We start from the raw sequence: 57,671 nt of genomic DNA on the forward strand, positions 1-57,671 counted from the left end.
ACAGCTAAAAACAGGACGGTGAAATAGCGCTGATAAGCTGGTTAAACCGCACTGCTATTCAGCTCACTGCCGTTGTGGCGTAAGATGTCGCTAAAAAGTGCCAGCCGCTCAGCCATTCCGTTCTGTTCGGCTCAATTTGCCGCTAACCCGACAGTGAATACAACACGCTCATGAGTAGTCAATCTCAACAACTTTACAGTCAGCTACCGGCGATTGATCGCCTGTTACGCCATGATGCTATCACGCCGTATGTCACGCAGTATGGGCAGACACTGATCAGTGATCTGCTGCGTCAAATGCAGGCAGAAGCGCGCGATGCGATAAAACACCAGGAGCAGTTGCCTGCCTGGAGCCAGGATTGGCCCAAAGAGCTGCAACACCGTCTCGACAAACAGCAACAATCAGCACTACGCCCGGTGTTGAATCTCACCGGTACCGTGCTGCACACCAACTTGGGGCGCGCACTGCTGGCACAGCCTGCCGTTGATGCGGTGGTGCAAGCAATGCAGTGCAATGTGACGCTGGAGTATGACTTGCAAGGGGCTGGGCGTGGGCACCGCGATCGAGCGGTTGCTGATCTGCTCTGCCAACTGACGGGTGCAGAGGATGCTTGTATCGTCAACAATAATGCCGCTGCGGTGCTGTTGATGCTGGCTGCGGTCGCTGCAGGGCAACAGGTGGTGGTTTCACGCGGTGAACTGGTTGAGATTGGCGGTGCATTTCGTATTCCAGATGTGATGCGCCAGGCAGGTTGCCAGTTGATCGAGGTCGGTACCACCAACCGCACGCACTTAGCCGATTATCGTACTGCTGTTGCTGAGCAGACAGCACTGTTGATGAAGGTACACACCAGTAACTATCGCATTGAAGGGTTTACCGCTGCGGTTGATGAGACCGAGTTGGCCGCGCTGGGACGTGAACTGGGTGTGATCACCGCCACCGATCTTGGCAGTGGCTCACTGATCGATATGACGCAGTATGGCTTGCCGGCTGAGCCGATGCCGCAACGTCTGATCGCCGCCGGTATCGATCTGGTAACGTTCTCGGGGGACAAGTTGCTTGGTGGGCCACAGGTTGGGATTATTGTCGGTAAAAAAGCGCTGATTGCCCGGTTACAGCAACATCCGTTAAAACGAGCACTGCGCGTTGGCAAGATCACCTTGGCGGCACTGGAGGCGACACTGCGCCTGTATCAGCAACCGGAATTACTGCAACAACAGTTGCCAACTTTGCGCCAGCTCACCCGTGCGCCCGAACAGATGCAGCAGTTGGCACAACAACTACAGCAGCAGCTTGAGCCACAGTTTGGCGATCGTTTTGTGCTCGCCGGTGAAGCTTGCTGGTCGCAGATTGGCAGTGGGTCGTTACCGGCTGACCGCCTGCCAAGTCATGCGCTCACCTTTACGCCACGCGACGGTCGGGGCGCTACGCTGATGGCGTTAACACAGCAGTGGCACCAGTTAGCACGACCGGTGATTGGACGCATCGCTGACGGTAAATTGTGGCTGGATCTGCGCTGCCTGGAGAGTGCAGAGCAACTGTTGGAGGCACTGAAGGGATGATTATTGCAACTGCCGGTCATGTGGATCACGGTAAAACGACGCTGCTGCAAGCGATCACCGGTGTTAATGCCGATCGTCTACCCGAAGAGAAACGCCGTGGTATGACCATCGATCTGGGTTATGCCTACTGGCAGCAGCCTGATGGCCGGGTGCTGGGTTTTATTGATGTTCCCGGGCATGAGAAATTTCTGCCCAATATGCTGGCAGGGATTGGCGGTATCGATCATGCGTTGCTGGTGGTCGCGTGTGATGATGGCCTGATGGCACAAACCCGCGAGCATCTGGCGATTTTACGGCTCAGTGGTCGAATACCGCTAACGCTGGTACTGACTAAGGCGGATCGGGTCGATCAACAGCGCATTACTGAAGTGAGCCAGCAGTTGTACGCCGAGCTGGCGCGGCAAGGCTGGCATGATGTGCCGCTGTTTGTTACTGCCGCCAGTCAGCAACGCGGCATTGATGCACTGTGCCAGCATCTGTTGTCGCTACCCGCCAGCAATCAGCGTCAGACGCAGCGTTTTCGGCTGGCGGTTGACCGCGCATTTAGCGTCAAAGGCGCAGGCCTGGTGCTGACCGGTACCGCATTGGGAGGTTGTGTCACGGTCGGCGATAATTTGTGGCTGACGGGAGCTAATCTGCCGGTGCGTGTGCGCGGGCTACATGCACAGAACCAGGCGGTTGAGCAGGCGGTCGCGGGTCAACGCATTGCGCTCAATATCAGTGGTGATGTGCAGAAACCACAGGTGGCGCGCGGTGACTGGTTATTAGCGCAGCAACCGGCATTGGCAACCGAGCGTGTTCTGGTCGCGATTGAGGCCGATAGCCCACTGCAACACTGGCAGCCACTGCATATTCATCATGCAGCCAGCCATATCACTGGCCGCATTTCACTACTGACCGATCATTTGGCCGAACTGATGCTTGATCGTCCGCTCTGGCTGGCAGAGAACGATCGTCTGGTGCTGCGTGATATCAGCGCACGACAAACGCTGGCCGCTGCGCGCGTGCTGCAACTCAGCGCACCGAAACGGGGTAAACGGCAACCCGCTTATCTTGCTTGGCTGACAGCACTGGCTAATGCTGAAAATGATCAACAAGCACTGGCGCTACGGCTACCCAACGGTGCGTTCGATCTGGCCAGCTTTGCTTGGGCACGGCAGTTAACCTCTACTGGGCTACAGCAACTGCTCAGTCAGCACTCACTACTGATCGCTGGCGGGTGGGCCTTAGCGCCCGATAATGCTCAGCAACAGCAGCAGAAGTTGCTGCAAGTGCTGGCGGACTACCATCAGCAACACGGCGATCAGCTTGGGCTAGGACCTGCTCGGTTGCGACGTATGGCGCTGCCAACGGAAGCGGAAGCGCTGGTGTCACTAATGATTGACCAATTACTGGCGGCCGGTAAGTTGCGTAATACACGTGGCTGGTTACATCTGCCAGAACATGGCTTGGCCTTTACGCCACAGCAACAAGCGCTATGGGAACGGATGGCGCCACTGTTTGATCAGCAAGCGTGTTGGGTGCGCGATCTGGCATTGACGCTGGGTGAGCCGGAGCAACAGATCAGAGCGTTACTGCGTAAGGCGGCACAGCTCGGTTATGTCAGTGCTATCGTTACCGATCGCTACTATCTTCAGTCGCAGATTGAACAGTTTGCTGCGCTGATCCGTGAACGACATGTTAGCCAAGGTAGCACCAGTGCCAGTGATTTTCGTGATCAACTCGGTATTGGTCGCAAACTGGCTATCCAGATCCTGGAGTTTTTTGATCGTAGTGGTTTTACACGCCGCAAGGGCAACCAGCATCTGCTACGTGACAGCGCTCTGTTTAGCGAACAACATGCCGAATAACCCATAGGCTAGGTATTTGATTTAAATAATGTGACTCTGCTCTCAGGCTGAACGATTGACGTTTTGTTATTGCCATTATTCAGTTATCTTCTTTGTGTGTTCACACCGTGCCGCGCGGTAGATAACAGCCGTATCCAGTGGCGGCGGCATCAGGCAGTTTAGCAACCGGATCGGTTGGGATCGCTGTATAGCGCATGGTTTATCCGTCAGTCATGGTGCTATTTAGCATAACCGCCTGAATACTCGCGCAATGAACATGATCAGTTTGGGTATCAAGATGTTGCCCGCTCCGACCTTTTTGCCTGCACACCTCACAGTACACAGGCTCGCCGCTGAATTGCCCGCTGCCATAAGGTAGCAGGCTGATGTTGGTAAATAAGGAGATACACATGGCGAATACCACCCATATCACCCCGCAAGGCAAGACATTTTCCCTACAGTTAAAACCTCGTTATGACAATTTCATCGGTGGCAAATGGTTGCCACCCACACAGGGCGACTATTTTACCAATCTCACTCCCGTCACTGGAGAAGCGCTGTGTCAAGTCGCCAACTCTTCCGTTGAGGATGTTGAATTAGCCCTCGATGCGGCTCATGATGCCAAAGCCGCTTGGGCAAAAATGTCGATCCCGGCACGTGCCAGTCTGCTCAATCAGATTGCTGATCGCATGGAGCAGAATATTGATCTGCTGGCAGCCGCCGAAAGCTGGGATAATGGCAAACCGATCCGTGAAACAACTTACGCCGATGTGCCGCTGGCGCTTGATCACTTCCGCTACTTTGCTGCCTGTATTCGTGCCCAAGAGGGTGGGATCAGTGAGATCGACGCAGAAACCGTTGCCTATCACTTTCATGAACCTCTGGGGGTGGTGGCGCAGATCATTCCGTGGAACTTCCCGCTGCTGATGGCTTGCTGGAAGCTGGCACCGGCGCTGGCAGCAGGTAACTGTATTGTGCTGAAACCCGCTAAACTGACTCCGCTGTCGGTGCTGGTATTAATCGAACTGATCCAAGATCTTCTGCCACCAGGCGTGCTCAACCTGGTCAATGGTGCCGGTGGCAAGATTGGTGAATACCTCACCACCTCGAAGCGGGTAGCCAAGGTTGCCTTTACCGGTTCAACCGAGGTGGGGCGGCAGATCATGAACTATGCCACCAAGAATATCATTCCGGTTACGCTTGAGTTGGGCGGCAAGTCACCCAACATTTTCTTTGCCGATGTGATGGACAAAGAGGATGCCTTTCTCGATAAGGCACTCGAAGGCTTTGCGCTGTTTGCCTTTAATCAAGGTGAAGTGTGTACCTGCCCGAGCCGTGCGCTGATCCAGGAGTCAATCTACGAGCGCTTTATTGAGCGTGCAATTAAACGGGTAGAGAGTATTCGTGGCGGCAATCCGCTCGATTTCAATACTCAGATGGGGGCTCAGGTTTCAGAAGAGCAGATGAAGACTATCCTCAACTATATTGAGATCGGTAAAAAAGAGGGGGCAAAACTACTCACTGGCGGCGAATGTCGTGCAGAAACAGGCAGGCTAGCACAAGGCTATTACCTGCAACCGACGGTACTGTTTGGTAACAACTCGATGCGGGTATTCCAAGAGGAGATCTTCGGGCCAGTATTGGCCGTCACCACGTTTAAAGATATCAACGAGGCGATCGAGATTGCCAATGATACCGAATATGGCCTCGGTGCCGGTGTCTGGAGCCGCAATGGCAACATCGCTTATCAGGTCGGGCGCAGTATTCAGGCCGGCCGTGTCTGGACTAACTGTTATCACCTCTATCCAGCACACGCTGCTTTTGGCGGTTACAAACTCTCCGGTATTGGTCGCGAGACCCACAAAATGATGTTGGAGCATTACCAGCAGACCAAGTGCCTGTTAGTCAGCTACTCCGAACAGCCACGCGGCCTGTTCTAGCCGCTCTCGGCTATTTTGCTGTTGCAAACAAGCCGAAGCGGCAAACAAAACCGGCAGCCAGAGCAACTGCCGGTTTTGCTATCTCAGCAGCAAGTATCCGTGGTTCAACAAGCGGGGATGAAAATGATAGCGGGTTGCGGTTTTTGCCCGATCAATCCAGTGCCGCAAACTGGGCGCGGATCTCCTCTTCAGGCAGATCGATACCAATAAACACCATAGTGCTTAGCCGCTCCTCCTCCGCTAACCACGGCCGATCCCAGTCGGCGTTATAGAGCCGCTGTACCCCTTGGAACAGTAAGCGCCGAGGCTCCTGTTTGATCGACAAAATGCCTTTGTAACGCAGTAAATTATCAGCAAACTTGACCAGCAGTGACTCCATCACTGCTGAGATTTGCAGTAAATCAAGCGGCTGGGCGTGATAGACCACAATCGACTGAATGTTGTTCTGTGGGGTGGCGATACGCCGAAATAGCGCGGGTGCAGCGGTCACCTGTAACCGGTCGTTCAGCACAAAGCCTTCGATATCGAACAGTAAACTTAAATCGATCTCCCCATGTGTGACCGGATAAATCGGCGCGCGTGCGTTCATGCGTTGCAAACGTTCGATCAGTGCTTGGTTATCGGTGGCGATATCAGTTTTGGTCAACAAAATGCGATCCGCATAGCCGACTTGAGCCTGTGAGATAGTGAACTGGTTGAGTTGTTGATCGGCATGAACTGCATCGACCAGGGTGATGATGCCATCCAGCAGGAAACGCTGGCAGATCACCTCATGCGAGAAAAACGTCTGGGTGATCGGGCCAGGATCGGCCATACCTGTACACTCAATGATCAGTCGATCAAATACCAACTGGCCCTGATCGACACCATCGATCAGATCGAGCAGCGCATCCGCTAACTCATTAGAACGGCTACAGCAGATGCAACCGTTGCTCAATGTGGTAATACGACTGGCGCGATCGCCAATCAACGCCTGGTCGATCGGCACTTCACCAAACTCATTCTCAATAACGGCAATCTTATAACCGTGGTTTTCATTCAGAATATGGCGTAATAGCGTGGTTTTGCCTGCACCGAGAAAACCGGTCAGGATGGTGACAGCAATCGGTTTCATAGATCTCACTCACATGATTAGCAGCAGCGGACACCGCCTTTTCCATCAGCACCGTAACGCGCATCCTGACGCTCACGGAAAAACTCCTGATAGGTCATTGCCGGTTTATCGGGGTGGTTTTCTTTCATATGTTGCAGATAATTATCGTAATCAGGTATGCCAACCAACATGCGTGCCGCCTGACCCAAATATTTACCTGCCTGGCCAAGGTTGCCAAACATCATCACTCTCCAATAAGGAAATTAGCCTACGGTTATCGGCATGAACAGATCAACAGAGGTTGACCATAGACTCTCGATTCCCCTTCCAGTCTCGCCCGCTGAGCGAGACTGGAAGGGGTAATGTCGACGTTCGAGCATTACCCCAAGCACCACCCAACATAATGTGCATCATATCAGGTGGCGTTCAAATCACCTTTAATGGTGAGAAGAGATCTTCACGCCACCTTCAGGAATTGCCACATATGGCGTTTCCTGATCAGTACGTTTTGGATTTTTCCGTGCAGCCATTGCGGTCTTAATACCGAAGCAGATGATGCTGTAAACCACCAGCAGGAACAACACACTCAAACCGGCGTTGGTGTAGTTATTCACCACGATGTGGCTCATGTTGGCAATCTGCTGTTCAGTCAGGTTAGCACCACCTTCAGCAATTCTGCGGTTGTATTCGCGCGCCAGGTAGAGGAAACCTTCCAGTTGCGGATTGTTGCTGAACAATTTCAGCCCCAGTGCATAGGTGGTACAGATCAGCAACCAGATCGCTGGCAGCATGGTCACCCAGATGTACTGGCTACGTTTCATCTTAATCAACACGACAGTTGACAGTATCAGCGCCACGGCTGCCAGCATCTGGTTAGAGATACCAAACAACGGCCACAGGCTCTTAACGCCGCCAAGCGGATCAACCACCCCTTGATACAGCAGGTAGCCCCACAAGCCAACACAACCAGCAGTACCAATAATACCGGCCACCAATGAGTCGGTCTTCTTCAGGAACGGGACAAAGTTACCCAGTAGATCCTGTAGCATGAAGCGACCAGCACGTGTACCTGCATCGAGCGCCGTTAAGATAAACAAGGCTTCAAACAGGATGCCGAAGTGATACCAGAAGCCCATATTAGCGGCTGGGATGATCTGGTGGAACACGTGGGCAATACCAACCGCCAAGGTTGGGGCACCACCAGCACGGTTCAGTACTGAAGGTTCACCGATATCTTTTGCCGTTTGCAGGATCTGCTCTGGTGAGATAACGAAGCCCCAAGAGCTGACTGTTGCCGCCGCATGAGTGGTAACATCACGCAGCGCTGCCATGATCATTGCGCCATCTTCACTACCCAGACGATGCAGATCAGGCATGGTGATGCCGAGTGCTGACGGTGGGGTATTCATCGCGAAGTAGAGGCCTGGTTCGATGATCGAAGCCGCTACCAGTGCCATGATGGCAACAAAAGACTCCATCAGCATCGCACCGTAACCGATGAAACGTGAATCGGTTTCGTTAGCCAGCAGTTTAGGGGTAGTACCAGAAGAGATCAGCGCGTGGAAGCCAGAAACAGCACCACAGGCAATGGTAATGAACAGGAATGGGAACAGCGCACCTTTCCACACTGGGCCAGTACCATCAACAAACTGAGTGACCGCAGGCATCTTCAGCTCAGGATTGAGGATCACAATCCCGATGGCCAAACCAACAATAACACCAATCTTCAGGAAGGTTGCCAGATAGTCACGTGGTGCCAGGATTAACCAAACCGGCAGCAGTGCGGAAATAAAGGCATAACCGACCAGAGTAAAGGTGATGGTGGTCGCTTTAAAGGTCAGTGCTGGGCCCCAGTATGGATCATGAGCCACTACGCCACCAAACCAGATCGAAGCGATCAGCAGCAGGATACCAATTACCGACACTTCACCTACCCGGCCAGGGCGCAGGAAGCGCATGTAGATACCCATAAACAGCGCGATTGGCACAGTGGAGCAGACGGTGAACACCCCCCACGGGCTTTCGGCCAGTGCTTTCACCACGATCAACGCCAGCACCGCCAGGATGATGATCATAATCAGGAAGCAGCCGAACAACGCGATGGTACCAGGGATTGGCCCCAACTCTTTCTTGACGATTTCACCCAGAGAAGCACCGTTACGGCGTGAGGAGATAAACAGCACCATGAAGTCCTGCACGGCTCCCGCCAATACCACACCGGCTAACAGCCACAAGGTGCCTGGCAGGTAACCCACTTGCGCTGCCAACACTGGCCCAACCAATGGCCCAGCACCAGCGATTGCGGCAAAGTGGTGACCAAACAGCACATTCTTGTTAGTTGGCACATAGTTAAGGCCGTCATTATTAATCACTGCCGGCGTTGCACGGGTGGCATCCAGCCGCATCACTTTGGTTGCGATATAAAGGCTATAGTAGCGATAAGCCACCATATATACCGCTACCGAAGCAACAATAATCCATAACGCACTAATGGTTTCACCACGGCGCAGCGCGACCACGCCGAGGCAGGCAGCCCCAACGATGCCAAGCAGCATCCACGGTAAATGTTTCAAAATACCCTCGCGTTTCATGAGGTTTCCTTAATTCCAGTCTGCAAAAATTTAAGTAACAATCCGAAAGTAACAATCTAATTAAAATTGCAATCCAATTAGTTAGAAGATCTAGGCCGATACTGGCCTGCTGTCGGACATTTTAATCTACCTAACGGACTTGATACTGCCGCCGCTCGGCAATCGAAGCCCGTTGGGTAGCACACTCTGAACCCCTGGTTAGGGACAGGTTTAGGAACAGCTCATCATCGCTAGTATGGGGAAAGGAATACACCTGATTTTGGGTTAGCGGCTACATACGCGGATGAACGGTTAGAATTGCGGGGTGAGTGGTGTCGATTATCCGAACCATTACTTGCTTTTTTGCGGTTTCACGGCTACGCCCTCATTCCTTCACAATAAACCCACTACTGTTGCAACAGTTAGCATTGATTAAAACAATGTTTCATAAAAATGAGATCAACATCTCAATAAGTGAAAATTTGCCTCGCTGCTGCTCTCTTTTGCAATCTCGATCACGTAAAAAATAAAACAATGTTTCTAAAATTAGTTTCGTATTTAATTTTTTTTGTAAAACACCTCGTCAGTATTATGCGTTAACCAATAGCCAATGAGGTGATTTGCATCGACATGGAGCCTTAACGCCTTATGAATACTGATATCCTCGTGGTTGCAGGCTACTTTACCCTGATGATCTTTATCAGCGTTGCCTTTAAAAAAATGGCGAGTAAGTCCGCCAGTGACTACTTCCGTGGTGGCGGTCGGATGCTGTGGTGGATGGTTGGTGCAACCGTGTTTATGACGCAGTTTTCCGCTTGGACTTTCACCGGTGCAGCCGGTAAAGCCTTTAGCGATGGCTTTGCCGTCACCTTCGTGTTTTTGGGCAATATTTTCGCCTATATCGCGTCTTACTGGTGGTTTAGCTACCGTTTTCGCCAAATGCGCGTTGATACCCCAACCGAAGCGGTTGAACGCCGTTTCGGCAAAACCAATGAGCAGTTCTTCACTTGGGCGATTATCCCACTCAGTGTGCTCAATGGCGGCGTTTGGCTGAATGGGCTGGCGATCTTCGTTGGTGCCGTGTTTGGTTACGACATGACGACAACCATCTGGGTGACCGGCATTTCGGTACTGCTGATCTCAATGATCAGTGGCGCTTGGGGAGTGGTAGCCAGTGACTTTGTGCAGACATTGGTGGTCGCTGTTATCTCTGTCGCCTGTGCCATTGTGGCGCTGGTAGCCGTCGGTGGGCCAAGCCAGATCATTGAGCAGTTTCCCTCAGACTTTATCATGGGGCCTGATATGAACTACGGCGTGTTGCTGGTTGGTTCATTTCTGTTCTTTCTGGTTAAACAGTTGCAAAGCATCAACAATATGCAGGAATCCTACCGCTTTCTTAATGCTAAAGATTCCAACAATGCACGTAAAGCCGCCTTACTGGCAATGACGCTGATGGTGTTTGGCGCACTGATCTGGTTTGTGCCGCCTTGGGCAATGGCGATCATGGCGCCGGATGCCGCCGCCGCACATGCTGAACTGGGTAACAAAGCCAACGATGCTGTCTACCTGGTGTTTGCTGAACGCTACATGCCGTTAGGCACTGTGGGGCTGCTAGTGGCAGGGTTGTTTGCTGCCACCATGTCTTCGATGGATTCCGCGCTCTGCCGTAATGCTGGTATCTTTGTGCGCAGTTTCTGGGCACCGATTGCCTGTCGCAATAAACCCATGAGCGAAGCGAAGACCTTGCGCGTCAGCCAATTTGTCACCCTGGTGAATGGCATTCTGGTGATATTGATTGCTCAACTGTTTGCTCAACTAAAAGGGTTGAGTCTGTTTGAACTGATGATGCGCGTTGCTACGTTGTTGCAGTCACCGATCCTGGTGCCGCTATTCTTCGGCATGTTTGTGCGTAAAACGCCAAAATGGGCAGCCTGGAGCACCGTCTGCTTTGGTATGCTGGTCTCTTGGTTAATCATGAGCGTTTTTACTGCTCAATGGTGGGCAAGCCTGTTCAATGTCACGCTGACTAAACGTGAACTGTCTGAACTGACCACCACCATTACCGTTGCCGCACACCTGTTCTTGACCGGTGGATTCTTCTGTGCGACCACGCTATTTTACCGGCCACAGCAGTTTAGCCAGCAAGAAAGACAACGTGCCGACGACTTTTTTGTGGATGTCGAAACCCCAGTCATCGCTGATGACCAACAGGATAGCTTTGATCGGATGCAGCGTAACAAACTGGGCCACATTACCCTGATGATGGGAACCGGTCTGATGTTGATGGTGCTACTGCCCAATCCACTCTGGGGGCGCGTGCTGTTTGCCATCTGTGCAGGTTCAGTATTACTGATTGGCTACCTGCTGAAACGCAGTGCCGGCAGTGCAGAAAAGAGTCGTGCTGTTGCGACACCAGAAGTGGCTTAATGTCACTCAGTATGCTGTTGATGCTGCTGTGCTCAGCAGCACTCAAGAGTTAATGACGATCATCTGATCAAAACACATAAAAAAGGCAGCGATTACGCTGCCTTGCAATACCTAGTTCTGACAATGCCTGACGCTACCGCTATCAATCAGACAAGCTGACCACCACCGTGCCGATCTTCGGATGACTAAAGCTCTTTATATGATCCAAGCGCAGTTCGCGCTGGCTATTGTTTTGTTCAATAACCAAATACTCAACGCGCTTTTTCTGTAGCAGATCGATAGCCCTGGACTCTATCACCTCTCCGTCGCGCAATTCTAACTTCAGAATCCATTTATGCTGACAGGCGAGTTCTAAATTATCGTAATCATCGCAATTGATGGGTTGGTACTCATCATTCATCAACATAGTCGCTCACCAATAGATTAGCGGCGGCAAATGCCGCCTGTTCCCTCACGCTGCTGCTGAGTTGGCTATTTGCTGCCACTGCATCCAGCGCCGTTAACGCACATGCTATCGCATCCGGCACGTACCCGAGCGTGCCACTGCCAATCTCGGCATAGAAACGACGCACTAACTCACAATATTGTTGCACATTATCCTCCTCTTCCTCCTTAGCGAACACTGCACATCTCTCATGCAGTGTGTCTTTATGCAGGTTGTGATGAGGTACTGGCGTTAGGAGTTATACCCTATCCAGACGACTATAGCATAGCTTATTGGTGGCCTGAATTTGCTTTTCACCGCTTGCCGGTATGTGTCGCGGTTTGGGTATATACTGTGGGTGTCAATAACACACAGTTGGAGAATGATTGTGAAGAGCCTTAGAATTGCGCTACCACTGCTGATGGCCGCTGGCCTGTTTTCGTTACAGGGGTGCCAACATCAATCCTCATCTCAGGTGCAACCGGCAACACAGCAGCAGAGTTACCAGGGGGTGCTCCCCTGTGCCGACTGTAATGGATTGCAAACTTCGCTATTTTTAAACCAGGATGGCACCTTTGTGCTACAAGAGACTTACCTAGCAACCCGTGATGGTGATCAGGTGTTCACCAGCTACGGTCAGTGGCTACGCAGTGCGGACAAAATTACACTGACGACCAACAGTGGCGATAAACGCCATTTTCGTTCAGAAGGCAACGGGCTGCGGATGCTCGATCGCAACGGAGAAGCGATTCGCTCTGAGTTGAACTATCTGCTGCTACCCGTCAGTGCTGCTTTACCTACCGCACTGGTCCCATTAACTGGCCTCTACACCTACATGGCGGATGCCGCCATTTTTGAGGATTGTGCCACCGGTAAAATATTCCCAGTTGCCAATACTGCTGAATTAGAACAGGCTTATCTGGCCGCGCGCCGCGAGCCAGGTGATGCCGTTTTTCTAACGATTAACGGTTTTTTCCAGGTACGCCCTTCGATGGAAGCCGGTAGAGTGCAAACCGTGCTAGTACCGGAGCGAAACGGCAAATTCAGGTTCGATCGCAACCGTAGCTGCCCGAAAAAATAGTCACTTACCGTCATAAACACCAACAGGTTACGGCTCTTGCCAAGCTCCAGCGGCTTTATTCCCCCGCTGGAGCGGATTAACACTGTGACTCAACAACAGCGAACCCAGCACTAAGGTAGCCGCTGCTCCAGTTTTTGCCCCTGCTGATTAACCGCCTGTAACTGCCCTTGTAGCGCAGCTTTGAAGCCACGCTCACCATTGAGTTCACCACTGAGTTTCAATTGTAAGCTGCCGGTACCGCTCAACGGGATCGACTGCCACCCCCACTGTTCCAGCAGTTGCAACCCCACCGCCCTACCAGCCAAAGCAAGCGTAAACGGTTTGCCGATCCCCTGCCCGACCTGCGCTGTCGCATCCAGCATGCCATAAGGCTGGTGAGCGCTGTTTTCCGCATCTGATTGCCGGCCATTGGGGGTAAAAGCACTCCATTCCGTCACTTGGATCTTCTCTGCATCGGCGGTTAGTGCCAGCGACGGACGGCGTAACTCCACTTTATTAAGCGTGGCATCACTGGCGTTTAGCCGCAATGCACCAGACCAGATACCCCAACGATGATCACGCACTAGCAGCAGATCATCAGCATCGCCTTCTAACGCAGTCAACTGGAATGGAAATGTCGGATCGGTATCCATCAGCAAATTATTGCTGGCATTCAGTTTACCAATCTGAACCTCTGCCAACCAATCTGGCAGTGGCTGTAGCCAAAGCGCACGCCAGTTCGTCGGTAAGCGGTACTCCACCCCCGCTAGCACGAGCTCATCAAGCTGTAAACGACGATCAGTAGGCGACCAAGCACCGGAAGCACGCAGCAACCCGCCCGCCCAGCGCGTGGTGAACTGCTTGATGGTGATCGCCTGCCCAGTAAGTTGCAAAGTGGCAATCGGATCGACCAGGTGGATATCACCACTGACCATATCGCCAGCGCTGAAGCTGACTGCGCCCTCGCTACTCAGCCAATCACCCTGCTGCAAGGTGATATTTTTTAGCGTCAGATCAAAATTATTGGCCGCCCACCCGTCGCCTTGCAGTTGGGCCTCGATCAGATCAAAACGTTTTAAGGTGATCGGCGGAAGTGCTGCCAATTGCTGTCGAAGCGCGTTCAGGCTACTCGGTGTCTGCCAACGCACATGACTCAACCGTAAACGTTCTACCTGCCAGTGACCATCCGCATTACGTTTAGCTACCCCGGTTAATTCCCCCCGCGCAATATTGGCACCAAAGTTATGCAGCAGCAGTTGTTGATCCGGCTGCATCTCGCCCTGCACCAATACCTGACCAAGGCTGACACCATTCAACTGTAGCGATGCGGCGCTAAACTGAAACTGGCTATTGCTGGCTAAATTCTGTGCTGGCTGCCACGGGTGAATACCTGCATCAACATCCTGAGCCAAAAGTTGTCCGTGATCGCCGCTGGCCTGTAGCGTCATATGATTCAGTTGCAGTAGATCGGCGCGCAGTGATGCCGCATTGGCGGTTACGTTATCCCAGGCCACACTGCCGTTATGCAGTGTGATTTTGCTAAAAGAGAGCGGTTGCTTCAGTTGTCGTGGGCTGACAACCAGATCAATCTGAGCGGCGGTGACCATTGGCAACTGATTATCGCTCACCAGTTGTACCCCCAATAGCGTAATTTGATCTGGCTGCTGCCAGGAGTGAGAGAATTTTTCTACTGTTAACTGGTAAGGTGAGTGCTGACTAATCCAGCGGCTCAACCAGGGCGCTGCCCAATATGTCTGCGCCAGGAAGTAACACAGCACCACTGCCAACAACATCAGTAGCAGTAATGTCAGTAACAGTTTTCCGATCAATTTCATCATGAAAATTCACAGCGTGTAGAAAAGATGCACTCTTTATGCCGTAATTAGCTGCTCATCTCAAGCTAATAACTTGACGTATATTAAACTGACGAGCAACTTAACGACTGTGCGCTAATTTTCCAACGAGCCAAAATATCGTGTCGTAGTGAACGGTTCACACCAGCATTACCTCCACACCCTGCTGACGCAATTGTGCCACAATCACCGGATCGGCATCACGGCCAGTAATAACAATGCTGATCTGTTCAGTGCGGCTAAACAGCATTCCAGCGCGTTGCCCCACTTTACTGCTGTTTACCAGCACCACTAATTTACCAACATAGCTCAGCATCTTCTGTTCTGCCATTGCAGTAAGCATATCGGTTTTATACAGACCATCGATAGTCAGGCCAATACCACTGGTAAACATCCAGTGTCCGGCATACAGGCTGGCATCGCTATCTTGTGGTGCCAAGGTAATTGATTGCCCTTTGTGATATTGACCGCCAATAATCACCACACTCTCATGTTCAGACTCAATCAGATAATTGGCCAGTGGCAGGTAGTTGGTGATCACTTGCACCCCTTTACCACACATTTCACGCCCCAACAGAAATGCCGTGGAACCACAGTTGATCACCACGCTCTCGCCTTCTTGGCAAAGTTGCGCTGCGGCTTTAGCGATCCGCATCTTCTCATCCAGGTGTTGGGTTTGATGAATGTTCATCGGTGTCCAGAATGGACGTGACGAATGGTTAGCTTCTGCACCATTACGCACTTTACGTAATTTGCCGCTCTGATTGAGTTTATTAATATCGCGCCTTGCCGTTGCTGGTGAAACATCGAAAGCAGCAATCACATCGGCCACGGAAAGTTGCCCCTTGTGCTGTAATAGATCCAGGATGGCATTATGGCGTTGAGATTCGGTCATGCGGACTCCACAAGAAATGGCAATAATTGCAAATTACACCGTTAACAAAGCTAACGGCAAAATGACAGGGCACGATTATGAATGTTTTTTGCTCTATCGGCCAACCGATTACTGCGGTTAACCCCATTCATTGACGACATCGACAGCCATCGCCGTTTCCCGGCCTTCTGACATGAGAAATAAGCAGAAGAGCAGGGAAACGTGCATAGCGCGCCGACGCCTATTGGCTAAGTCATGCCGGTTAATGTGGGTATTCTACACACTTTGCCGGCGACACTTACAGGAATGACGTAAACGGCAGATCAGGCTCAATAGTGAAGCAATCATCAAAACCGCGTGGATAGTGATATTCAAAATTATCCTTGTCCAATGGCCAGGTAAATTTACCCCCAACCTGCCAGATAAATGGCTTGAAGCCATACTTCAGGCGATCTTTCTTCATCTGCCACAATACGCGGATCTCTTGCGGATCAGCCTGGAAATTCGACCAGATATCGTGATGGAACGGGATCACCACCTTGGCATTCAGTGATTCAGCCATGCGCAGAATATCCGAGCTGGTCATTTTATCGGTAATACCGCGCGGGTTCTCGCCGTAAGAGCCTAGCGCAACGTCGATCTGGTGATCATTACCATGTTTGGCGTAGTAGTTGGAGTAGTGAGAATCACCGCTGTGATAAAGCGAACCGCCTGGCGTTTTGAACAGATAGTTGACCGCACGCTGATCCATGCCATCCGGTAACACACCGGCGGCTTTCTGCTCCACTGGCAGTGTAATCAATGCAGTACGGTCAAAAGCATCCAGCGCATGAATCTCTACATCTTTGATTTTAATCACATCACCTGGTTTAACCACTATACAGCGCTCTGCCGGTACTCCCCAGCTTAACCAGAGATCAACACAACTTTGTGGCCCGATGAAAGGCACCGACGGATCACAGTTTTGCATCACTGCTGCGGCTACGTTGACATCAATGTGGTCGTTGTGATCATGAGTCGATAACACGGCATCAATATTTCTGATGGCAAAGGGATCAAGCACAAACGGTGTGGTACGCAGATTGGGCTGTAACTTTTTCACCCCCGCCATACGCTGCATCTGGTGACCGGTTTTCATCAGTGGATTGCCGTGGCTCTGTTTGCCAGTGCCACACCAAAAGTCGACACAAAGATTGGCGCTACCCTCTGATTTTAACCAAATACCGGTACAGCCCAGCCACCACATGGCAAAGGTTCCTGGTGCCACCTGCTCTTGCTCAATCTCTTCATTCAGCCAGGAGCCCCACTCAGGAAAGGTGTTCAATATCCAAGATTCACGTGTAATGGTGCTGACTTTACTCATTGTTCGATCCTCATCAACATAAATGGCATCAGTGGTTTAATCAAAAACAATCATATTGTGATTTATTATGATTAATATTGATTAAAGCTAACACCATTCAGTAATCACTGCAAGGGGTATTCACTCACCGCTGATAGCGCCAATGCGATTTTTGTGATGTTACCGATCGGTTAATTGGTTATTTTTAGCGCAATTGATCACTAACAGAACGTGTTATTCGAACAATTAAGTGGTTACAGTAAATATCCACATAACTTGAGAGGTTGTTCACAAATAATCATAAATCTTCTTTTCATGATTTGTTTTGATTGCTAGCTTGAGCACATCCTGAATGTACGTTGGCTTTGTAGGCATCTGCTTTGCGTTGTCACTGCCAGAGATTGCCGCAAACAGCAACTGAACCAGCGTATCTGACCAGGTATTGCCAAACGCTATTTGGAGAGCTGTATGCAAACCCTTTACGCCATATTCACCGTCTTTTTCAATCAAGTAATGACCAATGCGCCACTGCTGCTTGGCCTAGTGACTCTGCTGGGTTACCTGTTGCTGCGTAAGAGTGCCGCAGTCATTATTAAGGGAACTATCAAAACCATCATTGGTTTTATGCTGCTACAGGCGGGTTCCGGTATTCTGACCGGCACATTCAAGCCGATCGTGGCTAAACTTTCTGCGGTACACGGTATTAATGGTGCTATCTCTGACACTTACGCTTCAATGATGGCCACTATTGAACGCATGGGGGATGCCTATAGCTGGGTCGGCTACGCGGTGCTGTTGGCCTTGGCACTCAATATTGTTTATGTGCTGTTACGGCGCATCACCGGCATTCGCACCATCATGCTGACAGGTCATATCATGTTCCAGCAAGTGGGTCTGATTGCCGTCTTTTTCTACATCAGCGGTTATAGCATGTGGGTCACGGTGCTTTGCAGTGCGATCCTGGCATCGCTGTATTGGGGCATCACTTCGAACATGATGTTCAAACCAACCCAGTCAGTGACCGAAAATAGCGGCTTCTCGATTGGTCACCAACAGCAGTTTGCCTCTTGGCTGGCCTATAAACTCGCCCCGTATGTCGGCAAGAAGGAGGAGAGCGTCGAAGATCTCAAGTTGCCCGGTTGGCTGAACATTTTCCATGACAACATCGTTTCGACCGCGATTGTGATGACGCTGTTCTTTGGCATCATTCTCGGCTCCTTTGGCCTGGAAACCCTGCAACAAATGGCAGGAAAGACACACTGGAGCATCTATATTCTGCAAACTGGGCTGATGTTTGCCGTCGCCATTTTCATCATCGTTCAGGGTGTGCGGATGTTCGTTGCCGAACTGACCGAAGCGTTTAACGGCATTTCACAACGGCTGATCCCTGGTGCGGTGCTGGCAATCGACTGTGCAGCCATCTACAGCTTTGCCCCCAATGCTGTGGTATGGGGCTTTATGTGGGGCACCATCGGCCAGTTGATTGCAGTAGGCATTCTGCTACTGATTGGCTCACCCATCATGATCATTCCTGGCTTCATTCCGCTCTTCTTCTCCAACGCCACTATCGGTGTGTTCGCCAACCACTTTGGCGGCTGGCGTGCAGCACTGAAAATCTGTCTGGTAATGGGGATGATCGAAATCTTCGGTTGCGTCTGGGCAGTCAAACTCACCGGACTGAGCGCTTGGATGGGAATGGCAGACTGGTCAATTCTGGCACCACCATTGATGCAGGGTTTAAGTACCGGACTGTGGTTTATGGCAGTGGTACTGGTGATTGCCTTGGCATACATGTTCTTCGCTGGACGCACCTTACGCGCAGAAGAAGACGCAGAAAAACAGCTCGCTGAAACAGCATCAAACTAACCTGGAGAGCACATCATGACAGTACGAATTCTTGCAGTATGCGGCTGTGGTCAAGGCAGTTCGATGATCATGAAAATGAAAGTAGGACAATTTCTTACCCAACAGGGTGTTGATCATACCGTGCATAGCTGTGCGGTCGGTGAATACAAAGCTGAGTTGAGCGGTGCTGACATCATCATCGCTTCCACTCACGTCGCGGATGAGATCACAGTCAGTGGTAACAAATATGTGGTCGGGGTGCGCAATATGCTGTCAGCCGCCGACTTTGGTCCCAAGTTGATGGAAGTGATTAGTGCCCATTTTCCACAGGACATCAAATAGGAATATCGTGATGAAACTGAGTGACTCATTACGTGATAACAATGCCATTTTGTTGCAGGCCGAAGCTCAGGACTGGCAACAAGCGGTGAAACTCGGCGTCGATCTGCTGGTTAACGCAGGTGTCGTCGAACCGCGCTATTTTGACGCCATTTTGGCGGGGGTCGAGCGGTTCGGCCCTTACTTTGTGCTAGCACCAGGGTTAGCCATGCCTCACGGCAGGCCGGAAGAGGGAGTATTAAAAACCGGTTTTGCGCTGGTCACGCTAAAGCAGGCGGTCTGCTTTGGCGACGATGATAACGATCCGATTGATATCTTGATCACTATGGCTGCTGTCGATGCCAAAACTCACCAAGAAGTTGGCATTTTACAAGTGGTCAATCTGTTCGAAGATGAAGCCAATTTTGATCGTTTACGTGCATGCCGAACACCGGCTCAGGTGTTGGATTTAATTAATCAAACTTCTGCCGCTACAGCGGCTTGTTTGTAGTGATTCAATTAAGGGGTTCATGATGCAAAAAACATTACCGATGCTACAGGTTGCACTAGACAACCAATCTATGGAAGAGGCTTACCAGACCACTCGACTGATCGCCAATGAGGTCGACATTATCGAAGTGGGTACTATTTTGTGTGTCGCAGAAGGGGTTCGGGCAGTGCGCGATCTCAAAGCGCTCTACCCAGATCGCATTGTGCTGGCCGATGCCAAAATTGCTGATGCCGGTAAGATCCTCGCACGGATGTGTTTTGAAGCCAACGCAGACTGGATCACCGTGATCTGCTGTGCTGACATCAATACCGCCAAGGGCGCGTTAGGCGTTGCCAAAGAGTTCAGCGGTGATGTGCAAATTGAACTGACCGGATTTTGGACTTGGGAACAAGCGCAACAGTGGCGTGATGCCGGGATCACACAGGTAGTTTACCACCGCAGCCGTGATGCACAGGCAGCGGGGGTAGCCTGGAGTGAACAAGACATCAGTGCCATTAAACGCTTGTCCGAAATGGGGTTCAAGGTCACGGTAACCGGCGGATTGGCATTGGAAGATCTGCCGTTGTTCAAAGAGATCCCTATTCATGTCTTTATTGCTGGTCGCAGCATCCGCGATGCTGCCGATCCAGTGGCCGCCGCCAGGGAATTCAAACGTACCATTGCCCAATTGTGGGGTTGAGGAGCCAGCATGTTGCAACAAACCGTTCCTTTGGGCATTTATGAAAAGGCGCTGCCTGCCGGTGAAGATTGGCTGGCTCGCCTGGAGTTAGCACGCGAGTTAGGGTTCGATTTTGTTGAGATGTCGATCGACGAAAGTGATGAGCGACTGGCACGCTTAGCGTGGAGCGGTGAGCAGCGGCTGGCACTGGTAAAAGCCGTGACCTGCAGTGGTGTGCGCGTGCCCTCAATGTGTCTCAGTGCTCATCGCCGCTTTCCTTTGGGTAGCGAAGATGACGCCATACGCCAGCAGGGGCTGAAAATTATGCAGCAAGCCATCCTGCTAGCGCAGGATGTCGGCATCCGTGTGATCCAGTTGGCGGGTTACGATGTCTACTACCAACAGAGCAACGACAATACCCGCGCCCGCTTTCGCGCCGGACTTCAGCAAGCTGTAGAGTGGGCTAGCCGAGCACAAGTCACGCTGGCGATGGAGATCATGGACTATCCGTTAATGAACTCAATCAGCAAAGCACTCGGCTATAGCCGTTATCTGAATAACCCTTGGTTTCAGCTCTACCCAGATATCGGCAATCTTTCAGCCTGGGATAACGACGTGACGCTGGAACTGCTGGCAGGTCGTGGTCATATCGTTGCGGTGCACGTCAAAGATACTCGACCCGGCGTGTTTAAGAATGTTCCGTTCGGTGACGGTGTGGTTGATTTCGAGCACTGTTTCAGCTTGCTATTGCAGAGTGGTTATCGTGGCCCCTATCTGATTGAGATGTGGAGCGAAAAATCCGCAGATCCGATTAGCGAAGTGCGCGCCGCACGTGCCTGGGTGATCGAAAAGATGGCGAAAGCCGGGCTGAGCATAGGAGTAGGATCATGTTGCAACAGCTAATACAGCAAGTCTATGAAGCCAATATGGCACTGCCAGCGCATGGCTTGGTGACCTACACTTGGGGCAATGTCAGCGGTATTGATCGCCAACAGGGTCTGGTAGTCATCAAGCCAAGTGGTGTTCCTTATCAGCAGATGCAGGCCAGCGACATGGTGGTGCTCGATCTCATGGGCAATGTTCTTCAGGGGCGTTTTCGCCCATCATCAGATACTGCCACCCACTTAGAGCTGTACCGCCGCTATCCTCAACTGGGCGGAATTGTACACACCCACTCCACCCATGCCACGGCCTGGGCGCAGGCTGGGCGCGCAATTCCGGCTCTGGGTACCACACATGCTGACTATTTTGCCGCCGATATTCCCTGTACCCGAGGGCTAACCGCCGCAGAGGTAGCCGGTGAATACGAACGCGAAACCGGGCGAGTAATCATTGAGACGTTAGCCGCAGAGGATCCACTGCATACGCCAGGGATTGTGGTTTATCAACATGGCCCGTTCAGTTGGGGGCGCTCTCCTGACGAAGCAGTACATAATGCTGTGGTACTGGAAGAAGTGGCAAAAATGGCCTGGATTAGTTGCAGTATCAACCCAGCCTTACGCCAGATTGATGCCCATTTACTGGAGAAACACTTCAGCCGTAAACATGGCCCCAATGCCTATTACGGACAGAAAGATACCGCCAGTTAACACTGGCTAATAACACTGGCTAAACCAGGCTAATCACTGCCTGGCATCTGTTTGGTTGCTAAGTGAACGTGTATGCCTCTCCCGATAAAGGGAGAGGCTGCACCGAGCCGCTGGGGTTTCAACCCAACACGTTTAAACCCCACTAGAAGTGATACTTAATCGCCAACTGTGCTGCTGTATCGCTGTAGCTGGAACTGCCCATTTGATAAGTGATGTAACCAGAAATATCCCACTGATTGGTCAATTGACCATCAACACCCAATTTCAGCTCGGCAATATTACTGGTGCCATCCTGTTCCAGTTTGTAGCCATCCATGACACTGGCAAACTTGTTGCTGTTGTACAGCCAGTTTGCTTCAACAAACGGTTGGAAGGTACGCATATTTCCCTTGGTTCCGGTACGTGTCAGCAAGAAGGTCTTCACACCCAGACGCGCTTGCAGGTTGCCATCACCATCACCACTAACCCGAGTGCCATTCGCTTCAACGTGGTCATCAGCCTTCACCCCTTGCCAAACCAGTTGCGCCTGTGGTTGTACAAACCAGGAGAAGTTTCTTGCCCCACTCTCCAGCAGCTTGAATGCGTATCCGCCTTCAATCGCAGCAGTAAAGCCCTTCGATTTATAGCTCTCTTCCGCTAAACCCTGGCCGCTGACCTTGTTGTCGAACCAACTGTATTGCAGTGAAGTATCCGCATACCAACCAGACTGGTTGATCCCGCGTGCATACCAAGTGGCATACAGGCCAACGCTATAACCATCCACTTTACCATCGGCTTTGTAACCAGTCAGATTGGCGGTATTGCTGCTCTTACTGCTACCGTATCCAGCCATCACCCCAAGATTCAATTTACCCGCGTTAGACGGTACCCACTGGAATATGTTGCCACCGAGCTGTACTAAATAACGATCAGTACGCATCTTCACCTGACCGCTATCATCGTGCGAACGGGTCTGACCAGTTTTAGTCCGTAGCCACATACTGGCAATGCTTGAATCACTCTTCTTGGCCAGCAGATGCGGCATCTGACCTAAACGATCCTGCAAACGGAAGGTTAACAGATTATTGGCTGCTGCCAGGTTACCCGCATAGGCGGCCGCTTCTGGACGACGAACCTCCGGTTCAGCGGCAACGTCTGGTGCAGGGGCTGATGGAGCATCTGGCGCAGGGACTGATGGAGCGTCGGGAGCCGGCGCTGATGCGGCATCAGGAGCAGGGGTGGCATCGGCTGAAGTCTCAACGCGTTGCGCAGATTTGGCTCCCTGCAACGAACTGTGCAGATACCAACTGGATGGATTAGCGCCCCTACCCTGCTGTAAAAAGTAGTCGTGTGCACCGGCAACAATGCGCCCTTCCTGCACAAACTTACCGATTGATCTGCCGCTGACCTTAATCAGCTCAATACCTCGCAGCGCCAAAGCACCTCGACCACCTACGTTATTGACACTCACTCGGGTCGTGCCCTGCACATTACCATTGATAACCAGCGTATCAACAACCGAGTCATCATCACCATTTAGCACGCCATCAAATAATACCTGTCCATTTTCACCAAGATAGTTACCGTTAATCACCGTCTTATCGCCAGCACGACCATTCGCCATTGAGATGGTGCCGCTATTGACGAAATTATTGACGTTGTTAAAGGTGGTTGTCTGCCGTACAGACGGATCACTGCGATTTGCCGTAATCAACAGACCAGCATTAGAGATAAAATTGCCCGTCGCACTACCCAAGTCGTTAGTACCACCCGAGCTGTCCCAAGTGCCATCGGCACCATTGTGAAAGGTGTTACCCGAACCGGCAAAGGAGACGCTACCCACCAACTGACCGTAGTTACTGAACGTCGTTACACCACTTGTGGTATGCACCACCTGTTGTGATGATAGGTTGGAAGAGGAGCGGACAATGCCTGAATTGATAACGTTGACATTGTTGCTACCTCTGAGCATTAACGCCCCTTGTTTGCCTTCAACCCTGCTGTCACGGTCAATATTCAGTAACAGATCACCAACCCCAGAGTGCCAGGCTTCAATACCATACCCGTTCACACCGACGACATTACCGGTGGTGGTGATCGCGAGTAATCCCTTGCCCGCATTCTGGGCTAAAATCCCCTCATCGTAGCCTTCGGCATCAGCTACGTTGATGATTAAATCGGAACCGTTAACACTGTTATAGGCAAAAACACCAGACTGACTTCTTCCGACCACCTTTTGGGTAGTGGTGATATTGACTGAACCCGTACCGGCGTTATAGGCATAAATACCGGAGTTGTAACCAGAAACATTGGCTGCTTTGATGGTTAGGTTAGTGCCTCTATTATTCAAGGCATAAATACCGAACTCTTTGTTACCGACCACATTTTTGGCATCAATAGAGAGTGAACCACTGCCTTGATTTTGTGATTGAATACCTGAGTAATCACCATAGACCTCATTGGCAGTGATGTTCAGGTCAGTACCGCTGTTTTTAGCATGAATGCCATATTGATGTGTACCAATCGCCTTAATTTTGCTCAGGATAGACAAAGCGCCTGTGCCGGTATTTACAGCAGAGACACCACTATTACCAGACACTTCCATGCTGTTTACTTTCAAATTATTGCCCGCATTTTCAGCATAAATACCGTGCTGTCGGACACCTTCAACCATGCCGTAGGTGTCAATAAACATGTCGCCAGTGCCACTGTTTTTGGCATAAATACCATGTTCTTGGCCCTGGACATGGTTGGCCACTATCTCGACCATACGCGAAGCAGCATCAACATGGATACCATCATTCATCAACCCAACCACTCGACCATTCGTGCCGATTTTTACTCGACCAAACAAATTCGATTTCGGTGTTATCTTTACCGAGATACCGTTATTAGCCCCGATAATTTTCGAACTATAATTATCATCAAAATAAGCAGAATAAATCGCATCCAAGCGAAGAGCATCACCAAACAGCGTTTCAATTCCAAAACCACGTTCTGTCGTCACATTTATTGATGTATTTTTCAACGATTGCGTTTCATCAAAAACTTCATCTGACGCACCAGAGCAATTAAAAGTCAATGCTCCTTCATGTATTAGAGCACAACTACCGGCTTGAGCTGCGCCACTAAAGCAGCTCAATATCAGACTACTTAATAATGCGTATTTACTGTTTTTCTTGTAAGCCCAGTATGAATTCCGTTTTGACATCGAGAAGCACTCCTAAAAATATGAAGTATTAGCCACTGCCGTCACTGACGACATGATTTTTTAGATCACTTAATCAACACACCTACCGCATCGATCATCGGAATCAGGGGGCTAAATAAGTCAAACAGCCCCCTGCCTGAATGCCGAATAACGACTATCTGTGATTAAAAATGGTACTTGACAGACAACTGTGCTGCGGTATCGCTATAACGAGACTGACCAAGTTGTTGAGTAATGTGACCTGAGAGATCCCACTGACGACCTAATTGACCATCAACACCCAACTTCAACTCAGCAATATTATCCGCACCATCCTGGCTAACCGTGATGCCATCCATCACGCTGCTAAACGATTTACTGTTATGCAACCAGTTTGCCTGCACGAAGGGCTGGAAAACACGTGCCGGCTGCTGCTCACTGCTACCATTCAGTTGTAGGAAGGCTTTGACCCCAAGACGACTTTGTAAATTACCATCGCCATCAGCGCTGACACGGGTACCATTCGCCTCAACATGCTGATCGGCACGTACTGCCTGCCAAGTTAGCTGTGCTTGTGGCTGGATAAAGGCAGCGACACTCTTCGTTTCATTCTGGTTAACTTTAAAGGAATACCCCGCTTCAACAGCGGTGGTGACCCCTTTCGACTTGTAGTTCTCTTCAGCAAGCCCTTCACCACTGACGGTGTTATCGAAGCGGTTATATTGCATCCAGCTATCCAGGTACCACCCCAACTGATCGTGTTGCTGTGCATACCAGGTGAGATAGATACCAAAACCATAACCATCGACCTTACCATCTGCACGATAACCGCTCAGATCGGAGAAACTGCGACTTTTGCTATTGGCATACCCAGCCATCAGGCCAAGGTTAACTTGACCAAGCTCCGGTTGCTGCCACTGCGCAATATTGCCGCCCAATTGCACCAGATAACGATCGGCCTCCGTATTCACCTGGCCACTCTTGTCACGTGAACGGTTATGGCCTGCGGCAGTGCGCAACCACATACTGCTGACACCGGTCTCTCCACTGACGGGATCAAAATAGACGGTTTCACCTAAACGATCTTGTAGTCGACTATTCAGCAAACTGTTGGCGGCAGCCAAGTTACTGGCATAAGCGGTTGCTTCAGGACGATGAGTATGAACTGCATTCGGATCATCAAACACCGGTGTACTGGCATAATTGATACCATCTGGCGAAGGCATTGCTGCACTCAGGTTATCGAAGGCAGTACGTATCCGCTTGCTGGTCAGATACCAACTGCCGACCTGGCGTCCATTACTGCCATCCCCAGCCGTCAGTGTGTAATCATAGGCACCAGCAGCAATACGCCCTGCGGAGAATGAACCAAGAAGAGTGCCGGTCACACGGATCAACTCAATGCCATTCAGCACCTCTGCGCCAACACCACCAATGTTGGAAACGGAAACCGAAGACGAACCATAGAGATTTCCGTTAATAACTAGCTGATCTGACAAAGAGTCATCACCATCCAATTGAACATCAAACAGCAGTGTGCCATTAGAACCAATGTAATCACCATTGATCACCGTGGTATCGCCGGCGCGGCCATTCGCCATACTAATGATGCCACTGTTAGACACAGCCCCTTTCAAGTTCAAGGTCGTCGTCTGTGCAGTGTTCACCGATTTATTGGCCATAAGCATCGTGCCAGCATTGTTTACAGTGGTGGGATGATCGCTACCGAAATCACTGGTACTGCCACTGAGATCCCAAGTCGCCCCCACATTGTTAATAAAGGTGCTCGGGCCATCGCTGAATGAAACACCGCCTTGCATAAGGCCCTGATTAATAAATCCTACTTCTCCTTTTGCCCGCACAGCTATTTTTGAGCTGTCTCTAGAACTGGTTCGAATCACACCATTATTAGTTAATTCAATGCCTTTTTGCGCAGTAAGATTAAGTGCTGTATTGGCGCCTTCCACCATGCTACCGGAAGAGATAGTGACCTTTAATTTACTGTTGCCAGCATCAGCTTCAATGCCATTGCCCTGTGAGGCTGTGACCATTCCGCGAGTGGTGATCGATGTGTTGCCTGAACCGGAGTTATTAACTTTAATAGCGTTGCGATAACCGGTCACATTTGCAACATCAACAACAACATTACCAACGGCATTATTGTGCAGCAGATTGATTGCATCTTCGCTGGCACTGGAAACAGTGCCGTTCGTTGTCAGTGTTAGCCCTTTCTCGCCAGCATTGATGATTGAAATTGCGGTCAGCAGACTAGTCACATCGCGTACATTCAAGCTGCTGCTTTCACCCTTATTATCCAAAACAATGCCGTTCCCTTTACTGGCTCTGACATTAGCGGCAGTGACATTCAGTGCGCCCGAACCGTTATTTTTGGCATAGATACCGTGACGATAAGCGGAAACATTGCCCGCTGTTAGTGACAGCGCGCCACTACTGTTAAGCAACTCAATCGCATCGCCCGCTCTCGCCGTGACGTTCGCAGCAGTCACATTCAACCCAGCACTACCGCTGTTTTGCGCATAAATTCCTTGGCTGTAGCCCAAGACATCATTCACTGCGATATTGAGGCGGGTTCCTGCCGCAGAGTTTATGGCATTAACACCATACCCTTTACTGCCGACAATCTTGCCACTGCTGCTAATACTTAACTCACCCGAACCACTGTTGTGTGCCCGAATACCATAATAATCAGCATTAACGTTAGCAGTACTGATGGTTAAATCAGTACCGTTATTATTGGTAGCATCAATACCATAATTCTGGGTGGCAGTGAGATCACCCCTGGCAATAATGGATAACTTTCCCGAACCGTAATTATTGGCAACAATCGCACTACGGCCAGAAACCTTATTGACGTCAATATTCAGATCGACACCACGGTTAGTGGCGATAATGCCATCACCACTATGCCCACTCACTGTACCGCTGCTGGTAATCGAAAACTCACCACCAAGATTGCTGGCATTGATACCATTGACACCACCAAACACATCATTGACCGATATCTTGAGCCGCGTTTTTGGGTTGTGCAAATAGATCCCATCCTGCCTAATCCCGGTGATCGTGCCATTGCTGACGATAACACCATAGTCACTAGCTTCTAGATAGAAACCGTAATCACCCCCCGTGATCTGCGAGTGGTATGAGTCAACAAAATAGGCCAGATCAGAAAAGATCAAGCGAAATGCATCCCCCCTAAGCACTTCAAGACCAAAGCCTTCCTCGGTTACGAGCGCCAAGTAAGCCCCCTCGGGGAAAGTAGGTTGTGTATCTGTTGCACTATCAGCAGCGCCGGTACAGTGATAAACACGACTAGTTGCTGACTGAACAGTACAACTTCCTGCATGAGCCATACCACTCAAACAACTTAAGATCACACTGCTCAACAGAGTACGTGTGAGTAATTTGCTACTGTTTCTTTTGTACTTTTGATCTAAATTCCGTTTGGACATCAAAATTTACCCCTATCGGTATAAGAAAACCACCGCCGTCACCAACGGCAACAGAGCGCACCATATGTTTAAATATGTTACATTGTTAATGATGTCTAATGAATAGAAACAGAAGGATTATTTATCACTTTTTGTTTTTAAAAAAATCAAACAACCATAAAAAAATTATAAATAGATATAAAATCGGGCTATATGAACTATAGCCCGACAACGCATCTATATTAATAATCAGTTTTAAAAGTGATACTTAAGGGATATTTGTGCAGATGTGTCGCTGTAACGTGCCTGCCCCACCTGTTGGGTCAGATGACCAGAGAGATCCCACTGACGATTGAGCTGACCATCAACACCCAATTTCAACTCAGCAATGTTGTCAGCCCCATCCTGAGTTACTCGGACACTGTTCATCACGCTGCCGAAAGACTTGCTGTTATGCAGCCAGTTCGCTTCAACAAATGGACGGAATGCGCGCGCCTTCTCCTTCTCGACACCGGTATGCAGTTGTAAGAAGGCTTTCACGCCCAGTCGGCTTTGCAAATTACCGTCACCATCACCGCTGACTAGGGTGCCATTGGCTTCAATATGCTGATCAGCGCGCACTGCCTGCCAGGTCAACTGTGCCTGAGGCTGAACAAAACCCACCACACTCTTGGCTCCATTCTCTGCGACTTTAAAGGTATAACCCCCTTCTAGCGCCGCAGTTACCCCCTTCGATTTGTATTTCTCTTCAGCCAAGCCTTGACCACTTACCGTGTTATCAAAACGGTTATATTGCGCCCAGCTATCCAGATACCAGCCCAAATGGTCACTGTGCTGTGCGTACCAAGTGGCATAGAGACCAACACCGTAACCTTCTACTTTGCCGTCAGCACGGTAGCCACTGATATCTGAATCACTACGGCTCTTGCTGTGGGCATAGCCGGCCATTACACCCAAGTTAAACTGCCCCACACCCTGTTGCTGCCACTGGACAAGATTGCCCCCCAACTGCAACAGATAACGGTCAGCTTCACTGTTTATCTGACCACTCTGATCGCGTGAACGATTCTGACCCGCTTCAGTACGCAGCCACATGCTGCTGACACTGCCCTCAGCACTCAGCGGATTGAGATAAGCGGTATCCCCCAAGCGATCACCGACCCGGCTAGTTAACAGGCTATTGGCGGCAGCCAAGTTGCTGGCGTAAACCGTCGCTTCAGGACGCTGGGTCTGTACTGCATTAGGATCATCATGTTCCAGAGTATTCACATATCCAGTCCCATCCTGAGCAGGGGCATCAGGGGCGTAAGGATAACCCGCTCCAGCACTATCAGGTGCTGGCGCACCAGGATATCCAGCGTCATCAGGTACTGGCGCACTGAGGTTTCTAAACGCGGTGCGTATTCTACTGCTCGTCAAATACCAACTTCCTACCCTTCTGCCATTTCTACCATCACCCGATACCAGGAAGTAATCATAAGCACCACCGGCAATACGCCCTGAGATCAACTGGGCATTGGATCGACCAGAAACACGGATCAACTCAATACCATTCAGCGTTTGTGCACCACTGCCGCCAGCATTATTAACCACCACGGTTGAGTTACCACTGATATCGCCGTTAATCAGCAGCTTATCTGTGCGTGAACGGTCATCCGCCAATGCGGTATCAAAGATCAAAAACCCGTTCACACCAATGTAATTGCCATTGATGATGGTAGTATCACCGGCTCTGCCATTCGCCATAGTGAGGGTGCCACCGTTAATAAAGGTGCCGACATTGTTGAATGTGGTAGTCTGCGCTGAACTTACCGCGCGGTTGGCGGTTATTATCGTGCCGCTGTTCGTCACTAGGCCACAATTACAGGTAATTGATGAATCAACGTTGAAGTTGTTAGTACCGCCACTGGTATCCCAAACCGCACCCAGATTATTGTTAACATTCTGTTTACCGCCACCCAGTGAAAGCGTTCCCAACAAATATCCGCTATTGTTAACAAAGGTGTTACCACGAGAATCGATTGCGGTGTCTGCCGAGTTACGTGTTATGTTCTGTATGACTCCATCATTGATGATGTCAAGCTGCGGACCTACGCCTCCTACGCCCCTGAGTTGCATTGCGGCCTCTTTGCCTTCAACCACACTGCCGGAGTGAACACGGACACGCACATTACTTCCTGCTGAGGGGTAGTGAACAATAATACCTACACCTGACTGGCCGGTGACTGTACCTCGGGTATCAATGTTCACATCACCCCGCCCTTGTTTGATCGCCTGGATCCCAACTTTATAACCATAAACATTATTGACATCTATCGTTAACTCATCTCCAGCCCGTTGGCTCGCATAAATACCAGTATGGGAATCGGCTAAAACAAGTCCCGAATTGTAAATACGCGTGTTGCCAATACCACCATTTGTCACATGTATCCCATGGACGTAACCGTGAACATACTTTGTATTGATCGTAATGTCGGTGGCTTTTGAATAGAGCCGATTAACAGCTCTAATTCCAGCACCTCGCTCACCAAAAGTATTGGCGTTGTTAATCGTCAAAGCGCCACTATTACTCTGTTCAGCAAAAATACCATCGAGCGCCCCAGCAACCGACTCAACATTGATATCCAACGATGTACCATTATTTTTGGCATAAACACCATAGCCAGATTCACCAGATATCTCGCCGTTAGAGCTAATACTTAATTTACCAGTACCATTATTTTCCGCAAAGATACCATCGGTATGCCCACGTACTTCTAAGCCATTGATAATCAAATCCGTTCCGCTATTTTTAGCATTAATTCCTTCATAATGAGTACCGACAACCTCTCCTTCAGCTGTGATGGATAAAGATTCTTTACCACTATTTTGAGCAAGAATCCCGTGCCGACCACCAACATTATTAGCATTAATACTTAATGATAAGCCCTTATTATTAGCTTCAATACCCGCACCTGTTACACCTTCGACGCGACCAGAACTATTGATAACGGCTTTACCTTGAAGCTGATCAAGGTAGATACCTCGATGTTGACCAAAAACATCATTCACATCTATCCGCGACGTACCGGAATACATTGTGGCTTTGCTGTCGAAGTGAATACCATCTCCTCTATGGCCAATTATTGTACCATTGCTTAAAATATGCGAGCCAGCGCTATAACCTTCATGCTTGGAATAAATACCATGCATATCTCCTTTGATATAGGATCCCATCCTGTCCGAAAACCTGAAAAAGGTATTTTTCATATTAAATGTGAAAGCATTACCGGACCATGTTTCAATACCAAATCCATTCTTGGTATTAATATATAACAACTCATCGTTGAAGATCTGCGATTTATCGGTCATCCCGTTGGCTGCACCTGAACAATCATAGTCAAGTTTGAGCGACGGTACCTTGGCACAACTCCCCGCATGAGCCATGCCACTCAAGCAACTTAAAACCACACTACTCAGCAGGCTACGATGTAGCAGCTTCCCTTTGAAATAATTACATTTTTTTCTTGTATTCAACTTTAACATCAACATTCACCTCAACCATTATGAAAACCCACCGGGTTACCAAAAGTAACCGGGCACTCCATTTCATTAAATATGTTACATTATATGTACGTCGCAATGAACAAAAGCGTAAGACTTTCTTATCACTTTTTTATTTAGAAATAGTGAATAAAACTATAAAGTTTTATAAGGATGATAAGCAAAACCGCGAGAAACCGCCGAATCGGCCTTTAAGTGCGCTTTAATCCGCATTGAGTCAGTTGTCACGCTATCGAATTGATTAAGGAATATGATTATCAACACTTAACTTTATTCGACGGATCTAAACTGGTTGCAAACATCTACATAAATTGTTTTGATGTATTTTCCACCAATACCACACCGACTACCCAGATCGCATGATGAAAACACCAGATTGGAACAACATCGAGAAAAGGCTGATTGGCTGGCGACGAGATCTGCATCGTCACCCAGAAGCCTCACACCAAGAGCATTGGACTACCCGCTACCTGGCTGAACAGTTGGCAACATTGACAGGTATTGAGATCACCACACCGGCAGCAACAGGCGTGGTTGCTTACCTACGTGGTATACAGCCTGGGCCAACAATTGTATTTCGCGCCGATATTGATGCCGTGCCAGTAACCGAACAGAACCGTTGTGATTTCAGCTCACAGCAGCCTGGTTTGATGCACGCCTGTGGGCATGATGCACACAGCGCCATGCTGCTGGCAGCAGCAGCGCTACTCTCGCAATACCGCCAACATCTTCATGGTGAAGTGATTTTTATCTTCCAGCGTGGTGAAGAGCTCTCGCCAGGTGGTGCAAAAGAGTTAGTAGATTCTGGTTGCCTAGAGCGCGCGCAAATGTTTTTTGCCTTACATCTACAACCCAACTTACCCTGTGGGGTGATCGAAGTTAAACCTGGCATCGCTACCGCCAATCGTGACACATTTCATATTAAGATTAGTGGCCAAGGCGGGCACAGCTCGATGCCACATCTGGCTATCGACCCGCTAGTCACCTCGGCGGCTGTCGTCAGCGCACTGCAATGCATCGTGGCACGTGAAATTGATCCACGCGACAGCGCTGTTATTTCGCTCTGTAGTCTACAGTGCGGTGACGGCAGCACAGCCCGTCTACCCGACAGTGCGCAACTGTGTGGCACCACACGCAGCTTCACACCACAAGTACGCCAGCAGATACGTGCTGCTATGCAACGCGTCTGCTGTGCCACCGCTGAAGCACACCGATGTCGAGCGGAAATTCATTTTGAACCATGGGATTACAGTGCAATCGACAATGATCAGCAACTTTGCCAGTTGGCAGCGCGTGCTGCTCGTAACGCACTGGGTGATCACGCCTTTCGAGTCGCAACGCAACCAATGTCTGTTGGTGAGGATTTTTCTGAATATCAGCATATCGCGCCAGTCTGTTTTGCTTGGCTAGGCGCAGCACACCCGCACGCGGAAAATCATGCGCTACATAGCGCCTGTTTTTCGCCCAATGAGCAGGCGCTGATTGCAGGTGTTCGTTACTACCTCAGCCTGGCGATCGAAAGCGGAAATCTGACCACGGCAATAGCGTGGACTGGTTGATCACCGATTGCACTCAGCATGATTGGCGCTGCGCGCTGGCGTACCACTTGCTAGCATACAACAGCGAACAGATTGTTAGCCGGTGAATACCGGAACAGGGCTGGATTGTGTCGGTGCTTCTCTACACCACTGCAAACACAAACTCGGTTGTCCAAGCTGCGGTTGTCCCGCCTCAGTAATAAAGTGATCAACCGCAGCGATTAACTGCTGGTTGTAATAGATCAACGGGATGCGCTTGCGCAACCAAGGAGCAACGGCCAACTCCTGCCACAGCTTCTTTATTGGTCGTGAACCCGCACGGCCAACAACACGCACCCGCCCTGCCGCGCTAAAGCGGACTGTTACCTGCTCATCTGCGTGCGGCGCACGCAGTACACACGGCCCTTCCCCCGTTTGCAAACTGCCTAAACCGTCCGGCAGTAACAACCGAGTCTCACCGTGCCAAAGCAGGCAGTGTTGACTTAAATCAGCCATCGGTGGCAACAGATACAGGCGTTGCTGAAAACGGCGCACCTGATAACCTGACAACTGTAACACCGGTTCCGCATCCGGTTTACTGAGCGCTACCTGTTGCCATAACTGATGCAACCCGTCCCGACTAGGCAATGGCAGCGCACTACTGGCAATCCAGCGACGCAACAGCGCAGCGCGCTTGGCCGCAGAACAGCAACTCAATCCTTCAATCGAGATCGCATTATTGTGATCAGTTAACTCAGCCAACGGCTCAGCCAGCAGTTCATCAAGCAACTGCTCTTGCTCTGCGCACAAGCTGGCACTGCGTGCCACAGCCTGTGCGAAATGAGGCCAACGCTGACTCAGCAACGGCACTACATCACGTCGCAGGAAATTACGATCAAAACGGGTATCCTGGTTACTCTCATCCTCGATCCAGCGCAGCGCGTGCTGCTGAGCATAGCGTTCAAGCTGCTGGCGCGAAATAGCCAACAGTGGGCGCAATAAACGATGCTGACCCGATTGACCTTGTGCCAACATCGCACCTAATCCGGCAGGCCCACTACCGCGCTTCAGAGCCAGCAACAGAGTTTCACATTGATCATCGAGATGATGTGCGGTTAACAGTGCTTCATGCACTTGCAGTGTCTGGCGGAAGGCGCGATAACGCGCCTGACGGGCTGCTGCCTCGATCCCAGCCTGGGTACTGTCCAACTGAACATAGTGTACCCGTAGCGGGATCTGCCAGTGGTCACACTGCTGCTGGCAGTGTGCTACCCACTGATCGGCAAAGCGACTTAAACCATGATGCACATGCACCGCACGTAACTGAATATCCGGCTGCTGCTGGCGTAAACGCCACAGCGCATCCAACAATACGGTGGAATCCAGCCCGCCACTAAAACCGACCAGCAGTTGGCGTTGTTCGCCCAGTTGTTCGGCAAGCTGTATCAAAAAGGGATCTGTTCTCATCGCTAGGTCAATCAGGGGTTGCTCTGCCCGCCAGTATCACTCGGCAACAGCAGCAGAGCAAGGTTATCGCTATGTTCGCGACCTTAAAATCGGGGAGCAACGCTCGGCCAACCACCGACGGATAGCCTGTTCTGTTCAAGCTAACCGCTTTCGCTCAACGCCGACGCTGCAATCCCTCTGCCACTAAAAGCGCCAGTTAAAGCCAGCCTGAATACGATTGTCCTGATGATTTTTCGACAGCGATCCCGCGTAATCCAACGAAAACGCACTGCGATCACTCAACGCCCATTCGCCAGCCAGTTTCACCAGCGCCGCATGTCGTGAGGCAGCGACACTGTTCACCACCAGCTCAGCCGCGCTATCTTGGAACATTAACCCGCTGGCACGATCAAGTGGATGGTACTGATAGCGCCAAGCCAACTCGGCGTGCAGTGACAACGCCGCTAGCTGCGCACTACCGCGCACACCCAACGTAGAACTGGTTGCCTGCATATGCTGCTTGCTGCTATGCAGCGCAGCAGCATTGCCCTGTGCTGCAATCACGCTTTGCTCAGCGATCGGATTGGTGCTGACATTGCTATAAGCCAGATTGAAAAATGGCTCTAGCGTTAACGCGCCATCAATACGGTAACCGAACTCGGCAAAAAGTTGCTGCATGGTCGCGTTATATTTGGCATTCAGGCTGGCTGCCTGCGAACCGTAATGCAGTTGCCTTTCGCTATCAATACGTTGCCAACTGTAACTACTACCACCACGTAGTACCCAATCACCAAACCATTTAGCGCCGTACAAGCCAAGGTGATAGTTATCACTGTCAGCGTGTGCCGAGTTAGCACCATTTAACGCCGTGCGCGTGTAACCGAAGCTGATACCCGACTGCCAATCGTCTCCCTCAAGCGGCTCGATACCGACCAGCACACCATCATGCGAAGCCTGATAACCACCGGCATCACTGTTACCTAGCGCGCGATCCCTGGCGGTTAATAGCTGTGCCCAAGCAGGCTGTGAGTTGTGCTGACGCGTGGCATCAGGGCGCTGACGCAAGCGGGCAGTGAAGTTTTCACGCAGGTACTGTGCGCTATTGAGCTGCGCTGACGCGATATCGGCATGGATCTGGCCAGATAACTGACGGTAGGCTTCTTGTGCCTGCTGTTCAGTGGCACTGGAGAGCAGACTTTCATAGACCGGATCTCCGGCTGCCAGTTGTGCAATCGCGTCCGCCACAGCGCGCTGATTACGCCCCTGTGCAACATCGGTAAACTGAGTGTTACTGCGCTGCAACTGCAACAACACCTGATCAGGCTGGTAGATTAACTGGCCCGTCAAAAACAGGTAGTCACTCTGTAGTGCTGCAAACTGGCCACTGACCCCCTGCTCAGCACTGAGGATCCGGTGCTGCCCTAACAGAGTGCTACTTTCCGGCTGCGCCAGCAAATTGCCACGATCCGCTAACGTAAGCACCACATCACCGCCATTTAACAGCGCACGCTTGCTACTGATCTGATCACTACTGCCATCGGCACCTATCGCAACCTGATAGCGCGCGCCATCGGCAAAAGAGAGCGTGCCTTTGACCTGTAGTGCAGCGCCGGGAATACCTGGCATTACCGTGCCACCGTTCTGCACCGTTAACGCGCCCACCGTGCCACTGCCGCCGAGCGTAGCACCATTTTGTACGCTGACATTGGAATTGCCATGATAACCATTGACCAACAAGGCCCCCGCTTCGACTGTGGTTGAACCCGAGAAGCTGTTATTGCCAGTCAACTCAAGCACGCCACTGCCCTGCTTGATAAACTCACCACTGCCGGAGATATCGTTGCCCCAGCTATCGTAAGCACTAAAACCGCCTTGGCTGGCATCCATATTGACCGCCACCCGCCGGTTGAATGCACCATACCCATCTGCGGCGGCATAGAGATTGAGCCGCGCCCAGCCAGATCCATCATCCAGCGCATGGCCTGATTCAATTTCTGTGGTCGCTAACACCTCTCGCCGCTGCTCGGCACTCAGATAAGGGAAACGACTAGCAATCAACACTTCCGCCCCTTCAGGAACTACGGGAGCCAAATCGGTTGGCCCGACCGGAGAGAGGCCATAAGTTAGCCGATAGAGATAGTCAGCCTTATTTTTTGCGGCTTCACTGGCACGCGCTTGGCGCTCTGCTGCGACACACTGCGCAATCGAAGTTTGGCACCCTTGCTGCAACAGCGCGCGCAGATCACTGCCTGCATCGGTGAGCAAGCGATTAAAATCACTACTGGTGGTCATCGGTTCGCCAAACAGGCTTGAGATATTTTGATCAATATAATCCGCTTGATTATTCAGGATCTGAGCCAATGCGTAAGTCGCCATAATGCGCGCACCGATCACATCCAGCGCATAATGCATACCAAGCGTGATACGGCTATTGCCATATTCTGAACCACGTAGCAGGAATTCTTGAAACAGCTCCGGCACCATCTGGGCAAACAGCAACGTGTTGGTAAAACCGAATGTTGAGTGGCCACTGGGGAACGCGGCATTGCTCTTTACCGTGGCGACAATCTCACTGGCTGAATCTGTTGGTCGACCAAAAAAATCAGCGCCATAAGTATGTGTAATACGATCGGGAGCCACCTGCACCGGACGAGAATTGCCGACACTGTTACGATCTTCTTCTTTCGGCGCATAAGCCTGATCATAGACGTTATAACTGCCACCCTCAGGCAAACTGATCCCCTGTGCCGGATTGGCGGGATCACCATTGATACTGCCATTGGCGTAGAAGTTTTTGGCAAAGCTGGAGTCAGCCATGGTTAACGCATTCACTTGCGATAACAGACGCTGAAAATTTTTCGAGAAGGTAGTTGCCGCGCCATTGCTGGCGTTAATACGGTTGTTGGCGGCAAAAATGTCGTACATCCGCTCACCCAAGGCATTCGCTACCAACAGCCCATTGTCCATCGAACCCACCAGCGCCAGGATGGTATTGTCAGCGATCGCCCTAGCGCGCTGTGCTGCCGATGCATTATTGTTGATAGCAATTGAGGTATTGAGATTTTGCTCTAATACTGCGCGTCCGGCCGCGCTGTTATTCAATTGGCTGAAGCCAGCCAGTAACTCGGTCGCGGTGATGCTTCTTGCTGCGACAGTGTTGCTTTCTGCCGCGCCTGCGCCTGTCGCAGCAAAACAGAGTGCACTGACCAGTGCCGACACGGTGATTCTGTTTAACATAATAATTAATCCTGATGGTGGCAAAAAGTTGCTTGCCAGATTAATTATCAGTTTTTAATGACATTTCTATGACGCTTTGAAGAAGGAAAAAAGACGCGCTGGCGTTGCCGGTGGCAAAAGCATCACCGACAACACTGACAACTGCAACATTCACCTACCCAGTCACCATCAGGCAGAACAAACGAGACCATTTGTTGCTTGGAGAACCTGTTACCAGCCGATCGCACTACTGTCATATCGATGGCCAGTCAGCGCACCTCAGATAGCCGAAATTTGGCCTCGGTGTTTAACAGTTCGATCTCATCCAGCAACTCCAGCCATTCCGGCTCCAATTCGTGCGCGTTGACACCCTGGCGTAGCTGCTGCTCAAGGTAAAAACAGAGCTGGCGTAACCGTGGCACGCCGCTATAGCTGCAACTGCCGTGTAACTTGTGGATCAAGGCCAGCATACCTTGATCAGTGCCGCCCTCCAGTAGCGCACTGACACGCTGGTTAACTTCGGGCAGGAAATCCAATAGCATCTGCAACAGTTCACGTGCCAAGTCTTCCTTATTAGCCGCCTGACGCAATGCCAGCGCCCAGTCAAGTGATAGTGAAGGTTCACTGGCATGAACTGCTTTCAGCGGTTCAACTTCGCTGGCATGAAAGCGTGCCAGCAAACGCGCTAACATCACTTCATCAATCGGCTTTGCCAAATAGTCGGCCATACCCAAGCTCAGTAACTGCTCGCGTTCACCAATCATCGCATGGGCCGTCACAGCAACAATCGGTGTTGAACGGTGATGAGGGATCTGATGGATCAATTCACTGGCTTGAATACCGTCGATATTCGGCATCTGAATATCCATCAAGATCATATCCACTTGATGATCGCGTGCCAGTGCAATCGCCTCTTCACCACTTTTACACAGCAGTGTCTGTTCTACCTGCTCTTCTAACAGCGCAGCGATCAGTTTTAGGTTGGCGGGATTATCATCAACCGCCATCACCGTGAGCGGTAAGCGTGCCGCCACTTTCTGCTCGGCTTGCCGCTGTCGGCTGTCCAGCGCCAGCAACGGGTAGAGGCGATGGCTGCTGATCGGCTTCGCCAGGCAACCGACTACCCCCAGTTTTTTCATCTTTTCAGCATCGATCGAGGATTGACTCGGCAGCGCCAGCAGCACTTGCTCAGCACTGGTAAGGTATTTCGCCAGCATCTGCTGCTGTGTCAGGTTCGCCTGATAACAGGTGGGGACACCAACCAACAAGAAGTCGTAGCCATTAGCCGGTAACTGTTCAAAGGTTGCCGCATGAGTCACTTGCAGATGGCTGTTACTCAGCATATCCAGTGTTGCCTGGGCGGCTGTCGGATTGGATTCAATATAGCCCAGTGTTTTACCACGCAACTCGGCAGGTAATTGTGGTGGTGCTTGCAGGCCTTCATTCAGATCGAGCGTAATTTGGAACCAGAATGTCGAACCACGATTTAACTGGCTGTGGAACGAGATATCGCCGCCCATCTCTTTAATCAGTTTCTGTGTGATCACTAACCCCAGCCCAGTACCACCATGACGGCGAGAGATGCTGGCATCCGCCTGCCGGAATGCTTGGAACAACTGTGACTGCTGGCGTTCTGAAATGCCAATACCCGTATCGTGGATCTGGATCTCCAATTCGACTTGATGTTCCAGTTGGCTGGCCAGTTCAATCCGGATATCGATATTGCCACTTTCGGTGAATTTAACCGCATTACCCAACAGGTTGGTGATCACCTGCTGCAAACGTAACGGATCACCAATCACCTGTTCCGGTACATCATTCTGCACTGCCAGCGTTAACTCCAGCCCTTTCTCATGCGCACTTGGCGCCAGCAGCACCACGACTTCATCCACCGTCTCACGCAGCGAGAATGGTATGTGCTCCAGTAGCAACTTACCTGCTTCCAGTTTCGAGAAATCAAGCACATCGTTAATGATGGCAAGTAGATTATTAGCCGATCGCTCAATGGTTTGCAGATAATCAGCTTGCGTAGCGTTCAGCTCGGTTTTTAACATTTGGCGGGTGAAACCGATCACGCCATTCAGGGGGGTGCGCAGCTCGTGCGACATATTGGCCAAAAATTCTGATTTGATGCGCGCCGCTTCCTGAGCGCGCTTTTTTGCCAGATCTAGCTCAACGTTCTGGATCTCCATCTGCTCCAGGGTTTCACGCAAATCTGACGTTGCCTGGTCGATATTCTGCTGTAACTCCTCATGGTAGGCAGTGAGTGACATTGCCATTGAGTTAATGCCATTCTTCAGCATATGCAGTTCACCCAGCATCTGCCCTTCAACCCGACTGTCGAGCTGACCGCGACGAATGCGATCCACGGTATCAACCATATTGCCCAACGGCAGTACCACATCGCGGATCAGGCGATAGGCAAACAGTACCGCAATGATCATGCAAAACAGCAGCAGTAGCGCAGCAACAAATACCTCTTGGTACTGCTGCAGACGCATCGATTTCAAATCGAGTTCAATCGCCACATAACCAATATTCTGGCTAAACTGCTCTCTGCCACTGGCTGTGCTGCTCTCGTTGAGTGGGCGGCTTTCAGACAGGATCGGTGTACGCAGGATCAGTGACTCGCCACGCCAAGTCAACATCAGTTCCGTTGGCATTGGCAGCCCTTTCGGTAGCTGTAACTGCTGGTAGTTGTAGTGGTAATTCGAGGTAACAAACAGATTATTGTTAACGTCAAAAACAGTGATCGCACGCAAAATATCCGAGTGACGGCGATGCAGCAGATTAACCAACTGCTTGACTGATTCACGGTTACTAAAGGTCATGCCATATTCACTGGCGGCAGCCAGCGGTTCAATAATACTGACGCCTGCCTCAATAAATTGCTCTTTCAGTTCATTGTAACGATGCACAATAAAAAAAGTGCTGAGCAGCAGACCGATCAACAGCGTCGGTATCAAAATCAGCAGCATCATACGTGCCCGCAAGCTATATTTGGTCATAAGGTTCCAATATGGGAGAATCTAACTCATTCAGGCAATGAATCAGAGCACAAAGCACAGATATGGCCCAATTCTACTCTGCAAAACGTCGTGTGACGACCCAATCAGCAGCACAAATTGTCACCGTCACCGTCACTGATCTGGATCCATTCGGTCATGGCGTGGCACATCACCAAGGCAAAACGCTGTTTGTCAGCGGTGTATTACCAGGGGAACAGGCAGAAGTTCAACTCACCGAAAACAGACGGCAATTTGCCAAAGCAAAACGGGTTCGGCTCATCAACCATAGCCCACAGCGTCGTCAGCCACGCTGCCCACATTTTGCCACCTGCGGAGGCTGCCAGCAGCAACATGCCAGTATCGAGCTACAACAGCAAAGCAAACTAGCTGCACTTAACCGATTGTTACTAAATCAAACAGCGCAACTTCCTCCCACCGAGGCAGTGATCAGTGGCCCCGCTTACGGTTATCGTCGACGGGCGCGGCTGGCATTACAGTGGCAAAATAAACAGCAGCGGTTACTGATCGGATTTCGTCAGGCAGAGTCTGCACAATTAGTGCCGTTGCAGCAGTGCCCAGTGCTGGTACCAGAATTAACACAGCTACTGGTGCCACTACAACAATGCCTAGCAAGCCTAACCGCAGCCAAACGTCTCGGCCATGTCGAATTGGTACAGGCGGACAATGGTACCATGCTGGTTCTGCGTCACCTTGATGCACTGCAATCAGTTGATCGGCAAACCCTGCTACGCTTTGCAGCACAACACGCATTGACTCTCTACCTGGCCGGTGACAGTGAACAGTTGGAGTTGCTACATGGTGAGCCACCCTACTACCTGTTAGACGGCATGCGGCTGGCGTTTGGTCCACGTGACTTCATTCAGGTCAATAGCACGGTCAATCAGCAGATGGTGGCGCAAGCACTGGAATGGCTGGCAATTACAGCCAGCGATCGTGTACTTGATCTGTTTTGTGGTATGGGTAACTTCTCGCTACCTCTGGCAAAACGGGCAAAAGAGGTGGTCGCTGTCGAGGGTGTTGCCACACTGGTGGCAAAGGGGCAATATAACGCGCAATACCATTCACTGAGCAATCTGTCATTCTTCCATGCCAATCTGGAAGAGGATCTCTCTCAGCAGCCGTGGGCAACGCAAGGTTTTGACAAGGTACTGCTCGATCCTGCGCGTGCCGGTGCCGCCGGAGTGATGCCACACATTGTCAAGCTGGCACCTCAGCGGGTGGTGTATGTTTCCTGTCACCCTGCAACATTAGCTCGCGACAGCAGCGTATTATTGGCGGCGGGTTATCGCCTGGCGGGCGTGCGGATGCTGGATATGTTCCCGCACACTGGGCACCTGGAATCAATGGCTCTGTTTACTCACGCGAAATAGGAAAATCTTATGGTTGCGGTAAGAAGTTCACATCTAAATACAGCTGGCGAATTTGCGCTTGATCACTGGATTGCCACACTCAATCTCCCCAATGCGCAATCCTGTGAGCGGCTAACCGCAGCCTGGCACTATTGTGAGCAGCAGACAGCCGGGCTACCTGATAGCGCTCAGCTATTGTGGCGAGGCCTGGAGATGGTGGAAATTCTGTCAACGCTCAGCATGGACAGCGACAGTATGTTGGCAGCAATGCTATTCCCACTGGTCGATGCGGAGATTGTCGCCGAACAGACACTGACTGAGCAGTTTGGTGCCGCGATTACAGCGCTGGTTCATGGTGTGCGCGATATGGCCGGCATTCGCCAGCTCAACGCAACCCATCACGGCTCCAATAGCTCTGAACAGGTAGACAATGTGCGCCGGATGCTACTGGCGATGGTGGAAGATTTCCGTTGTGTGGTGATCAAACTGGCGGAACGCGTCGCACACCTGCGCGAAGTGAAAGATGCTACCGAAGATGAACGGGTATTAACCGCCAAAGAGTGCTTTAACATCTATGCGCCACTGGCAAACCGTTTAGGCATCGGCCAACTTAAATGGGAACTGGAAGACTTCTGTTTTCGTTATCTGCATCCAGAAGAGTATCGGCGTATTGCCGAATTGCTGCATGAGCGACGTATTGATCGCGAACAGTTTATTGATGATTTCGTCGCTTTGCTGCGTCAGGCAATGGCGCAGGAAGGCATCAAGGCTGAAATCTACGGTCGCCCCAAGCATATCTACAGCATTTGGCGCAAGATGCAGAAAAAATCACTGGCGTTTGATGAGCTGTTTGATGTGCGCGCCGTGCGTGTGGTGGTAGAACGCTTGCAAGACTGCTACGCCGCGTTGGGCATTGTACATACCCAATTCCGTCACCTGCCTGATGAGTTTGACGACTACGTCGCCAACCCCAAACCGAACGGTTACCAGTCGATCCACACCGTGGTTTTCGGCCCACATGGTAAAACACTAGAAGTGCAGATCCGCACCCGGCAAATGCATGAAGATGCTGAGTTAGGCGTCGCTGCCCACTGGAAATATAAAGAGGGGGCAGTGGCTACGGCGCGCTCTGGTTATGAACAGCGCATCGCTTGGTTACGTAAACTGATCGCCTGGCAGGAAGAAATGGCCGATTCCGGTGAAGTGCTTGATGAAGTGCGTAGCCAAGTGTTTGACGATCGCGTCTATGTGTTTACCCCCAAAGGCGATGTGATCGACCTGCCTGCTGGCTCAACCCCGCTCGATTTTGCCTATCACATCCATAGCGATGTTGGTCACCGCTGCATTGGTGCCAAAATCGCGGGTCGAATTGTGCCTTTTACCTACCAGCTACAGATGGGTGATCAAGTCGAGATCATCACGCAGAAACAACCAAACCCCAGCCGCGATTGGCTCAACCCCAATTTGGGCTATATCACCAGTAGCCGTGGGCGCTCCAAAATCCATAACTGGTTCCGTAAACAGGATCGCGATAAGAATATTATTGCCGGTCGGCAGATGCTGGATAGCGAGTTGGAGCATCTTGGGATCAGCCTACGAGAAGCCGAAAAACTGCTGTTGCCACGCTACAACGTCCATTCACTCGATGAAGTTCTGGCTGGGATTGGTGTCGGTGATATCCGCCTCAATCAGATGATCAATTTTCTGCAGAGCAAGTTGCATAAACCGAGTGCAGAAGAGCAAGATCGCGCTGCACTGCGACAACTGACCCAACACAAAGGTGCCGGTGTGGCACCTCAGGGCAAGTCCGGTGGACGGGTGGTGATCGAGGGGGTCGGCAACCTGCTGCACCACATCGCACGCTGCTGCCAGCCAATTCCTGGCGATGACATTGTCGGTTTTATCACTCAAGGGCGCGGCATCTCGATCCACCGTTCTGATTGTGATCAACTGCTGGATCTGCAGACACATGCACCAGAACGCATTGTTGAAGCTGCCTGGAGCGAAAGCTACTCCAGTGGCTACGCCCTGGTGGTGCGGGTGATCGCCAATGATCGTAGTGGGTTACTGCGCGACATCACCACCATTCTCGCCAATGAAAAAGTGAATGTGCTCAGTGTCGCAAGCCGTAGCGACACGAAAAAACAGCTCGCCAGCATTGATATGGAGATTGAAATTTACAATCAGCAGGTGCTGGTGCGGGTTCTGGCCAAGCTCAATCAATTGCCTGATGTGATTGAGGCCAAACGGCTACACGCAAACTAAGCGCGATTTTTACCAGGGATCTCAACATGACTGACATAACACCACTGCAACACCTGCTCAATTTGATGAAAAAATTGCGTGACCCGCACACTGGTTGCCCATGGGATCGCCAACAAACCTTCAGCTCGCTAGCGCCCTATACATTGGAAGAGAGCTACGAGGTGCTTGATGCTATCCAGCGCCAAGATCATGCTGATCTACGTGATGAATTAGGTGACCTGCTGTTCCAGGTGGTGTTCTATGCTCAGTTAGGGCAAGAACAGGGGCTGTTTGATTTTGATCAGATCTGCCATGCCATCAGCGATAAACTCGAACGTCGCCACCCGCACGTGTTTGCCCATAAACAGCAACAGCAAGTGGCGCAAGTGTCAGCACGCTGGGAGCAACTGAAAGCAGATGAGCGGGCAGGCAAAGCATTGCACTCCAACTTGGATGATATCCCCGCCAGCTTACCGGCATTGATGAAAGCATACAAAATACAGAAGCGTTGTGCTGCGGTCGGCTTCGATTGGCAAACTGTCGAACCGGTGCTGGCTAAAGTCTACGAAGAACTGGATGAAGTGATCGATGAAACACGCCAGCCAACAGTAGACCAGCAAAAACTGGAAGAGGAGATCGGTGACTTGCTGTTTGCGGTAGTCAACCTTGCCCGTCACCTGGGTCATAAAGCAGAACAAGCACTACAAGTCGCCAACCGCAAATTTGATCGCCGCTTTCGCCAAGTTGAGCAATTGATGCAGCAACAGGGCCTGCCACTGGAAGCCGCCACACTGGAGCAGATGGAACAAGCCTGGCAGCAGGTCAAGTGCCTGGAGGCAAGGTAGCTTGTGTTGATAAACACCGCCATCGATAATTCTATGTCGTTGTTGGTGTGTCAATGTTGGGGTATTTTTCCTCTTATCAATCTGATTCCATCAGCACTCTGTTCATTCTGTAAGCCGTAGAATCGGGCTCTGTCCAGAATTCTGGTCGCCCAACGGCGATGCGTTGCAGGCTCGCACATCGTTCCCTGCGACTTGAATACCGCGTGGGTCGAATTAAGGATCCTGAGAGCGTCAGAGTGCTCTCCTTGGCTAACCATTAGCGCACTTTGAATGGCCTCTATTTGGCCTGGGTGAATGGCGGTCTTACCTACAAGCCCATGCGCTATATCAAGAGCCAACTCTCTTTCCATCACTTGATGGTCGTCAATATGCTCACACACGGGGGCGGTTAGCGCGAAATCACGTGCCCCAAAAACTGATACCAGCATTTTGATGACGTAACCCATTGGGCTATCATATAGCGTCAAGTCACGGGGCCGGCGAAGTGACACAACGTTCATAAGATCATTGCCGCCGATACGAAGAGCAATAATACGTTGGTGACAAGGATGATTAACTAGGTGGGCAGCTAACTCGCGCATCTGAACCACGTCAAAGACGTCTTCTGTTTCCAGTGTCGGCATCATACACAACTGGGTTTCAGCCATGATTTGCCACCACTCAGGTAATGAACTGAGGGTAAATTTCGGCAACACAAATCCGTCAACAGCAGAAAGATCAACGTTCTCTTTTAACCATGCGCCCATTTCTGTATTACGAGGACGAATGAACACCAATGGCCAGTCATTATTGCCCCATTTACGAAGGTGATCACTAAGTTCATGCAGCAGTTGCTCAAGATTTTTAACAGCAACCGGGACGTCTGCCTCACTGATGGCATCCTCAAGACAAATCACCAGTGAACGTAAACCAGGGATCTTTCGGTGCATTACTGTATCAGCAATGTCTATCCGAGTAGCCGGCATGTAAAGTGTAGCCCCCAGATTCCAATGGGAAAGACGATTTTTCATCAGAGTACCTTCTTTATAATAGTTACAGCCCGATACTGGCCGAGGGTTTCCCCCATTTCTGTAACAATAATTCCCTTTTCACGAGCAAGCCCTACCAGTAATGCCACATCTGGATCATGAATCGAACGCACAAGAACATGCTGTGGCACCCGACGCAACAATGCGCGAGTTGCCTCAGCAATGCCTGGCTTAATGCGATTAACGTTGTCCACTTTAAATTGATTAACCAAGTACGCGATCACATCACGGCTTATCTGCCACAACGCTTTGGCAGATTCTGTGTTCCAATTCAGTGGTTCCAGTGATAACAGTGATAACTTTCTACGAAAACGAGACACCGTATCTACCAGCATCCTGCTACATTCGTAGTCACTGAGATGCTCACAAACCATGCAACCATGTAACCCTTCCGTCGACCAAACCGACCGGGAAATTAGGCCGGATACCGGTGCTCCCATGATGCCAAACGGAATCAACCAATCGTCAGCACCGGCAGCAAGCCAGGAAGAACCACAGGGGTCAGCCAGTACAACTAGGTGTGGCTGCTCCGGATAGCCTTGGCGACCTTTCAGCGTACGTATCAGTTCCTCAGTAATCGCTCCTTTACCCGTCCAACCATCGACAAATACAATTCCGCTGGTACCATGTTGTTTTTCAATAATATTGAGAGCGACACCATCAATTCCGCGATCACGGATGATACTGATACCATAGTGGAAGGAGGTTCTTCCCATATCGCGCAGAGCCTGATGCAACATAACACCTAACGGTACGCCAGCCCTGACAAGGCTGACCAGTACTACAGGCTCATTCCCGACGCGTTCGGCCAGAGCCACAGCGAGTTGCGTGACCTCTTTGGCAAGTCGTTCCGCTCCCTGTTCCAGTGCCCGATGAAATAAATCAAGATGCCATTGAGTGGGTGCCGGCTCTTGGCTCAGCATATCCGAGTAATGTTTTTTCCCAGACTGAATCAGCTCTTCCTTTTGATCTACCGGGGTCATTGCAATTTCGATAGGTTTCAGCAGAAAATCCACATCATCCGGAAGGTAAGAACCAGAGAATGTTTCACGTAACTGCATCTTATTTTTCTCCTAGAATTTGCTGTGAGATAGCATCTGCAAACTGACTCTGTCGCGGAATGCCAAACCAACTGCACAGTTTCATAAAACGATGATCAGTTAGACTGTCACCCAAACCAATCACAGGGAAAATCCCTCGTTCAGCACGAAGCTTTTCGAGCAGCCAACTAACAGCTAAGCCTTTCTCTACCGGCGTAGGAAGCCAGGCGACGTTATTATTATTGCGATGAATATAAAAACCCTCTGTCGGGAAGATGTGTTCAATTTCATCAGCAATCATATTGAGTTCATCAAGGCGAGTGCTGTCACGATGTTTCATCACCATGTAGACCGGCGTTTCACCATATTCAAAGTTAAGCCTCGCCCAAACATTGATCCCTTTTTTATTCAGCATGTCAGTAATGAGACGCTGCATTGAAGTTAGTCTTTCTAGGTAGGGGGCTAACTGGTCAAGCATATGGGATTTCCATTCTTCTTCGGGTTTACCATCTGGCGTCAAAATAACGGCACCATGAGTCGTAATAGCCCAGGAGCGGAAAGGGATTTGAACTCGACCAATTTCTTCAGTACCCCTCGCCGTGACTGGAATGAGTTCTGCCTGTTCCAGCAGCCAGTCAACCAGCATAGATTGTTCCTCCGTCATAAAGCTGCGTGGCTTCAAAGTGCGATCAACGGCACCGATACGGAATGGCTCCAGCGCCAACTCATTCACCATTTTTCGACGGGTCTGAAACAGCGTGTCGTCGAGATCGCTCAGAACAACAGGTTTATTCATAAGTAACAATCTCTACTACAGGCGCAACGTTAGCCAGTGCATTAAGCAACTGAACATCAATACTCTCCGCAGCTGTCTCAGCACAAACGAGGATACGATCAAACTGTTGGTGGGCTACGTTATAAACAAAATTGGGAATGCCCAACCCATAGTTATCCGTGAACGAAATTGCAGATTCAATCGCAAAACCAATTGCGATGGGGGAACGAGTGGTCGAACCGTAAAATACTTCTGCTCCAGCAGCTTCGAGACGTTCAGCGAGCAGAAACGGCTCCCAGACAAATTCTCCGGTGCCGAGAACCAGAATACGTTCCCTCTGGCGAACGGAAACCTCGTGACCGAGATCGGCCGCAGGTGCGATCATCCCCAGACGCCCCCAGGATTGTTTGCCGTTAATATCCCACAAGCCTCTTGACGTCACGTTGACAGTGGGCATGACCGGTACAGGCGCATCAGATAAAGGGATCCATTCCCACTGGCCGTTGACAAGCGAAACAGACTTAACGGGCAGGATGCTGTGCTCTGACAACGCATTACTACTCCAGTCTGTAAGCGTTACAGCGATAACCTGTTCTATATGTGGCAACTTACCAGTATTCCGAAGGGCAGAGAGCAGATTAATAAAGGTATTACCGGTTGTTGCTTCATCATCAATTAAAACTAGAGTACGCGCGCTGGTAACACGACGTCTTTTCTCTCCATCATCCGGTAGATAAATCAGATGATCAGTGGCATGACTGTGTTCTTCCTTGAATTCACAAAGCAACGAACCATCAACCGGATGACGGGTTGACGTCAGATAGACAGATTCACTATAGCGGTGGCGTAGCTCATCAAATACACCTGCACCAAGGCCAACGGCAGTTTCAGCCATACCGATGAAAACAACAGGCTCTGACAACGTTGATGGAAACTGGCTAGCAAGCTGCTTATAAGACTGACGCATAACTGTCGGCGATATAGGAATATGTCTGCCAAGTACCTTACTAACAAAAAGAAAAGCACGTTTAGGGTTGCGTCTTTCGGCAATGTCAAACAAATCATCGAGCAGAACATCTTCCCGATTATAAGTGATTTGGACAGTGCCGCATGAGAGTGTACGGCGATAAATCATATCTTCGATCATTACAGGCACAAACTCACTTTAATTTAGAATATTAGAGACAGTCTCCGGATAGACGATCACCTCTGTCATGGCTCTCACAGCAACCGGAGAAAAGGAAGTGTTAGCGCTCTGGATGACGCTACCTACGGACATCAAGCCGAGTTTATAAGCGGCAAATAATCCGGGAAGGTTGACTCCACCGTGCAGGGTATAACCGATCCCCCCGGAAGGACGCATATTTGTTTCAAGTAGTACTGGGTTACCATGCACATCGTTGCGTGTCTGAACATTGACCAATCCATCCGAATTCATAGTCTGGGCACAGGCACACGCAAGCTCAAAGGCAGGTCCTTCGTTGACTAGATACTGAATAGCGCCCTCTTTACGACGCCCCACCGCTGCAAGTATTTTTCCTTTGTCCGCCAGAATATCGACAGAAAATTCCGGGCCAGGTAGGTATGGCATCAAAACAAGCGGCTTAAACGACTCAGTTACTGAAGCTGCTGCAATATACTGTTGCGGATTAACAAGGCGATTCTCGGGAGAGTTAAAAACAGCCATCGGAGATGCGTTGTTATCAAAACGCCAAAATCCCATGCCATAGATACCCGTCACCGGCTTTACGCACACAGGGCTATCAAAGAACGGTGGTGACGTAAGGTACGTCTTCAATTCAGCAAGCGTATTCACTCGCCATGAAGGGACGACTGGCAGGCCGTTTTGCTCCATAAACTGCGCAAAAGTAACCTTTTCGTCTGCCAATGTCAGCCATTCTGCCCCTGTTGCACCTGTAGTCAAAGTAACTCCCGATGACTCAATGGCTATGCGGTTTTCCTCAAACCAATGGCTGTGACGCCCAGTATGAATATGGTGAATACCGTGTGACCGAACAATTTTTTTAATAAACGAAAGACGTTCCTCAGCCTCTTTAGGTTCGGTCAGAGAATAATCTGCGACGGAAAGAATTTCATTTCTCTCGCTGCTATGGGAAGCAAAAACAGTAATATCAAACTTATTTTCCTTAGCGAATAATTTAATCCCCTGAATAATGTTTCTTTGCGAGGAAAAACCTTCCATAAGCCAAATTTTTTTATTCATTCTCTTATCTTCACTCATGGCAGCATGCAAATTACGATTGAGGAGCGAGTCTATGAGTGTTATTGTCACTTGTCAATCTTGGTATGATTGATTACTCTAGCTGTAAAATAGGGTATGTTAATAAAATTCACCACAGAAATACATAATTAAAACTTATGTATTTGTTTATAGCAACCGTTGATGAATGCGTGCATGGCTGTGTTTTTTAGAAAAATTTCACTTGCCAGATAACTTCATCATGATATGATTTTTTCGTGATTTAATAGAAATCAGTTTAATTGCATCGCTCACTCAGGGCGAGCGCTTTATTGTGATTGTGCGATTTTTAATCACTGCAGGGTATATTATAATAAAATTTCACTATTACACTTAACCAATAATAGAGATATTTTTAGTCAATGATCGGGGATAACATGCTCATTCCCTTACCCTGCCTTGATCATTACTACCTCAAGGAATAAAATATGGTTTCGTTAAGTAAGAACCAGACTGTATCACTCAGCAAAGAATCTTCAGCATTAAGCAAACTTCAATTTGGTCTCGGTTGGGACCCGATCAAGAAAAAAGGATTCCTTGGCGGATTATTTGGTGGCAACGACTCGATCGATCTTGATGCTGGCTGTGTATTAATCGGCAGATCCGGAAAAAAAATTGACACTGTTTGGTTTTGCAAACTGAAATCCAGTTGCGGTTCAGTCGTTCACACTGGCGATAACTTGACTGGTGAAGGTGACGGCGATGATGAAGTTATCGAGGTCAACCTGCACAAACTGCCTGCCGACGTCGAATACCTCGCATTTACAGTAAACAGCTTCCGTGGTCAGACATTCAATGATGTCGAAAATGCTTTCTGTCGCGTAGTCGATCAAACCGGAAAAGAACTGGCGCACTATAAACTAACTGAACAGGGTTCTCACACCGGAATCATTATTTCGTCACTACGCCGTAATAATGGCAACTGGGACTTTACCGCCCATGGGCATGCCTGTCGTGGCCGTACAATTGACGATATGATCTCAGATATCGTTTCAACGGTTGTACGCTCATGAACCTGACTCCGGGCGGCAATGCCCCTGTTCCAGCACAAGAGCTTAGCATACGCATCTCCTCAGGAGGCTTAGTCGATGCTTCAGCGTTTCGTCTGTACACAGACGGTAAGGTTCAGAGTGATACGGATATGGTCTTCTACGGTCAGCCGATCAACGATGATGGTTCTGTGACTCTGGCCAGTGAAGGCCAGTACTCAACGTTTACTGTCGCGCTGAACCGACTGAAACCTGATGTTCAGAAAATAGCTTTTACTGTTACCTGTGACAGTGGGCAGACAATATCAGGTCTTCACAGTCTTTCACTCCGGGTGGAGCAGGGGGCAACCAGCTTGATAGACTGTATTGTCGAACTGACTGGTCGCCAAGAAGCCGCCTTAATTCTGGGTGAGTTTTATCGTCGTAATAATGACTGGAAATTTCGCTTCATTGCGCAGGGATTTAACGGTGGGCTCAAACCACTAGCAGAACATTTTGGTGTAAATATTGCCGATGAAGCAGCGCCTACTGTCCCCCCAATTATTACCCCACCAATTACCGCGCCGACAACCAAGAGTAAAATCAGCCTGAGTAAAGTATCTCTCACCAAAGAGAAGCCAGCAATAAGCCTGACCAAACAGGATGATTTTGGTGAAATCCGAATTAACCTGAACTGGCATCGGGGTAACACCAAATCTGGGTTTGCTAGCATTTTCAGCTCCAAAGGTATCGACCTAGATCTGGGGGCCTTCGTTGAGCTTCAGAGCGGTTATAAGTCGGTCATTCAGGCTTTGGGTAATGCCTTTGGTGATTATCACAATGAGCCTTACGTTCAGCTTAAGGGCGATGACCGGACCGGAGATGTAGCAGATGGTGAATGGCTGCACATTAATGGCCGTGAATGGAAGAATATTCGTGAAGTGTTGATTTATGCCTTTATTTACTCAGGGGTGCCTAGTTGGGATAAGACAGATGGGATTGTTACCGTTCATGTTCCGGGTCAACCCCCTATTGAGACACGTCTGACAGAGGGAGAGAACAGACGCACATTATGTGCGATTGTCAGACTTGTCAACAGAAATGGCGCGATTACGGTCGAGCGCATCAACCAGTATTTTAACGATCAGCGCGACATGGATCGTGCTTTTAACTGGGGATTCCAATGGAGTACCGGCTCTAAATAATACAGTGATAAAGGAAACAGATATGAGCTTATTAGACAAAGTAAAAGATGCAATTAACTCTGGACGGGACGAACTGACCCGCCAAGTTGGCCGTTTTAAAAACAAAAAATTCATGCAGGGAACTGTGGCTGTCTGTGCCCGTATTGCCGCCTCCAGTGACGGCGTAAGCGCGGAAGAAAAGCAAAAAATGATGGGTTTTCTACGCTCCTCAGATGAACTGAATGTATTCGATACCAATGAGGTTATCGAGTTCTTCAACAAACTGGTTTCAAGTTTCGATTTCGATATGGAAATCGGTAAAGGTGAAACCATGAAGTACATCTTGGCGTTGAAAGATCAGCCTGAGGCTGCTCAACTCGCCTTACGTGTTGGAATTGCTGTTGCGAAGAGTGACGGTAATTTTGATCAGGATGAGAAACTTGCCTCCCGCGAGATTGCTATCGGATTGGGTTTCGATCCAACTGAATTTGGACTCTGATTTGCATTCCTAAGGATGAATTATGGTTTCCACACACATCGGTTTCCCAACTGAAACAGTCATTGTTTTTGTTGTCCTTTCAATCGGCGCAATCTTTATTGACCTGTTTATGCACCGAGATGATAAGCCAATCTCTTTAAAAAGTGCTGCACTTTGGTCCGTATTTTGGGTTGCAGTTGCCATGATATTTGCCGGTTTCCTCTACATCCATCACGGTGAAGAAGCCGCTAGCCTTTTCGTCACTGGCTATGCATTGGAGAAAGTGCTCTCGGTTGACAATTTGTTTGTCATGATGGCTATTTTCTCTTGGTTCTCAGTACCGGATCAGTATCGCCATCGCATTCTATATTGGGGGGTAATTGGTGCTATCGTTTTCAGGGGTATCTTCGTCGCCATCGGCACCAGCTTGCTTAGCCTCGGCCCATACGTTGAAGTGGTTTTCGCTATCATCGTTGCCTGGACAGCAGTAATGATGCTCAAAAGCGGTGATAGTGATGATGAGATTGAAGATTACTCTCAGCACCTAGCTTACCGTATGGTCAAACGTTTTTTCCCCATCTGGCCGAAACTGAAAGGTCATGCCTTCCTGCTGACCCAGAAAGAGGTTGATAGCGAACTAGCACAACCAGATAACAAAGAGATGACCATTGGCCGTGGCAAGAAAAGTACCCTGTACGCTACTCCTCTCTTCCTGTGCCTAGCTGTGGTTGAACTTTCAGATGTTATGTTTGCGTTTGACTCAGTGCCAGCAATCATTGCCGTCAGCAGAGAGCCACTCATCGTCTACAGTGCCATGATGTTTGCTATCTTGGGTCTGCGCACTCTCTACTTTGTTCTTGAGGCCCTAAAACAGTACCTAGTTCATCTGGAAAAGGCCGTCATCATTCTGCTGTTCTTCATCGCGGCAAAACTAGGCCTCAATGCCACCGATCACATCTGGCACCATGGTTACAGCATTGCAGCAACAACTAGCTTGTATGTCGTACTGGTTGTTCTGGTGCTGGGTATCATCGCGAGTATTACCTTCCCTAGCAGACCTGATACAGCGGAAAAGGGAAGCTAATCGATTAAATATCATGAAAATCAGAAAAATAAGAGGTTATTTATGAGTGTTTCTCTTTCTAAAGGCGGGAACGTTTCCTTAAGTAAAACAGCTCCATCAATGAAAAATGTCTTGGTGGGCCTCGGCTGGGATGTTCGGTCAACCGACGGACAGAACTTTGACTTGGATGCATCCGCATTTTTGCTGGCTGATAACGGCAAAGTGCGTGGCGACGCTGATTTTATTTTCTACAACAACCTGACGTCCCCTGATGGTTCTGTAACTCATACCGGTGATAACCGCACCGGTGAAGGTGAAGGTGATGATGAATCCCTGAAGATCAAACTGGACTCCATCCCACCTAGTGTAGACAAGATTATCTTCGTTGTGACAATCCATGACGCTACAACCCGGCGCCAAAACTTTGGACAGGTATCCGGTGCGTTTATTCGCCTTGTGAATGACGATAACCAGACAGAAGTTGCTCGTTATGACCTAACAGAGGATGCATCCACTGAAACTGCCATGCTATTTGGTGAACTGTATCGTCATAATGGTGAATGGAAATTCCGCGCTATCGGTCAGGGGTATGCGGGTGGGCTGGCATCCGTTTGTGCTCAATACGGTATCAATGCGTCCTGACGTAAAAGTAATTCTTCATCTCTGGGGTTGTTAATTCAGCCCTCACTCAACTAATTGCAGGAGCTAAAAATGGCAGTTTCTCTCGTAAAAGGCGGCAACGTATCTCTGACCAAAGAAGCACCAACCATGAATATTGCTATGGTTGGCCTAGGCTGGGATGCCCGTGTAACCGATGGCCAGGATTTTGACCTGGACGCTTCAGTATTTGCAGTGGGCGAAGATGGCAAGGTGCTGTCAGACTCCCATTTCATCTTCTTCAATAACAAAACTAGCCCTGATGGTGCGGTAGAGCACCAAGGTGATAACCGTACTGGTGAAGGTGACGGAGACGATGAGCAAATCAAAATTGATCTGATTAAAGTCTCTACTGACGTCAAAAAGCTAGTGTTTGCCGTAACCATCTATGAGGCAGAAGCACGTAAACAAAACTTCGGTATGGTGAGTAATAGCTTCATGCGCGTTTATAACAACGATAACGGTGCGGAAATTGCCCGTTTCGATCTTTCAGAAGATGCTTCCACTGAAACGGCAATGATCTTCGGCGAACTATATCGCCATGGCGCCGAGTGGAAATTCAAAGCTGTTGGCCAAGGTTTTGCCGGTGGTCTTTCTGCTCTTGCTGCACAGCATGGTGTTAACATCTAAAAACTTGTCACTGAGTTTCTCCCGGCCATGATGCCGGGTTTTTTGTAAGTGCACTTAAATCAGTATCTGCTTTTTAGCACTTGACTGCGCAACACTGTCTCTGCATTCATTGAATACAGAGATGATGGGATGACATCACAACAACGTGCCGATTTTTGGCGTGAACAAATAACTCTCTGGCAGGCACCAAGCCTTCCCGTAAAGATTTTTTCCATTAATATACAATCACTTATTGCCAGTTTATCTACTGGCGGCACAAATATCACACGCCCGAAGAGCCCCTTTCACCCATGGCGGGATTCTACTTTGTATATAATTAAACCAAACATCTATTCGCTATGAAACTCAACAGGCCACTACAGCAAATATTGGTATTGCTAGGCAGTGGCAGTACTCAAATGCTGAAAAAATTAGGTGTGGCATATCAGTTAAAAGGAAACAGGGATGGTGCTCAGATAGTCGGTTTTGTTACTATTCTGAGCACCCTGGTTGAAAAAAATCGACTAGTTACCAACGATGGAACTACAACTAGTGGCTTGGCGCATTAGTTGGATATCGATGCGCTATGGTAATTGCTCAGGCTTATTACTTTGATTGCCCTCTAAACACGCCAGTTGGAAACGTGCATTACCACCGCGCCAATGAGCCAGCAGGTTTTCAAAAAACTCCTCATCGCTCATTTTTTTGATACCCAAAAAAGCCCATGTCAACTCATTACGTGTACGATTGTATTTGACCTTGCGTCTTAGAGTAGTTGGCCTTGGAGCATCTGGTTGCATAATGATCTTTAGATGACAGCCATAATTGCTGTGAGTCATGCTGATATCACTGACATGCTGCCATAAAATGGGATCCTTCAGCCCCCGTATGGAGAACTCTTTTTCCGTCATGGTGATAACAGGAAGTTTCGCATTCTTATGTGTCTTGATCAGAAATATAACCATAATCGCAATCAAGGGGAATGCAAAAGTCAGTGGTAGTCGGGTGTCAGGAATAAATAAGGATGACACCAATATCATGGATATGAAAAATATCAGCAAACATTTGTAAAGAGCAGCAGTTTCACATGCCACTACTGTCTCTATGCCTTCTTGTGCGATGGGCAAAAGTGCTTCTTTTATTTCCTTGGTTGATCGCGCTGCGTGATCAGCTATATCGTGTTGCAACTGGAAGGCAATAGAGCCTGACATTGAATTTGCTGTATTTTCATTTGGTGTATTACTATGCTCTGTACCATTTGTTGGTTGCGGCTCTGCTAACCCCAATTCTACTAACAAAGTCGTTTGCTGTGTGCTAGTGGCATTTTGTAACAGTTGCTCATCAATGGCTATATTCTGTGCTTCCAGCCGTTGGATCAGCGTAGGGTGACTATCTGTGGGGTGTGGGAACTGTTCATTCAGATATTCATTAAGATCGGTAAACCCATGCTCTTCTATGGAGTTCTGCACCAAGGTGATAATGTCTGCCTTCCCCTCCTCTGCCTGAATCCAGAAAACATCCAGCGCTCTATTTACGTGGGAACTGAGGCTGACTACGCGCATTAACGCATTGGCAAAAGTGGTAGCATCGGCAGCACGCACTCCGACAGCATCAGCTGCTAGCTCTCGTTCTCTGCTCCAGAATTGCACCGCTTCGTGGAAAGAATCCAGAAAATAGTGGCCAAGGATGAGCGCAGGTTTAGCTATCCAGTCACTGCCCACATTACTATCTTGTGTACTGGCATATACAGCAGAAATATTATTGATCGTAGCACGGTATATAGGTGCAAAGCGCAGACTATATTCGGTATCCGATCCGGTGAAGTGCCCCAACTCATGGGCAATAATGGTGGAAATCTCCGCTCTGTTCATAAAGGCCATATAAGGTAATGGCAGATAGAGCGTACG

General features: G+C 49.9%; 41 protein-coding genes (1 of these 41 only partly in view). 21 read left to right on the plus strand and 20 right to left on the minus strand.

The features are described from left to right. Positions 1-170 precede the first annotated feature (170 nt). The 3 genes from selA (at position 171) to exaC (ending at position 5,331) form a co-directional block, all read left to right on the plus strand. Complete coding sequence (selA, locus tag EOJ37_RS02260) at positions 171-1,562, plus strand: L-seryl-tRNA(Sec) selenium transferase (protein WP_127957283.1); 1,392 nt, start codon at positions 171-173, stop codon at positions 1,560-1,562. Further along, complete coding sequence (gene selB / locus EOJ37_RS02265) at positions 1,559-3,412, plus strand: selenocysteine-specific translation elongation factor (protein ID WP_127957286.1); 1,854 nt, start codon at positions 1,559-1,561, stop codon at positions 3,410-3,412. The genes selA and selB overlap by 4 nt, the downstream gene beginning before the upstream one ends. Positions 3,413-3,801: 389 nt before the next feature. Beyond that, entirely contained in the window at positions 3,802-5,331 is a 1,530-nt protein-coding gene (gene exaC, locus EOJ37_RS02270; RefSeq protein WP_127957288.1) for an acetaldehyde dehydrogenase ExaC, read from the plus strand. Between the two features lie 151 nt (positions 5,332-5,482). Here exaC and yjiA read toward each other — a convergent pair whose 3' ends face one another. From yjiA to EOJ37_RS02285, 3 genes are all read right to left on the minus strand, one after another. Continuing rightward, positions 5,483-6,445, minus strand: coding sequence for a GTPase (gene yjiA / locus EOJ37_RS02275; protein WP_127957292.1), 963 nt, complete (start codon positions 6,443-6,445; stop codon positions 5,483-5,485). A 17-nt stretch (positions 6,446-6,462) separates the two neighbouring features. Beyond that, the gene (locus tag EOJ37_RS02280; RefSeq protein ID WP_127957579.1) at positions 6,463-6,666 is read right to left on the minus strand and encodes a YbdD/YjiX family protein; all 204 of its coding nucleotides are present in this window, start codon (positions 6,664-6,666) and stop codon (positions 6,463-6,465) included. A gap of 195 nt (positions 6,667-6,861) precedes the next feature. Next, positions 6,862-9,015, minus strand: a complete 2,154-nt coding sequence (locus EOJ37_RS02285; protein ID WP_127957295.1) for a carbon starvation CstA family protein — start codon at positions 9,013-9,015, stop codon at positions 6,862-6,864. Positions 9,016-9,642: 627 nt separating this feature from the next. On the opposite strand from EOJ37_RS02285, the gene EOJ37_RS02290 reads away from it, so the two are divergent. Further along, positions 9,643-11,421, plus strand: a complete 1,779-nt coding sequence (locus EOJ37_RS02290) for a sodium:solute symporter family transporter (protein ID WP_127957298.1) — start codon at positions 9,643-9,645, stop codon at positions 11,419-11,421. A gap of 142 nt (positions 11,422-11,563) precedes the next feature. Here the strand turns inward: EOJ37_RS02290 and rof are convergent, their stop codons facing one another. Next, positions 11,564-11,827, minus strand: coding sequence for a Rho-binding antiterminator (gene rof / locus EOJ37_RS02295; RefSeq protein WP_127957301.1), 264 nt, complete (start codon positions 11,825-11,827; stop codon positions 11,564-11,566). Beyond that, positions 11,814-12,014, minus strand: a complete 201-nt coding sequence (locus EOJ37_RS02300) for a YaeP family protein (RefSeq protein ID WP_127957581.1) — start codon at positions 12,012-12,014, stop codon at positions 11,814-11,816. The genes rof and EOJ37_RS02300 overlap by 14 nt, the downstream gene beginning before the upstream one ends. 213 nt (positions 12,015-12,227) lie before the next feature. On the opposite strand from EOJ37_RS02300, the gene nlpE reads away from it, so the two are divergent. Beyond that, a complete protein-coding gene (gene nlpE, locus EOJ37_RS02305; protein ID WP_127957304.1) occupies positions 12,228-12,926 on the plus strand; it encodes an envelope stress response activation lipoprotein NlpE in 699 nt (232 codons plus the stop codon). Positions 12,927-13,036: 110 nt separating this feature from the next. Here nlpE and EOJ37_RS02310 read toward each other — a convergent pair whose 3' ends face one another. The 3 genes from EOJ37_RS02310 to ulaG all read right to left on the minus strand — a co-directional run bounded on the left by EOJ37_RS02310 (position 13,037) and on the right by ulaG (position 16,995). Further along, positions 13,037-14,740, minus strand: coding sequence for an AsmA family protein (locus EOJ37_RS02310; RefSeq protein WP_127957582.1), 1,704 nt, complete (start codon positions 14,738-14,740; stop codon positions 13,037-13,039). Between the two features lie 157 nt (positions 14,741-14,897). Beyond that, entirely contained in the window at positions 14,898-15,653 is a 756-nt protein-coding gene (ulaR, locus tag EOJ37_RS02315; RefSeq protein WP_127957307.1) for an HTH-type transcriptional regulator UlaR, read from the minus strand. A gap of 277 nt (positions 15,654-15,930) precedes the next feature. Further along, positions 15,931-16,995: an L-ascorbate 6-phosphate lactonase gene (ulaG, locus tag EOJ37_RS02320; RefSeq protein WP_127957310.1), complete on the minus strand. Its 1,065-nt coding sequence runs from the start codon at positions 16,993-16,995 to the stop codon at positions 15,931-15,933. A gap of 447 nt (positions 16,996-17,442) precedes the next feature. Between ulaG and ulaA the strand changes: the two genes are divergently transcribed. The 6 genes from ulaA to EOJ37_RS02350 are packed head-to-tail and all read left to right on the plus strand — an operon-like array spanning position 17,443 to position 21,895. After that, entirely contained in the window at positions 17,443-18,840 is a 1,398-nt protein-coding gene (gene ulaA / locus EOJ37_RS02325) for a PTS ascorbate transporter subunit IIC (protein ID WP_127957313.1), read from the plus strand. 15 nt (positions 18,841-18,855) lie between these two features. Further along, positions 18,856-19,161 (plus strand): PTS ascorbate transporter subunit IIB, encoded by a 306-nt coding sequence (gene ulaB, locus EOJ37_RS02330; RefSeq protein ID WP_127957316.1) that lies wholly within the window; start codon positions 18,856-18,858, stop codon positions 19,159-19,161. Between the two features lie 10 nt (positions 19,162-19,171). Next, positions 19,172-19,648 carry a PTS ascorbate transporter subunit IIA gene (gene ulaC / locus EOJ37_RS02335; protein WP_127957319.1) on the plus strand — a complete coding sequence of 159 codons (477 nt, stop codon included), beginning with the start codon at positions 19,172-19,174 and terminating at the stop codon, positions 19,646-19,648. Between the two features lie 22 nt (positions 19,649-19,670). Continuing rightward, positions 19,671-20,327 (plus strand): 3-keto-L-gulonate-6-phosphate decarboxylase UlaD, encoded by a 657-nt coding sequence (locus EOJ37_RS02340; protein ID WP_127957584.1) that lies wholly within the window; start codon positions 19,671-19,673, stop codon positions 20,325-20,327. Positions 20,328-20,336: 9 nt separating this feature from the next. Beyond that, positions 20,337-21,209: an L-ribulose-5-phosphate 3-epimerase gene (locus tag EOJ37_RS02345; RefSeq protein ID WP_127957322.1), complete on the plus strand. Its 873-nt coding sequence runs from the start codon at positions 20,337-20,339 to the stop codon at positions 21,207-21,209. Then, positions 21,197-21,895: an L-ribulose-5-phosphate 4-epimerase gene (locus EOJ37_RS02350; RefSeq protein ID WP_127957586.1), complete on the plus strand. Its 699-nt coding sequence runs from the start codon at positions 21,197-21,199 to the stop codon at positions 21,893-21,895. Before EOJ37_RS02345 ends, EOJ37_RS02350 begins: the two co-directional genes overlap by 13 nt. 142 nt (positions 21,896-22,037) lie before the next feature. Here EOJ37_RS02350 and EOJ37_RS02355 read toward each other — a convergent pair whose 3' ends face one another. From EOJ37_RS02355 to EOJ37_RS02365, 3 genes are all read right to left on the minus strand, one after another. Then, positions 22,038-24,881, minus strand: a complete 2,844-nt coding sequence (locus tag EOJ37_RS02355) for an autotransporter outer membrane beta-barrel domain-containing protein (protein WP_162473642.1) — start codon at positions 24,879-24,881, stop codon at positions 22,038-22,040. A 368-nt stretch (positions 24,882-25,249) separates the two neighbouring features. Continuing rightward, positions 25,250-28,534: an autotransporter outer membrane beta-barrel domain-containing protein gene (locus EOJ37_RS14765; RefSeq protein WP_240651656.1), complete on the minus strand. Its 3,285-nt coding sequence runs from the start codon at positions 28,532-28,534 to the stop codon at positions 25,250-25,252. 234 nt (positions 28,535-28,768) lie between these two features. Continuing rightward, positions 28,769-31,729 (minus strand): autotransporter outer membrane beta-barrel domain-containing protein, encoded by a 2,961-nt coding sequence (locus tag EOJ37_RS02365; RefSeq protein WP_162473643.1) that lies wholly within the window; start codon positions 31,727-31,729, stop codon positions 28,769-28,771. A gap of 689 nt (positions 31,730-32,418) precedes the next feature. Here EOJ37_RS02365 and EOJ37_RS02370 point away from each other — a divergent pair. Continuing rightward, positions 32,419-33,615, plus strand: coding sequence for a M20 metallopeptidase family protein (locus EOJ37_RS02370; protein ID WP_206194007.1), 1,197 nt, complete (start codon positions 32,419-32,421; stop codon positions 33,613-33,615). 75 nt (positions 33,616-33,690) lie between these two features. Here EOJ37_RS02370 and tilS read toward each other — a convergent pair whose 3' ends face one another. The 3 genes from tilS to barA form a co-directional block, all read right to left on the minus strand. Continuing rightward, positions 33,691-35,040, minus strand: a complete 1,350-nt coding sequence (gene tilS, locus EOJ37_RS02375; RefSeq protein WP_127957334.1) for a tRNA lysidine(34) synthetase TilS — start codon at positions 35,038-35,040, stop codon at positions 33,691-33,693. A 183-nt stretch (positions 35,041-35,223) separates the two neighbouring features. Then, positions 35,224-38,256: an autotransporter domain-containing protein gene (locus EOJ37_RS02380; protein ID WP_127957337.1), complete on the minus strand. Its 3,033-nt coding sequence runs from the start codon at positions 38,254-38,256 to the stop codon at positions 35,224-35,226. A 248-nt stretch (positions 38,257-38,504) separates the two neighbouring features. Continuing rightward, a complete protein-coding gene (barA, locus tag EOJ37_RS02385; RefSeq protein WP_127957340.1) occupies positions 38,505-41,243 on the minus strand; it encodes a two-component sensor histidine kinase BarA in 2,739 nt (912 codons plus the stop codon). 62 nt (positions 41,244-41,305) lie between these two features. Here barA and rlmD point away from each other — a divergent pair, with 62 nt between their 5' ends. The 3 genes from rlmD to mazG are packed head-to-tail and all read left to right on the plus strand — an operon-like array spanning position 41,306 to position 45,702. Then, entirely contained in the window at positions 41,306-42,634 is a 1,329-nt protein-coding gene (gene rlmD / locus EOJ37_RS02390; protein ID WP_127957343.1) for a 23S rRNA (uracil(1939)-C(5))-methyltransferase RlmD, read from the plus strand. Positions 42,635-42,643: 9 nt separating this feature from the next. Next, entirely contained in the window at positions 42,644-44,878 is a 2,235-nt protein-coding gene (gene relA, locus EOJ37_RS02395; RefSeq protein ID WP_127957346.1) for a GTP diphosphokinase, read from the plus strand. 26 nt (positions 44,879-44,904) lie between these two features. Beyond that, positions 44,905-45,702 (plus strand): nucleoside triphosphate pyrophosphohydrolase, encoded by a 798-nt coding sequence (gene mazG / locus EOJ37_RS02400; RefSeq protein ID WP_127957349.1) that lies wholly within the window; start codon positions 44,905-44,907, stop codon positions 45,700-45,702. 50 nt (positions 45,703-45,752) lie between these two features. Here mazG and EOJ37_RS02405 read toward each other — a convergent pair whose 3' ends face one another. Genes EOJ37_RS02405 through EOJ37_RS02425 form a run of 5 tightly spaced genes read right to left on the minus strand, consistent with a single transcriptional unit; the run spans position 45,753 to position 50,769 of the window. Next, positions 45,753-46,712 carry an HpcH/HpaI aldolase/citrate lyase family protein gene (locus EOJ37_RS02405; RefSeq protein ID WP_127957352.1) on the minus strand — a complete coding sequence of 320 codons (960 nt, stop codon included), beginning with the start codon at positions 46,710-46,712 and terminating at the stop codon, positions 45,753-45,755. Continuing rightward, on the minus strand, positions 46,712-47,791 hold the full coding sequence (locus tag EOJ37_RS02410; protein ID WP_127957356.1) for a cysteine protease StiP family protein: 1,080 nt from the start codon (positions 47,789-47,791) through the stop codon (positions 46,712-46,714). The genes EOJ37_RS02405 and EOJ37_RS02410 overlap by 1 nt, the downstream gene beginning before the upstream one ends. A gap of 1 nt (position 47,792) precedes the next feature. After that, on the minus strand, positions 47,793-48,566 hold the full coding sequence (locus tag EOJ37_RS02415) for an HAD family hydrolase (protein ID WP_127957360.1): 774 nt from the start codon (positions 48,564-48,566) through the stop codon (positions 47,793-47,795). Beyond that, on the minus strand, positions 48,559-49,692 hold the full coding sequence (locus EOJ37_RS02420) for a phosphoribosyltransferase domain-containing protein (RefSeq protein ID WP_420820611.1): 1,134 nt from the start codon (positions 49,690-49,692) through the stop codon (positions 48,559-48,561). The genes EOJ37_RS02415 and EOJ37_RS02420 overlap by 8 nt, the downstream gene beginning before the upstream one ends. A gap of 18 nt (positions 49,693-49,710) precedes the next feature. Beyond that, entirely contained in the window at positions 49,711-50,769 is a 1,059-nt protein-coding gene (locus EOJ37_RS02425) for an ATP-grasp domain-containing protein (RefSeq protein ID WP_127957590.1), read from the minus strand. A gap of 464 nt (positions 50,770-51,233) precedes the next feature. On the opposite strand from EOJ37_RS02425, the gene EOJ37_RS02430 reads away from it, so the two are divergent. From EOJ37_RS02430 to EOJ37_RS02455, 6 genes are all read left to right on the plus strand, one after another. Next, positions 51,234-51,818 (plus strand): TerD family protein, encoded by a 585-nt coding sequence (locus tag EOJ37_RS02430; RefSeq protein ID WP_127957366.1) that lies wholly within the window; start codon positions 51,234-51,236, stop codon positions 51,816-51,818. Beyond that, on the plus strand, positions 51,815-52,978 hold the full coding sequence (locus tag EOJ37_RS02435; RefSeq protein WP_127957369.1) for a TerD family protein: 1,164 nt from the start codon (positions 51,815-51,817) through the stop codon (positions 52,976-52,978). The genes EOJ37_RS02430 and EOJ37_RS02435 overlap by 4 nt, the downstream gene beginning before the upstream one ends. A 22-nt stretch (positions 52,979-53,000) precedes the next feature. After that, positions 53,001-53,456, plus strand: a complete 456-nt coding sequence (locus EOJ37_RS02440) for a tellurite resistance TerB family protein (RefSeq protein WP_127957372.1) — start codon at positions 53,001-53,003, stop codon at positions 53,454-53,456. 22 nt (positions 53,457-53,478) lie between these two features. Further along, positions 53,479-54,519 (plus strand): TerC/Alx family metal homeostasis membrane protein, encoded by a 1,041-nt coding sequence (locus EOJ37_RS02445; protein WP_127957375.1) that lies wholly within the window; start codon positions 53,479-53,481, stop codon positions 54,517-54,519. A 42-nt stretch (positions 54,520-54,561) separates the two neighbouring features. Continuing rightward, positions 54,562-55,140 (plus strand): TerD family protein, encoded by a 579-nt coding sequence (locus EOJ37_RS02450; protein ID WP_127957379.1) that lies wholly within the window; start codon positions 54,562-54,564, stop codon positions 55,138-55,140. A 69-nt stretch (positions 55,141-55,209) separates the two neighbouring features. Further along, positions 55,210-55,785: a TerD family protein gene (locus EOJ37_RS02455; RefSeq protein ID WP_127957382.1), complete on the plus strand. Its 576-nt coding sequence runs from the start codon at positions 55,210-55,212 to the stop codon at positions 55,783-55,785. Between the two features lie 563 nt (positions 55,786-56,348). Here EOJ37_RS02455 and EOJ37_RS02460 read toward each other — a convergent pair. Next, on the minus strand, positions 56,349-57,671 hold the 3' portion of the coding sequence (locus EOJ37_RS02460) for a M48 family metallopeptidase (protein ID WP_127957385.1). The gene runs 849 nt beyond the window's last position; only the last 1,323 of its 2,172 coding nucleotides appear in the window; its start codon lies beyond the right edge, outside the window; the stop codon is at positions 56,349-56,351.

Origin of the sequence: Serratia microhaemolytica, assembly GCF_004011885.1 — a bacterium.
GTDB lineage: Bacteria > Pseudomonadota > Gammaproteobacteria > Enterobacterales > Enterobacteriaceae > Serratia_G > Serratia_G microhaemolytica.

What these genes read in the sequence shown, in the direction of transcription:
- EOJ37_RS02450 (WP_127957379.1), top strand. Translation starts at nt 54,562, where the DNA reads ATGAGTGTTTCTCTTTCTAAAGGCGGGAACGTTTCCTTAAGTAAAACA.
- EOJ37_RS02405 (WP_127957352.1), bottom strand. Translation starts at nt 46,712, where the DNA reads ATGAAAAATCGTCTTTCCCATTGGAATCTGGGGGCTACACTTTACATG.
- selA (WP_127957283.1), top strand. Translation starts at nt 171, where the DNA reads ATGAGTAGTCAATCTCAACAACTTTACAGTCAGCTACCGGCGATTGAT.
- yjiA (WP_127957292.1), bottom strand. Translation starts at nt 6,445, where the DNA reads ATGAAACCGATTGCTGTCACCATCCTGACCGGTTTTCTCGGTGCAGGC.
- ulaC (WP_127957319.1), top strand. Translation starts at nt 19,172, where the DNA reads ATGAAACTGAGTGACTCATTACGTGATAACAATGCCATTTTGTTGCAG.
- barA (WP_127957340.1), bottom strand. Translation starts at nt 41,243, where the DNA reads ATGACCAAATATAGCTTGCGGGCACGTATGATGCTGCTGATTTTGATA.
- relA (WP_127957346.1), top strand. Translation starts at nt 42,644, where the DNA reads ATGGTTGCGGTAAGAAGTTCACATCTAAATACAGCTGGCGAATTTGCG.
- mazG (WP_127957349.1), top strand. Translation starts at nt 44,905, where the DNA reads ATGACTGACATAACACCACTGCAACACCTGCTCAATTTGATGAAAAAA.
- tilS (WP_127957334.1), bottom strand. Translation starts at nt 35,040, where the DNA reads ATGAGAACAGATCCCTTTTTGATACAGCTTGCCGAACAACTGGGCGAA.
- nlpE (WP_127957304.1), top strand. Translation starts at nt 12,228, where the DNA reads ATGATTGTGAAGAGCCTTAGAATTGCGCTACCACTGCTGATGGCCGCT.
- ulaG (WP_127957310.1), bottom strand. Translation starts at nt 16,995, where the DNA reads ATGAGTAAAGTCAGCACCATTACACGTGAATCTTGGATATTGAACACC.
- EOJ37_RS02410 (WP_127957356.1), bottom strand. Translation starts at nt 47,791, where the DNA reads ATGCAGTTACGTGAAACATTCTCTGGTTCTTACCTTCCGGATGATGTG.
- exaC (WP_127957288.1), top strand. Translation starts at nt 3,802, where the DNA reads ATGGCGAATACCACCCATATCACCCCGCAAGGCAAGACATTTTCCCTA.
- EOJ37_RS02340 (WP_127957584.1), top strand. Translation starts at nt 19,671, where the DNA reads ATGCAAAAAACATTACCGATGCTACAGGTTGCACTAGACAACCAATCT.
- rlmD (WP_127957343.1), top strand. Translation starts at nt 41,306, where the DNA reads ATGGCCCAATTCTACTCTGCAAAACGTCGTGTGACGACCCAATCAGCA.
- EOJ37_RS02455 (WP_127957382.1), top strand. Translation starts at nt 55,210, where the DNA reads ATGGCAGTTTCTCTCGTAAAAGGCGGCAACGTATCTCTGACCAAAGAA.
- EOJ37_RS02425 (WP_127957590.1), bottom strand. Translation starts at nt 50,769, where the DNA reads ATGAATAAAAAAATTTGGCTTATGGAAGGTTTTTCCTCGCAAAGAAAC.
- EOJ37_RS14765 (WP_240651656.1), bottom strand. Translation starts at nt 28,534, where the DNA reads ATGTCCAAACGGAATTTAGATCAAAAGTACAAAAGAAACAGTAGCAAA.
- EOJ37_RS02440 (WP_127957372.1), top strand. Translation starts at nt 53,001, where the DNA reads ATGAGCTTATTAGACAAAGTAAAAGATGCAATTAACTCTGGACGGGAC.
- EOJ37_RS02285 (WP_127957295.1), bottom strand. Translation starts at nt 9,015, where the DNA reads ATGAAACGCGAGGGTATTTTGAAACATTTACCGTGGATGCTGCTTGGC.
- ulaA (WP_127957313.1), top strand. Translation starts at nt 17,443, where the DNA reads ATGCAAACCCTTTACGCCATATTCACCGTCTTTTTCAATCAAGTAATG.
- EOJ37_RS02290 (WP_127957298.1), top strand. Translation starts at nt 9,643, where the DNA reads ATGAATACTGATATCCTCGTGGTTGCAGGCTACTTTACCCTGATGATC.
- EOJ37_RS02365 (WP_162473643.1), bottom strand. Translation starts at nt 31,729, where the DNA reads ATGGGATCCTATATCAAAGGAGATATGCATGGTATTTATTCCAAGCAT.
- EOJ37_RS02430 (WP_127957366.1), top strand. Translation starts at nt 51,234, where the DNA reads ATGGTTTCGTTAAGTAAGAACCAGACTGTATCACTCAGCAAAGAATCT.
- EOJ37_RS02420 (WP_420820611.1), bottom strand. Translation starts at nt 49,692, where the DNA reads ATGATCGAAGATATGATTTATCGCCGTACACTCTCATGCGGCACTGTC.
- EOJ37_RS02435 (WP_127957369.1), top strand. Translation starts at nt 51,815, where the DNA reads ATGAACCTGACTCCGGGCGGCAATGCCCCTGTTCCAGCACAAGAGCTT.
- EOJ37_RS02310 (WP_127957582.1), bottom strand. Translation starts at nt 14,740, where the DNA reads ATGAAATTGATCGGAAAACTGTTACTGACATTACTGCTACTGATGTTG.
- ulaB (WP_127957316.1), top strand. Translation starts at nt 18,856, where the DNA reads ATGACAGTACGAATTCTTGCAGTATGCGGCTGTGGTCAAGGCAGTTCG.
- EOJ37_RS02280 (WP_127957579.1), bottom strand. Translation starts at nt 6,666, where the DNA reads ATGTTTGGCAACCTTGGCCAGGCAGGTAAATATTTGGGTCAGGCGGCA.
- ulaR (WP_127957307.1), bottom strand. Translation starts at nt 15,653, where the DNA reads ATGACCGAATCTCAACGCCATAATGCCATCCTGGATCTATTACAGCAC.
- EOJ37_RS02380 (WP_127957337.1), bottom strand. Translation starts at nt 38,256, where the DNA reads ATGTTAAACAGAATCACCGTGTCGGCACTGGTCAGTGCACTCTGTTTT.
- selB (WP_127957286.1), top strand. Translation starts at nt 1,559, where the DNA reads ATGATTATTGCAACTGCCGGTCATGTGGATCACGGTAAAACGACGCTG.
- EOJ37_RS02370 (WP_206194007.1), top strand. Translation starts at nt 32,419, where the DNA reads ATGAAAACACCAGATTGGAACAACATCGAGAAAAGGCTGATTGGCTGG.
- rof (WP_127957301.1), bottom strand. Translation starts at nt 11,827, where the DNA reads ATGTTGATGAATGATGAGTACCAACCCATCAATTGCGATGATTACGAT.
- EOJ37_RS02445 (WP_127957375.1), top strand. Translation starts at nt 53,479, where the DNA reads ATGGTTTCCACACACATCGGTTTCCCAACTGAAACAGTCATTGTTTTT.
- EOJ37_RS02415 (WP_127957360.1), bottom strand. Translation starts at nt 48,566, where the DNA reads ATGAATAAACCTGTTGTTCTGAGCGATCTCGACGACACGCTGTTTCAG.
- EOJ37_RS02345 (WP_127957322.1), top strand. Translation starts at nt 20,337, where the DNA reads ATGTTGCAACAAACCGTTCCTTTGGGCATTTATGAAAAGGCGCTGCCT.